Source organism: Hymenobacter sp. FMD4 (assembly GCF_058932745.1).
The window spans coordinates 1-56,958 of sequence record NZ_JBZYWH010000028.1 but is presented as its reverse complement, the minus strand read 5'-3'; the positions used below and the strand labels follow the sequence as shown (position 1 = coordinate 56,958).

The window sequence follows — 56,958 nt, the reverse complement described above, 5'->3', positions numbered from 1 at the left end:
AGCCCAGGCTGGCATTTACCGAGCCGTTGGTGCCCAGCTTCTGGTCCTTTTTCAGGTTGATGGCAATGATGCCCGCGCCGCCCTGCGCATCATACTTGGCGGGCGGGTTGGTAATCAGCTCGATGTTTTTGACCTGATCGGCCGGCAAACCTCGTAGGTAGTCGGCCAGTTCCGCGCCTGTCATGGGCTGGCGCTTGCCGTCGATGAGCACCAGCAGGCCCTGCCGGCCGCGCAGAGCCAGGTTGTCGTTGCCATCGATGGTGACGCCGGGTGAGCGGCTGAGCACATCCAGGGAGGTATTGCCAGCCGACAAGGGACTGCCCTCCACGTTCACCACGGTACGGTCGGCGAGGCGCTCGAACTGCGGCCGGGTAGCTGTGACTTTCACTTCCTTCAGCTGAGTGGCGGCACTGGTGGGCAGCGTGAGGGCAGGCAAGGCCACGGCGGCACCTGCCACCTCGAAGGGCTTGGACCACTGGCGCACGTAGCCAAGCTGCGAGGCCGATACCAGGTACTGCCCGTCGGCGGCAGGCTCAAACTTATAGTTGCCCCTCTCGTCGCTGAACTCGGTTTTGACCACGGTCGAGTCCTGGGCGCGGTGCAGGGTGACGGTAGCGTAGTCAATGGCCGCTCCCGCGGCCGTGCGCACGCTACCATTTACGCTTGCAGGGCCTTGGGCGCTGGCGGTGCGGTAAGCCGTGAGGCTGGTAAGGAGCAGTAGGGCCATACATGGCCTCCAGGAAGAACGGGGTAGGGCAGGTTTCATAACATTGCTAGGCGTAGGCTGAGAGAGAGTTGATTAGTACGAATTGTTTCGTAGTAAACGTACGAAGTGTTTCGTAATGGTGTGTTGGCATTGGTAATATTTTGTTTAAAGTGCTGAGGAGCAGTTGGTCGTAATCTGGTCCAGGAGTTTGCGCAGCAGGCCTAGCTCCGTTTCCGAAATGCCATCTAGCGCGGTGGCGCGGTTGCTGAGCACCACTGGTTGCACGGCGTCCAGAATGCGCTGGCCTTCTTCGGTCACGCGCATTTGGGTGCGGCGCCCGTCTTGGGGCAGGGGCTCGGCCGAGAGCAGTTCCTGCTTGGTGAGCAGCGCGATAATGCGCGCCACCGAAGCCTGGTCTTTAAAGACGCGCTCGGCTATTTCGTGCTGGGTCAGGTCGTCATTTTCCAGAATCACGCGCAGTACCAACCACTGGTCGATGGTGATGGGTACACCGGCGCGGTCGATGTTGGCTTGCGCAAAGCGCCGGTAGCTCCGGATGGCTTTGTCGAGCGAATAGAAAATGACGGTGGAGAGCATGGCAATCAGGGAGTAAAGCAAAGACTATGACATATCATAGAAGTTGCATTTAACGAAAAAAACTTCGTGCATCATATTGAAAACAAGGCAGCCTCCCGTTGAGCGGGAGGCTGCCTTGTAGTTATTGGCGAATTAATCGGCGCGGCGCTTTTCGTCCTCGGCCCCGCCTTGGCGGCGCTTGGCAGCGGCTACTTTATCGTTGCCGAAGCGGTAGTTGAAGGAGAGTGTTACGGCGCGGCTGTCCTGGGCTTGGTAGAACCGCTCCTGGTAATTCTGGTAAGTGGAGCGGGCATTGGTGACGCTGGTGTAGAATATATCGGAAGCATTCAGCTTCACCGTGGCCTTCTTATCCCAGAGGCTCTTTTGCAGGCCCAGGGCCACCGCGCCGCGGGGTCGCAGATCGAAGAAGCCATACTGCTCCGCCGACTGGTAGCGGGCGTTCAGCTCCACGGTCCAGCCCTTGCCGAAACCGTAGGTGCTGTTACTGCTCACATTGAAGGCGGCGCGGCCGCTGTTGAGGCTGGTGCCGGCCACGTTGCCGGTGAAGTGGCGGTAGAAGAGCACCGCGTTGTTGTAGATCTGCCAACCCTTGATAGGCTCCATGGGCGCCGTGAACGTGACGGCGTAATACTCCTGGCTGCGCAGGTTCTGGATGGTGGCCACCACGTTGCGGCTCGTGGCCGACTCGGGCTGCACCGTATTCACGATGGGGTCGGCGGTATGGCTGTAGCTTACGCCCAGGCTGTATTTCTGGCGGTAGGTGTGCGTCAGCTCCAGGTTGTAGCTGGTTTGGGGCAGCAGGTTGGTATTGCCCTCCTGGTAGGTGGTGGCGTCGGCGTAGCCGCGGAAAGGGTTCAGCTGGTTGTACGAAGGCCGGTCGATGCGGCGGCTCAGCGACACGCTGGTTTCGTTGTGGTCGGAGAAGCTGTGCTTGGCTGAGGCGCTCGGGAACAGCTGGAAGTAGTTTCGCTTAAAGCTGGAAGGACGGTCGGGCTGCACCACGTCCTGCTTGCCTACGGCCTGGGTTTGCTCACCGCGTAAGCCGGCCTGCAGGTTCCACTTCGGCAGTTTCTGGCTCAGGCTCACGTAGCCGGCGTAAATGTTCTCGTCGTAGCGGAAGCGGTTGGAGCGCTCCACGTCGTAGAAGCGGCGGGCGTCGAAGGTGCGGTGAAACACCACGTCGTTGTCGGAAGCCACCCAGCTGGCTTTGGCGCCGGCTTCGGCCCGCAGCGTTTTGCTGAGGGGGTGAGTGTAGTCGGCCTTCAGGGCCGTAATAGTCAGCTGGCCGTTTTGGTCGCCGTCGAGACGGGTCATTGGATTGGCAGTGCCTTGGTAGGCAAAATTCAGGTCCTGCAAGCGGCTCTGGTCGTAGCGGGCCACGTCGAAATCGGCACTGAACTCGCGGTTGCCGGCTTCCTGATTCGGCAGCGTGTGGCGAAGGTTCAGGTTGGCGCCCATGTTCGGCGACTTCGCTTTGAAGGTGCTGGCGGTAGAATACACGCTGTCGGTCTGGAGCGTCACGGGGCGGCGGAAAGTGGTGCCGTTGGTGCCGTCGAGGTCAAAGCCTGCGGCCACGCCGCTGACCACGGCGCCCAGCACCGTGTTCTGACCCAGGTTGTAGTCGGCGCCCACTTTCCAGGTATGCGAGTTGCTCTGGCTTTGCTGGCGGTTGCGGAGGTCGGTGAGGCTGATGAGCGGACGGCTCTCGTCGCCGGGTTGGAAAAACTCGCGGTTGATGTCGAGCCGCACGAAGCCGCCGCGCTCCGAGTAGTTGTAGGAGCCGAACACGTTCAGGTTTTGGCGGCGGTGGTTCAGGTTTAGGCCGCCGGTGAAGCGCCCGTACTGGCCGCGGCCGTAGCTAAGGTTCAGGCCGCCGTTGGTGCCCAGCTTTTGGTCCTTCTTCAAGTTGATGGCAATAATGCCCGCCGAGCCGGCCGCGTCATACTTAGCGGGCGGGTTAGTTATCAACTCAATATTCTTAACCTGCTCGGCGGGTAGGGCGCGCAGGTAGTCCGATAGCTCGGTGCCCGTCATGGGCACCCGGCGGCCGTCGATGAGCACCAGCAGGCCCTGCCGGCCGCGCAGGGAAAGGTTGTCGTTGGCATCCACGGTAATGCCGGGCGAGCGGGAAATCACGTCGAGCGAGGTGTTGCCGGCGGCTAGCGTCGAGCCCTCCACGTTCACGATGGTGCGGTCGGCTTCGCGTTCAAAGATGGGGCGGGTGCCGGTCACTTGTACTTCCTTCAGCTGAGTGGCCGCGCTGGTGGGTAGTGTGAGGGCAGGCAAGGCCACGCTGGCCCCAGCCACTTCAAACGGTTTGGACCACTGGCGCACGAAGCCCAGTTGCGAAGCCGAGACGAGGTAGCGGCCGTTGGCGGTGGGCGCAAACTGGAAGCCGCCCTGCTCGTCGCTGAACTCGGTCTTGACCACGGTCGAGTCCTGGGCGCGGTGCAGCGTGACGGTGGCGTAGTCAATGCCGGAGCCGGCATCGGTACGCACCGAGCCGCTCACGCCGACGGGGTTCTGGGCCTGCGCCAGGCTGCCGACGAGCAGGGCGGGGAGCAGTACCCAAGCGCCGCGGCGGAAGCTGGGCAAGGAGGGGAGTGATAGAGCTGGTTTCATAGCTGAAGTAGGACGGGCTGGGGTTGAGAGAGAAGTTGGCATGTGTAGAGAAGGCCGGGGCGAGGTGTCCGCTTTTGAAGCGTGGTGCCCTGTGGTCATGTGTGTATCGCCAAGTCATATGCCAACTTTGTAATTGGTTGATTTATAATATTTTAATGTAAAGACGTGGGATTGTGGTCTTTAGGACTTTGTCCGAATGCGGACACCGTGTTCGGAAATGCTTAAGAATGCGTGCAGATCCGGACATGAGGGTAAGCAGGCTGCACAGTTGTGGACCTGGAGCAAGGAGAAGCATCTTTTTCGCCGGAAGGGCAGTAGCAAGCAGACACCAGACCCGCTCGCTTGGCTCTGAAGCGTTACTTTTGAAGATTCCTAGCCTTTGCTTACCATGCCCGCCCACCCCGACGAAGTCCGCGACGAAAACGGCCACCTCATCCGCGAACTGCACGGCGTCAAGCTCACGCAGATTCTGGAGTACCTCGTGCAGCACTACGGCTGGCAGGAGCTGGACCGCCTGATCCGTATCAACTGCTTCGCCAACAACCCCACCATCAAAAGCAGCCTTAACTTTCTGCGCCGCATGCCCTGGGCACGCGAAAAAGTGGAGCAGCTGTACATCGATACCCGCATCGACGAAGTACTGGCTCAGCGCCGCGACGCCCATAAAAAAGCCGCCGACCCTGGGGAGGCCGGCGGCGAAGCATAACTTTTCGTGCAGCCCGTACTGTCGGGCTCATTACATCATCATTGCTACACAAGTGCGTCCAGCGCCGCTTGCAGGCGCGGCAACGCTGCCTGAATAGATTCTAAGGAAGCACCACCTACCGAGGCCCGGAACCAGGGCGCCGTTCCCTCCGTGCCGAAAGCGCTGAAGGGCACCAGCGCCAGCCGCGCTTCACTGATGAGATAAGAGGTAAGCTCCTTGGTGGAGCTGAGGACCTGCCCGGCGGGCGTGGTTTTGCCTAGTACATCGAGCCTGATGGTGAGGTAAATAGCGCCCATGGGCACGATGGCATCCACGGGGTAGCCCTGCTGCTGCAGGTCTTTCAGGCCGTGGTACAGCGCGTCGAGACTCTGCTGAATGTTCTGGCGAAAATCGGCTACGAAACCATCCACTACCTGCTGCTGGGGCAGGTAATGCGCGGTGGCCACTTGTTCGGCCTTGGGTGCCCAAGCGCCGATGTGGCCCAGAATGGCCTTCATCTTATCGATGATGGGGCTCGGGCCAAAGGCGTAGCCCACGCGCACGCCGGTAGCGGCAAAGGCTTTCGAAATGCCGTCGATGTAGATGACGTAGTCGCGCAGCTCGGGGCGCAGGTTCACCGGGTCGTAGTGGTGGGTGTCGCCGAAGGTCAGCAGCCAGTAAATCTGGTCGTACATGATGTACAGCGGCTTTTCCTCGGGTCCGCGGCGCTTGTTCTCGGCAATGACCAGGTCGCAGATTTCTTCCAGATCGGCCTTGGCGAACATAGTGCCCGTGGGGTTCAGCGGCGAGCAAAGGGCCAGCAGCGTGGCGCCCGGCAGGTGCGGAGCCACGTCGGCGGCCGTGGGCATGAAGTTGTGCTCGGGCGTCGTCTCCACCATCACCGGCTCGGCGCCGGAGAGGTGGCAGTAGTGGTTGTTGTTCCACGAAGGCACCGGAAACACCACCTTGTCGCCGGGGTCGATCAGGGCCATGTAAGTGGCGTAGATGAGCGGGCGCGAGCCGCCGGCCACCAGCAGGTCGTTGGGCGAATAGTTCAGGCCGAGGCGGCTTTCCAGAAACTGGCTGGCGCTCTGGCGCAGCTCCAGCACGCCGTTGGCAGGCGGGTAATTGGTATTGCCGGCCTGATAGGCTTCCGTGATGCCGGCCTGCAGCTCGGCTGGGATGGGGAAGATGCTGGGGTCGAAGTCGCCGATGGTGAGGTTGCAGATTTGCTCCCCCTTTCGGATCATGTCGTTGACTTCGTTGCCGATTTTGATGATTTCGGAGCCGATCAGGCTGCCGGCCATTTTGGAAACGTTCATGGAAACGATGGTTCAGCGGTAACAGACGCAGCGGCCCCGGCCGGGCCGCGCCGCCGCAAGATAGGCGGCAGACGTTAGCCTCTTGGGCAACCAACCGCAATAGTCGGGTTGTTACCTGTGCCTGATACATGGGCAGGGCGACTGAGTCAGGTTAGGTAGATTAAGCCGACCAGCAGCAGATTAGCCAGGGTAAGCAGGAGTGGCGAGGGCCAGAAAAACCCCGGCCGAGGATACTGCCGGCCGCGTAGCAGCCTATTCAGGGCTACAGTGAGCATATGCAAGCCACCCGCCCATGCCAGGATGCACAGCTCCCCGATGCTCATGCGCAGTAGGGCGTAGGCCCATGCTCCCTCGCGTAGCGTCTGCGCCAAGGCTTCCTGGGTACCTAGGTACAGCACGTCGACGATGATAACGCACCCCAACGCAACAAAGAAGCCGGCCACATTGACTATTCCTAACAGAATCATAAACCACTTTTCCATGCCACGGCTTAAAGGTGGGCGCGCCGAAGACGTCCAGACGGTCGGGACAATGCCGTGCTGCTTAATATTGCGCCGATGAAAATGTCACCCGTTACCATCGACATTCCTGATCTGAGCGCCCTGCCAGCCGCCGCCGTGCAGCTGCGCGCTGCCATCGAAGCCGAAAACTGCCCTACAGTGCTGCTGGAAGGGGAGATGGGCGCCGGCAAAACCACCCTAATCCGCGCCCTGTGCGCCGCCCTGGGTGTAGCCGACGGCGTAAGCAGCCCCACGTTCTCGCTCGTCAATGAGTACCGCGACGCCCGCCACCGCCCGGTGTACCACTTTGATTTCTACCGCATCGACTCCGTGGATGAGGCTGTGCGAATTGGGGCGCAGGAGTACTTCGATTCTGGCTATCTTTGCCTGATAGAGTGGCCGAGCCGAATCGGGCCGCTGCTGCCGCCCGACCGGCTGCTCGTGACCGTGGAGGTTACCGGGCCCGAGTCGCGCCGGGTGCAGGTGCAGCGCGAATCGGCTTAAGCTACCCGACCACCACCCTCCACCAAACGCAGCTTCCGCCCCCTTAGTAATGCCCGAACAGCTCCCACCCGGCTTTACGTCGCTCACGGCCCCGGGCCGTGCCTACGTGCCCCAGGAATCTATGCTGGCCGTTGAAACGCGCCGCCGCAAGCTGTTCATTGGGCTGCCCCGCGAAACCTCGTTGCAGGAAAACCGCCTGGGCCTCACGCCCGAAGCGGTAAAGCACCTCGTCAACGAAGGCCACGAAATCGTGCTGGAAAGCGGCGCCGGGGAACCCAGCAAGTACTCTGACCACGATTACTCCGAAGCCGGGGCCAGCATCGTGTACACCGCCAAGGAGGTGTACGAGGCCGATATGGTGCTGAAGATTGCACCGCCCACCTTGGAGGAGATGGAATACCTGCGCGCCGGCCAAACGCTGCTGTCGGCCCTGCAGCTGGGCTCGTTGTCGGTAGAATACCTGATGGCCCTGCAGCGCCGGAAAATCAACGCCATTGCCTTTGAGCTGATCAAAGACCCCTCGGGGGCCAAGCCGGTGGTGCGTGCCATGTCGGAAATAGCTGGCTCCACCGTGATGCTGGTGGCGGCCGAATACCTGGCCCGCGGTAACGAGGGCAAGGGCATCATATTGGGCGGTATCACGGGCGTGCCGCCTTCCCAGGTGGTAATTCTGGGTGCCGGTACGGTGGCTGAGTACGCCGCCCGCGCCGCCATCGGCCTCGGGGCTGATGTGAAGGTGTTTGACAACCACCTCTACAAGCTGCGCCGCCTGAAGCAAAACCTGGGGGCTCCGCAGCTATATACTAGCACTTTCGACGGCTTCACGCTCAATCAGCAAATTCGCCGCGCCGACGTGGTCATCGGGGCGTTGAACTCGGAGGAAGGCCGCATTCCCTTTATGGTATCGGAGGACGTGGTCAGCACCATGTCGCCGGGCTCGGTCATCATCGACGTGAGCATCGACCAGGGCGGCTGCTTCATGACCAGCGAAATCACCACGCACTCCAAGCCGGTATTCCGCAAGTACGACGTGATTCATTACTGCGTGCCGAACATTGCCTCGCGCGTGCCGCGCACGGCTACCAACGCGCTCAGCAACATCTTCACGCCTATCCTGCAGGAAATCAGCGAGCATGGCGGCATCAACGAAGCGTTGTTTGCCGATGAGCACTTCCGTTCCGGCGTGTATCTCTACAAAGGCTCGCTGACCAACTCCACCATTGCCCGCAAGTTTAACCTGCGCTACAAGGAGCTGGGGCTAATGATTGCGGTGCGCAACTAAACCACGGAGTTTTTGGATTCGGCTGGTTTAGCCGTTTTTTAGCTTTTTAACTTAAGGTTGTAGACAATTGCAGCGGTGCCACGGCTTACAGTCGTGGCACCGCTCGTTTATTTAAATTGACCGCTGCCCCGACACGAGCACCGGTGCTGGTGTACCCACAATCGTCTTTTACACTTAGCGGTCGGAAACGCTCAAGCAACGCCTGAAGTAGCTCCGCGTCTGTTGCGCCAAATTCGATTTCTATGCCCTTTTCTATTGAAACACTTTCCTCGCGTCAGGTCTTGGATTGTACCTCGGCGGAAGTGACCGAAGCCATGAACCGCTCGTTTGAGCAGTACATCGTGCCGCTACAGTTTAAGGTGCCGGCGTTTGAGCGGCGCTTCCGCGGCGAGCATCTTGACCCGGTGGCCAGCCGGCTCTGGTACTGTGGCGATGAGTTGGCCGGGGTGGTGTTTATCTCGCGGCGGGGCTGGACCAGCCGCGTGGCCGCTATGGGCCTGGTAGTTGATGCTCGCGGCCTGGGCCTCGGCAAGCCCATGCTGCAAACCGCCATCGACGAAGCCCGGCACCGCGGCGACCGGCTGCTGATGCTGGAAGTATTCACCAACAACCCGCAGGCCATCCGGTTGTACGAACGGTTGGGCTTGGGCATCACGCGCACCCTGAGCGGCTTTAGCCGGCCGGCGACAGCTGCGACGCCAGAGGCTGCAGATTCGCTAGTGGAAGTAGATCCGCTGACGGTAGCCCGTTTGGTGATTCAGGAAGGCGAGAATGACCTGCCTTGGATGATTGCCGGCGAAACGCTGGTAGCCACCACCGAGCCCGTAGTGAAGGCTTGGCGGCTGGGGCAGAATGCTTACGCGCTGGTGCGGCCCGAAGCGGAAAAAGTGGTACTGCTGAGTATCATCGTGCCGAGGGCAGCACTGCGGCAAGGCTGGGGTACCCGCATGGTACGGGCGTTGGAAGCAAAATATGCTGGTCAGTTGATCCTCATGCCGTGCCTGTTGCCGCCCGGTGCCGGGCAGGAGCTGCTGCGCCGCTGTGGGTGGGAACCGATGGGGCTGGAACTGTACGAAATGGAGTGCCCGCTGTAATCGATAATTCAATATCCTATGGTCGGCAATCCGACTGCATACTATGCTTGCAAGCCCTAAACGATTCATATTCCGCGGTGCATTGGGCATCTGGCTCGGCGGTCTGGCGGGCTGCCAAACGGGGCCCTCGGACGCGGAGCTGCAGCGCTGGCAACAACTCGACGCCACCTTGCTAAAGCTCAACGGCCACAGCGCAAAGAAGGCTCGGGCCTTGGTGGCCATGATGCAGGAAGGCGTGGAGCGTAACCGCCACATGTCCCAAGAAGTCGCGGTGTTCAACCAAGCCAAGGCTGTTCACCAGCAAGCCGGGGCCGTAGTGGAATACCAGCACGCGTTGCGGCGGCACTTGCTCCACTCCGGTGCAGGCTCGGCGGGCGAGCAGGGTGCCGAGGCGCAACCGGTAGCGGACCTGCTGCTCAGCCCGGGCGGCGCGGCCGACACGCTGCAGCAGCACCTGAACCGCTTTGCTAGTGCCATTCACCAAATTATCCCGGCGTATCCGAGCGTGTTGGCCGCAGATGCCCAGCACGACCCACGGATCCGCGAAGTGGTGGGCGACGCCCTCTACGGCCAAACCTTTCGGGAGATTCACTTTCAAGGAGCGTCCGTGGCCGAAGCGCTGGTGGTTCTTTCGCAGCAGGAGGCCCAAGTTCGCCAAGCGGAGCAGCAAGCCCTGGTGAAACTGGACGAACAGTTAAGTCATAGCTGGGGCATGTATTTTCACAAAGTCGGAGCCTCTGCCGTGCCCCGGTCTACCACCGTGCAGGAGGGCGAAACGTACGAGGCTGCTTTGGTGCTGACATCTGCCAAGCCTCAGGTATTCGGCGTGCGCATGCAGGCCAACGGCCGGACCATTCCGGTAGGGCCCAACGGGCGGGGCCAAGTAGAGTTCCAGGTACCGGCCGATGCGCCGCAAGGGAAAGCCAGTTGGGAGGCGGTTATTCAAGGGAGCTATCGGGGGCAGGATACTACTTACCGGTTGCAGGTTCCTTACACTATTCAGCGGCCGTAGCCGGCACTTCTGTGCACACCGTTAGGCCGCCTATACGTTCCGCTAACTCACGTCGCATGTTATTACTACCGTTGCCTCGCCGTTTCGCTGTGCTGGGTGCTTTGGCTGCTGTGCTGCTCGGGGTTGCTGCTTGCCAGCGCGCTTCTGAGGCCCCACTGCTCCGCCTCCTGTTTCTCGATCAAACCCTGCAGGCCAGCAACAGCACCCTGCTGAAAAACAACGCGGCTTCAATAAGTGGGATTCAAGCGCAAGTCGAAATAAACCGCAACCCGCCGGAGGAGCTAGCCGTGCTGCGTCAGGCCGAGGCCGTGCATGATAGTACCCGTGCCCTGGTAGACTACCTGCACGAGCTGCGGGAGCAACTGCTGCGCCGCACCGACAACCTGGTTCGCTTCAAGCACCTGGAAAAGCACCGTGAAGTAGCTGCGCTGATGCAAAGCGGCGAGCAGGGAGCTGCCCAGCGGCTGCAGCGGCGGCTGGCGCAACATGCTCGTTTCCTGGAACAAGTAGCGCCAGTACGCAGCTCCGGTCCAAAAGCCCAAACTGCGCCTGCAGCTCCAAAGATTGATTTCGACGATGCCCCGGTGGTAGCGGTCCTCGCTTCCATGTCGCAGCTGGAAGCCGATGCGCTGCTTCGGGAAGCCAATACGTTGACCGTGTTAGCGGATAAACCAGAAAAAGGATTTCTGCAGTCCATGGCCCCGCAACCGTTCGTAACGGCCGAGGCCAGCACCGTAGCACCAGGCGGAGTGTACAAAGCTGAAGTGCATCTGGCGCACGCTATAGACGTCTCCGGCCACCTGACCATGACGGTCAACGGCCAGCCCATCAGCGTCGATGATGCTGGATTTGGGCGAGTCAGGTTTACTGCGCCGGCGCTTAATGGGGCCGCCAGCCGGCAGTTGAACTGGGAAGGACGGATCCGGTTGCCGTTCAAAGGTCTGGACACCACATTCCGCGTGCAGGTGCCCTATACCGTTGTGCGGGGCCGGTAGCTACCCGGCCGCCAGCAGCAGCACCTTCCACGCTTCCAGCAGCCGGCCTTCTTCCAGAACCTTCTTGCCCAGCAGCACGAGCTGCTGCCGTTGCTCGGCAGCGTCGTCGCGGTACTTGTTGAGCGTGTAAGCTACCAGCGGGTCTTCGCGGAAGGCTTGCACATCGCCGGCGGAGGGCAGGGCTTCCTGCTCGATGTTGGCGAGGCGGCCGAGGTTGTTGCCGGTCAGGATATCAGAGTGGCGAATGTGCTCGGGCAGCTGATCGATGCCGATGCCTTTGTTACGGTTGGGTTTTGGTACCTCGAAGAGGCTTTCGGGAATGACGCGCGAGTACCAGTCGCCGCCGAGGCGGGCCACGGCATCGAAGCGGTGCGGATCGACGCCGCCGTTGCCGGGTAGTAGTATGTCTTCTCGGAAGTGCGACTGCACTACGCGGCATACCACCAGGTTGCCGCCGCCGTTGGAGTCGCCGATGGCAATGACCTGCTCCACTACGCACTCAAACGACACCGGGCACTCGGCCACGCGGGGCGGGCGCACCATGTCGGACTGCAACTCCGTGAGGCCGGCTTTCTTGAATTCGTTGACGCTGCGTTCGTACTCCGTGGAGGCTAGGGACATTTGCTCCACCAGTGGGTAGTCGCAGATGTTGATGACGCACTCCGGCACCTCGTCGCGCACGTTGTAGAGCGTGTGCTTCTGCGTGTTGTCGCGCACGCGGTTGGCGGGGGAGAAGATCAGCGTGGCGGGGTTGGAACTGAACACGTTGAAGAACGAGAACGGGCTCAGGTTCACGTTGCCTTCGCGGTCGATGGTGCTGACGAAGGCAATGGGCCGCGGGGCTACGGCGCCGAGCATGAACTGGTGCCACTCGGGGCCTTTGAGGGTGCCAGGCGTGATGGTGCGGAATGCAGCGGTAGGAGCAGGGGTGAGCATGGGCAAAGCTAATTGACGCCCGAAGTTCTGTCTTTGCGGGGAATTAGTCGTTGTGATGCCACTTACCCGTGGAGCTGTAGTAAAAAGCCTGCATCATCAGGCCTTCGTCATACCACAGTCGATAGCCACTGGACGTATCAGCTGCGTTGTATGGGTTGTTCTCGTAATAAAATGGCTGCCAGCCTAATCCATAAGATGTGGTTGGTACCGCTGGCAAGTAGTTCGGAACAAGTTGAGCTAACGAATCTGGGTATTGACCATTCTGGGTGCGGTACCGCTCTAATTGGTGGATAAGCCCTGCGGCTCGCCGCTCCGTCACATTTCCTTGATAAAAGTTGAATACGAAAGGAAGAATAATGGCCAGTCCAAACACAGCCATAAGCATTAATAGGTGCTTCTGCAACAGCAGCCTGGGGAAAATGTAGGCCAGCAACGGTAGTAATAGAATACCTAAGGTCAGCAAGCCCGCACTGAAAATGAATAAAAAGCCGAGAAACAGCATTAGTTGCAAAGCCAGTAGGGGCAACAGAAGCGCGAGACCAATCAATAATTGGCGGACAAGTACCTTCACGAATTACATCATTAACATATGGGTTTAAACTTATCATTTTTGCACTTGCTATTCATTGTTGGCACGCTGTCAGCCACAAATGCATTTGGTGCTAGGACAGAAGCCGACTCCCTGCGCCTGCGTCAGCATCTTACCTACCTGGTCACCACGCCCCAGCCGCGTAACCACATGCACGTAGCCGTGCTCGACACGGTGGCCGTCTATATCGGCCGGCAGCTACGCGCTGCCGGGGCGCAGGTCAGCGAGCAGCCCTACGTGGTGAACGGCCAGACCTACCGCAACGTCATCGGCTTCTTTGGCCCAGCCGACGGTCCGCGCATCGTGGTGGGGGCGCACTACGACGTGTGCGGCGAGCAGCCTGGCGCCGATGACAACGGCTCCGGCACGGCCAGCCTGCTGGAGCTGGCGCGCCTGCTGGGTCAGCAGCAAGCCGGGCTAAAGCAGCGCATCGAGCTGGTGGCCTACACCTTGGAAGAGCCGCCGTACTTCCGCACCCGGCACATGGGCAGTTACGTGCACGCCAAATCCCTGTACGACGCCGGCGTGCCGGTGCGCGGCATGGTTTCGTTGGAAATGCTTGGCTACTTCGACGACCGCCGCGGCTCGCAGCATTACCCTTTCGGGCCGCTGAAGCTGGTTTATGGCAGCCGCGGCAATTACGTTACCACGGTGCGCAAATTTGGCAACGGGGGTTTCAGCCGACCGTTTGCCCGCACCTACAAGCGGGTGGCGGGCCTGCCGGTGCGCCGCTTTCAGGCACCCGCCGCCCTGCCCGGCATCGACTTCTCCGACCACCTGAATTACTGGAAATTCGGCTACTCAGCCCTGATGCTGACCGACACGGCCTTTTTTCGCAACCGTAACTACCATCACGCTACCGACAGCATTGAGAAGTTGGACTTTGGTCGCATGGCCCTAGCCGTGGATGCCGTGCTGGCCACGCTGCTCCGGATGTGAGTAGGGGCTACTGGGCTTTTGGGCGACCTACCCAAACTGTACCGCCGGTACGCAATAGATAGTACGGTTCACCCGATGCCGTCGTCGCTTCGCGGTATTGATTAACAGGGGTTTGCGCGGGCAGTTCATCTGGCCAAATCGGCTCCTCATCGTGATAAGCAATCCATGTAAAATCTTCTACTCCTGGAAGGTAACGGTATTCTGGGGGCAGCGGCGACGACGGCACTATGGGCGCGGTGAATAAGTTTTCATACCGTTCGATTCGCGTTCTTATGCCCACTACCACTTGGGAATCTCGGAAGCGCGAATTCTGCAGCCAGATGGCTGCGTAATAAGGCATTGAGGCATTCCTTAGCTGTTGGTTCCAGTGCCGAAAAGTAACCATCAGGCTCAGGAAAGCTTCTTGGCGGAAGCGCGTGGGCGGGCAGCTGGCAAAGGAGGTGCCAAACCAGGGAGCTAGCCCCAGTCTGTAGTGGCTGTAATTATGGGCGTCGAGCAGGTCAAAAGAGAGTGCCACTGGCTGCTGCTTCATGCGGGCGAAACGCCTGAAGTGCCTGCGTAATCCCCTGATTTTTTTGGGCATGATGAAGAAGGGTCTGGCCGTTAACCAATGCGCAATTGAGATATACTTTGCTAATCTGCTATATGTTTGCTAACTAAGTATAGCAACATAAATCTAACCGCAAGACACCTGATGAACAAGCCGCCCTGTCCAAAGTGTGATTCGACGGACGCAACCAAAAGCGGGGTAATTGGCGACCGGCAACGTTACAAGTGCAAAAAATGCGGATACCATTTTACCGTGGCCAAGGTGGGGCGGGAGATAAATTCCTACTACGTCATCAAGGCTTTGCAACTGTACATCGAGGGTGTGAGTTACCGCGAGATTGAGCGGCTGTTGGGTGTGAGTCACGTATCGGTGATGAACTGGGTCAAGAAGTATGGCGTAAAGGCACCTCGGCAAACGGAGTATCACCCTACTTATCAAATCCTCAATCAGAAAGAGCTGACGGCCTTTTTTCAGGATGCCAAGAACCTGAAGGGGGCGGGAATGGTGGTGACGGAACTCGGCGACAAGTTCATGCTGATCCGCTGGGAGCGGTTTCGGCAGGGGTAGGGCCACCAGTAGCAGGAGCTATAGCATTAGCAGAAGTATAGCACCGACGTGACTTCGCCCTGGGAATTCTTCTATTTGGTTGGGAAGAGCCGCCACGGCAACGGGGCTTTCGGTAGCTGAGCATTCATTCCCACACCAAGTCACCTGATCTTATGGAGAAAACCCGTTATGCGCTGATGCTGAGTGCAATGCTCGGCACCGTAAGCGCTGTGGGCCAGGTTACGCCCACGCCCACTTCCCCGCCAGCCCAGCCGGCACCCACCACGCCGCCGGTTCAGCCTGACGTAAACAGGCCGCCCAGCACGCCTGCGGGCGCAGCACCAGCTACACCGCCCGCCAATCCGCAGGCGCCGTCGGTGTCGCAGGCCCCCACGCCGGCCGCTTCGCAGCCCGCCGCGCCGGTGCCATACGGCGGCGGCATGCGCGTAAACCTCTCGCCCGACGGGTCTAAGTACATGCGCTTCATCACGTGGCACCAAATCTGGACGCGCTACACGAAGAACAATACAGGCACGCTGCGTGCTCCGAACAAGCCGCAGGACGACCAGATCGACTTTGCCATTCGCCGCTCGCGCCTCATTGTGCTGTCGCAGCTAAATCCACGTTTCCTGATTTACACCCACATCGGTATCAACAACCAGACGGCCGTAAGCGGTGGCGTGGCGCCAGCTCAGGATGCCAAAAAGCCGCAGCTCTTCGTGCACGAGGCCGTGGTGGAGTACAAGATCAACAAGTACCTGGACCTGGGCGCGGGTATGCACTACCAGAACGGCCTTTCGCGCATGACGCGTTCGAGCACGCTCAACTTCCTGACCCTGGACGCTCCGCTCACCAACTGGCCCGTTATCGAGGCCATCGATCAGTTTGCGCGCGGAATTGGGGTGTACGCCAAAGGGCGCGTAAGCAAGCTGGATTACGCTGTGAGCGTGAATGAGTCGCTGCTCACCAACCAGACCGGGGCCTTGAGCACGCCGCTGGGGCTGGGCACCACCACCGTGACGGGCACTGCACCCAACCAGGTATTTACCAACGTGGGCAACAACCAGGCGCAATACAACCCGCAGGGCACCAACCACATCTTCCAAGGCTACTTCAGCTGGTCGTTTCTGGAAACCGAATCCAATCTGCTGCCCTTCAACGTGGGCAGTTATCTGGGCACCAAACGGGTGTTCAACATCGGCACCGGCTTTTTCTACAACAACGACGGCATGGTCTCGCGGGGCGCAGGCGACGTAGCCGTGTCCAACGGCACAGGCTTTACGCCTACTCAAACGGCGGCTATTGCCACGCGCAAGCACGACATCGCGCTGTTTGCCGTCGATGCCTTCTTCGACACGCCCATCAACAAGGAGAGCGGAACTGCTTTCACGGCCTACGGCGTGTATTACAACTACAACATGGGGCCAAATCACGTGCGCTTCATCGGGGCCTCTAACCCGGGCTACGGCACCGACACCCGTCGCGGCAATGCCGTGCCGCACTCCGGCACCGGCAACATCGGCTTTGCCGAGGCGGGATACCTGCTGCCCAAAAGCCTGCTCGGACCTAAGGCGCGGTTGCAGCCCTACGCGTCCTACCTGCTGGGCGCCTACGAGGGGCTGCGCACCTCGAGCGGCGAGCGGAAGAACGTGAACATAGCTGATGTAGGTGCCAACCTCTACCTGGAGGGCCATAACGCCAAGTTTACCCTGAACTACCGCCACCGGCCCGACTTCACGAACGTGGACGACGTGAAGTACCGGCCCGAAATCACCCTTCAAACCCAGGTCTTCCTGTAAGGTCGTTCTGAACCCACGGCCTCAAGGCTGGCTGGCAAGCATTCCTTCGTCGGCCAGCCGAAAGCAAAGAAGTAGTAACTCCAAGGCACTTTCTACCAGCAACCAACTTTCACATCATGGAAAAGAATCTTCCGAACCGCGCCCCGGCCCTAAGCACGGTGGCGGCTGGCGCCGGGGCTCCGGACTCGGTGGCCCACGACAACAACTCGGTGTCGAAAAGCAAGATCTGGCAGGTCATCACGGCTTCGTCGGTGGGCACCGTTATCGAGTGGTACGACTTCTACATTTTCGGTTCACTGGCCGCCTTTATCGGGCCGGTGTTGTTTGGGGCAACCGGCAAAATCGAGGACACGATTCTGGGTACGCTGGCCGTGTTCGGTGCCGGCTTCGTGGTGCGGCCGTTTGGGGCCCTGGTATTTGGGCGCATCGGCGACATGATCGGGCGCAAGTACACCTTTCTGCTCACGCTGCTGATCATGGGCGGTGCCACTTTTGTAACGGGCCTGATTCCGAGCTACGAGAAAATCGGGCTGGCGGCGCCCATCATTGTCACCATTTTGCGCCTGCTGCAGGGCCTGGCCCTGGGCGGTGAATACGGCGGCGCGACCACCTACGTGGCCGAGCACTCGCCCGATAACAGGCGCGGCTACTATACCAGCTTCATCCAGATTACGGCCACGGCCGGTTTGTTTATCAGCATCCTGGTTATTCTCTCCACCCGCACAATGATGGGCGAGGAGGCCTTCAAGGAGTGGGGGTGGCGGATTCCGTTTCTGCTCTCGGGCTTCTTGGTAATTGCCTCGTACTACATCCGCCGCAAGCTGCACGAGTCGCCGCTGTTTGCCAAAGCCAAGGCTGAGGGCAAGACCTCGACCAACCCGCTGCGCGAGTCATTCGTGAACCCGGTAAACCGTCGCCTGGTGCTCATCTCGTTATTTGGCGCCACCATGGGCCAGGGCGTGGTGTGGTATACCGGCCAGTTTTACGCCTACTCCTTCATGCAGTCGACGCTGAAAATGGACATCATGGATGCGGCCATCGTGCTCTGCGCCGCGCTGCTGCTTGCCACGCCGCTGTTTGTGTACTTTGGGAGCCTATCGGACCGCATCGGCCGTAAGAAGATCATCATGATGGGCCTGCTGTGCGGCGCCTTGTTTACCATCCCGATTTTCTATGGTCTGAAGCAGTTTGCCGGCCCGATTACGGAGGTAACCGCCGCCACTGTGGACGCCACCGGCAAAGCCGTGCCGGCCGTGATGAAGGCGCTGTCGCCGAACCTGCTAGCTATGATTGCGCTGGTGTTCTGCCTGGTGGTGTTCGTGACCATGGCCTACGGCCCAATCGCGGCTTACTTGGTCGAGCTGTTTCCCACCAAAGTGCGCTACACCTCGCTTTCCTTGCCTTACCACATCGGCAACGGTGTATTCGGGGGCTTCGTGCCGCTGATTGCTACGGCCCTCACGCTGCGCGCCGCCACCTCCGAATCAGGCCTAATCAAAGATTACAGCTACCTGGCGGGCCTGATCTATCCGGTTGTCATTGCGCTGATCTGCTGGGTTATAGGCTCGGCGCTGATGAAAGACGTGCGCAACGTGAAGTTGATGGATGAGCAGCCGGAGAAATAGCCGGCGCTCAACTGCTTCGGCATCCGTGCCCGCCTGTGCAGGCGCTATTTGAATATTGGTTTGGTATACTGTCCGCTGCCTCCCTGGGGCAGCGGACTTTTCACCAACTAGAGTTTTCGGTAGCTTACTCCATTTCATATCCCGCCTGCTTTATGCTGCCATCCACCAACCCGGAACCAACCGAACAACGCCGCGGGCAGCGTCTGCTTTTCACGGCGGTGCTGTGCACGGTGCTGCTCACGTTTCCGCTGCTGGCCATCGTGGACAAGCCACTGCGCGTAGCGGGCATGCCCGTGCTATACCTCTACGTGCTGGTAGTCTGGCTGCTGGTGGTGCTTAGTACCCGCTGGCTGGTAAAAGTGAAGTAGTGCAGTTGACTTTCGAACATCAGCCCAATTTTTCTTCCTTGACCTGTTCACCCGCTAATCTGACCACTTGTCCAAGCTACTCGTCATCGGTTGTTCGCTAGGCTACCTGCTGCTCTTGTTTGCGGTTGCCTACGCCGCTGAGCACCGCTCGGCCCGGCGGCGTAGCCTTGTGAGCAACCCCTACGTGTACGCCCTGTCCATGGCTGTGTACTGCACGGCCTGGACGTACTACGGCTCGGTGGGGCGGGCGGCTTATTCGGGGCTGGAGTTCGTGGCCATCTACCTGGGGCCCACGCTTATGGCGCCGGTATGGTGGCTGGTGCTACGCAAGATTATCCGCATCTGCCGGCAGCAAAGCCTCACCTCGTTGGCCGATTTTGTGTCAGCCCGCTACGGCAAAAGCGCTTCGCTCGGGGCCTTGGTTACGGTGCTGTGTGTGCTGGGCGTGGTGCCTTATATCTCGCTGCAGATCAAAGCCATTGCGCAGTCGTTCGATATTCTGACGCGCGGCGCCACGACCGTGGCGGCAATGGCCCCGGCCGGCGCGGAGCTGGCCCAGAGTACTGCGCTGTATACCACTGTGGCGCTGGCTTTTTTTACCATCATTTTTGGGGTACGCTCCGTGGAAGCCACAGAGCGGCACGAGGGCATTGTGCTGGCCATAGCACTAGAGTCGCTGATCAAGCTAGTGGCGTTTCTTGCGGTGGGGGCCTTTGTGACGTTCGGTTTGTTTGGCGGCTTCACCGATGTATTTGACCAAGCCGCGGCGCAGCCGGCTTTGCAGCGCCTGTTTACGCTGCAGGGTGGGGGCACTAGCTCGGCGCAGTGGGTAGCGCTGCTGCTGCTCAGCGGCGCGGCGGTGCTGCTATTGCCCCGGCAGTTTCAGGTGGCCGTGGTGGAAAATGTGAGCGAAGACCATTTGCGCAAGGCTATGTGGCTGTTTCCGCTCTATCTCATCATCATCAATCTCTTTGTGCTGCCGGTGGCCTTCGGCGGCGCGTTGCGGTTCGGCCTCGGCCCCGGCGCCCCCGATGCCGACACTTTCGTGCTGGCATTGCCGCTGAGCAGCGGCAACACGGGGCTGGCCTTGCTTACTTATTTGGGCGGCGTATCGGCAGCCAGCTCCATGATCATCGTGGAAACCATTGCCTTGAGCGTGATGATCAGCAACCACCTGCTGATGCCTGTGCTGGTGCGCGTACCGGCCGCCCGGCCGCAGCTGCAGCAGCGCTGGTTTGCTTACCTGGGCCGGGTAGTACTCCAAAGTCGCCGCGTGGCGGTGCTGCTGGTGCTGCTGCTGGCATTTGTGTACTACGTGTCGGTGGGTAGGCAGCTGCCACTAGTGAATATCGGCTTGGTGTCCTTCGCGGCAGTGGCGCAGTTGGCGCCCGCCGTGCTGGGCGGCTTGTACTGGAAAGGCGGCACGCGGCAGGGCGCTACGGCCGGGCTCATTGCGGGCTTCGCGGTATGGTTTTTTACCTTGGTGCTGCCCACGGTGGGCAATGCCGATATGGTGGCCTCGGTGATAAACCAAGGGGCTGGTGATGTGGCCCAGCTCCGGCCCATGGCACTGCTGGGGCTGGAAGGCCTCGATCCGCTGCCCCATGGCCTGTTCTGGAGCTGGCTGCTCAACATCGGCCTGTACGTGGGGGTATCACTGGCCGGGCAACCCACAGCCGTGGAGCAGCGGCAGGCCGAAGCCTTCGTGGAAGTGTTCCGCTACCAGCACGCATTCGAGAACCCCACCAACTGGACAGGCGCTGCGGCCCTGCCCGATCTGCGGGCCTTGCTGATGGGCTTCCTGGGCCGCAAGCGCGCCAACCAAGCCCTGCGGCAGTTTGAGGAACGCTTTCCCGATGCCGCCGTGCACGCCGCCGACGGCACGCCCGTAGCGCACGCCGATCCGCGCCTGTTGGCTTACGCCGAAAAGCTGCTGGCCGGCACCATCGGCCCGGCCTCGGCGCGGCTGCTGCTCGCTACGTCGGTAGGGGCAGAGGAGATGAGCTTCGACAACGTGGTGGGCGTGCTGCGTGAGTCGCAACAACTGCTGGAGGCCAACCGCAAGCTGCGCAAACAATCCCACCAGCTGCAGCGCCTCACCGAGGAGCTGCAGGGCGCCTACGACCGCCTGCGCGAGCTGGATCAGCAGAAAGACGAGTTTCTTTACACCGTCACGCACGAGTTACGCACGCCGCTCACCAGCATCCGGGCCTTGTCGGAAATCCTAGCCGACAACCCCGACATCGACGAAGAAGAACGGTTTCGGTTCCAGAGCACCATCACCAAGGAGGCCGAGCGCCTGAGCCGCCTGATTACGCTGGTACTCGATCTGGAAAAGTTCGAATCGGGCAAGGCCACGCTGGAGCGCACGCCCGTGGACGTGGCCGAGGTCATCAACGACGCCACCGAAGCCGTAGGCCAGCTCGTGCGCGACAAGCAGCTAACCCTCGATTTGGTGGTGCCGCCCGGCTTGCCCACCGTGCTTGGCGACCGGGACCGGCTCATGCAGGTGCTCGTGAATCTGCTCTCCAACGCCGTAAAATCCTGCAAGCCCGGGGAAGGCCGCATTGGGGTAGAGGCCTTGGCTGCGGGCGAGGTGGTCCGCATCTCCATTACCGATAACGGCAAGGGCATCGACCCGGCTTACCACGAACTCATCTTCGACAAGTTCTTTCAGGCCAAAAACCAAACCATGCGCAAGCCCGAAGGCTCCGGCCTGGGCCTGGCTATTACCAAGCGCATTGTGGAACTGCACGCCGGGCGCATCGGAGTGGTAAGCGCGCTGCAGCAAGGGGCGCGCTTCTGGGTGGAACTTCCCGTTGCGCCGACTTCCGTCTGATGCCAATCACGATGCCTTAGCGCTGAAATCCAACTGTAAGGTGCAGCTAACGATGTTTTTTGCGTCCTTACGGCCTATCCTGACTACGCTTCTGCTTATGAAAACAACCGACGCTGCTCATAAAGTCCTCGTGGTGGACGACGAACCGAACATCGTGATGTCGCTGGAATTTTTGCTGCGCAAGGCCGGCTACGTCGTGAGCATTGCCCGCAATGGCACCGAGGCTCTGGAGGCCATCGACAAGGAGCCTTTCGGCGTGGTGTTGCTCGATATCATGATGCCCGACGTCGACGGTTACCATGTGTGCCGCCACCTGCGGCAGTTGCCCGGACACCAGGATACCAAGGTGATTTTTCTGTCGGCCAAAAGCCGCGAAGCCGATGTTCAGAAAGGCTACGAAGCCGGTGCCGATCTGTACTTGACCAAGCCCTTCTCCACGCGCCAACTGCTGGAAAAAGTCCGCGAGCTGGCTCCGCTGATGACGTAAATCACTAGCGCGACCTGCACTCCTGGTGTGCCCGAACGCTTCTGAATCTGAATAGAACGGCTTTGTTTCGCGCCCCCTCGTTCTAAAGAAGCAGAGCAAAGCCTCTGCGCATGCTTCCGTCCCAACCTCCCTCCCCAACCGACGTTATGCATCCCACCTCCGCACCCCTCGCCACTACCTACGCGGCGGCGCATGCCGCTAGCCTTGCCGATCCGGCCGCGTTCTGGGCCGAGCAGGCTCGCGCTTTGCAGTGGTTTCAGGAGCCGACCCAGGTATTGTCCACGGACGATAAGGGTTTTTACCGCTGGTTTCGGGGTGGGCAGTTGAATACCTGCTACCTGTGCCTGGACTACCACGTAGCTCACGGCCGCGCCGAGCAGGTAGCCCTGATTCAAGACTCGCCGGTGACGAGCACCGTGCGCCGCTTCACTTACCGCGAGTTGTTGGACCTTACGGCGCGCTTCGCGGGCGGTTTGCGCCAGCTAGGAGTAGGGCAGGGCGACCGGGTTATCATCTACATGCCCAATGTGCCCGAAGCCGTGGTGGCCATGCTGGCCTGCGCCCGTCTTGGGGCGGTGCACTCGGTGGTATTCGGGGGCTTCGCCCCACACGAGCTGGCCGTGCGCATCGACGACGCCCAACCCAAGGTCATAGTGTCTGCCTCCGGCGGTATCGAAATCGACAAAATCATTCCCTACAAGCCGCTGGTCGACGCTGCCATCGAGCAGGCTCGTTTCAAGCCCGAGCACGTGGTGGTACTAGCGCGCGAGGCCATCAGCCACTCGGTGCAAGTGCGCATGCAGCCCGGCCGCGACGTGGAGTATCAGCGCCTGCTGGAAGCCAAACCCGTGGATTGCGTCCCCGTTGCAGCCACCGACCCGCTGTACATCCTGTATACCTCCGGCACCACTGGCAAGCCCAAGGGAGTGGTGCGCGACAACGGCGGCCACGCCGTAGCCCTGAAATACAGCATGAGCGCCATTTATGGCGTGCAGCCCGGCGAGACGTTTTGGGCTGCTTCCGACATCGGGTGGGCCGTGGGCCACAGCTACATTGTGTACGGGCCGCTGCTGCACGGCTGTAGCACCGTACTCTACGAAGGTAAGCCCGTGCGCACGCCCGATGCGGGCACGTTCTGGCGCGTGATTAGGGAGCACGGCGTACGTGTGCTGTTCACGGCGCCCACTGCCATTCGGGCCATCAAGAAGGAAGACCCCGAGGCGCACCTGCTGGGCCGGTTCGAACTGAACACGCTGCGCCACCTGTTTCTGGCCGGTGAGCGGTGCGACCCCGCCACCTTCGAATGGGCCAGAGCCCACTTGGGCGTGCCCGTCGTTGACCACTGGTGGCAGACCGAATCGGGGTGGCCGATGCTGGCTACGCTAGTGGGCCTGAACGGTATGTCCCCGCCCCGCGCCGGCTCGGCCGGGCACGCCGTGCCCGGCTACGATGTGCAGATTCTGGACGAAGCCGGCCAGCCTGTGCCCGCTGGCACCACCGGTCTGGTGGCCGTGCGCCTGCCGCTGCCACCCGGCTGCCTGCCCACGCTCTGGCAAGACGATGAGCGGTTTCGAGCATCCTACCTCAGCACCTTTCCCGGCTATTACCTTTCCGGCGACGGCGGCTACCAGGACGCCGAAGGCTACCTCTACATTATGGGGCGCGTCGATGACATCATCAACGTGGCCGGGCACCGCCTGAGCACCGGCGAGATGGAGGAACTGCTGGCCGCCCACCCGGCCGTGGCCGAGTGCGCCGTGCTGGGCATTGCCGATGAGTTGCGCGGCCAGCGGCCCGTCGGGCTGGTGGTGCTCAAGGACGGCCAGACGATCGAGGAAGCCCAACTGGAAACTGAACTGGTGAAGCGCATCCGTGAGCAAATCGGGGCCATAGCCTGCTTCCGGCAGGTTTTGGTTGTGAAACGCCTGCCCAAAACACGCTCGGGTAAAATCCTGCGTAAAACCATGCGGCAGCTCGCCGACGGGGAAACCGTCAACACGCCTTCCACCATCGACGATCCGGCAATACTGGACGAAATCCGCGCAGCACTTGCCAAGCGCGGTATCGGACGGGCTTTCGAACAAGCAGCAGATGCGCTGCCGGCCTCTTCGGTCTGACTGATTATGCAAGCTTTTCCAGGGTTTGCGCCTGCCCCCAACTGACACGTCTTTAACTCCAACCCTCAAGCTTCTACTGTCATGTTTTCCACTACGCCCAAGCTGCGCACCGCCGAAAACGGCATGCCAGCTGCTAAAGACACCACGCCCGCTACGCCTGCTGTTCACCCGCGCATCCGTACGCTCGAAGAGTACCATGACGCTTACCAGCGCAGCATGGACGACCCCGACGCTTTTTGGGCGGAGGTAGCCGAGCCCTTTACCTGGCGTCGGAAATGGGACAAGGTGCGCGGGGGGCAGTTTTCGCCCGAAGGTGCGGCTACGTGGTTTGAGGGTGCTAAGCTGAACATCACCGAAAACTGCCTCGACCGCCACCTCGCCGCCCGCGGCAACAAGCTGGCCATCGTGTGGGAGCCCAACGACCCCAAGGAACGGCACCTGCGCCTCACGTACCGCGAGCTGTACACGGAGGTCTGCAAATTTGCCAACGTACTGCACAACCTCGGCGTGGAGAAAGGCGACCGGGTGTGCCTCTACATGCCCATGATTCCGCAGCTGGCCATTGCGGTGCTGGCTTGCGCCCGCATCGGGGCCATTCACTCGGTTGTCTTCGCCGGCTTTTCAGCCACGGCCATTGCCGACCGCGTCAACGATGCGCAGGCGGGCTTTGTGATTACCTCGGACGGTCTGAACCGCGGCCCCAAGCAGATTCCGGTAAAGCGCGTAGTCGACGAGGCGCTGGAAAGCTGCCCTTCGGTGCGTAAGGTGCTGGTGGTGGAGCGTCTGGGCTGGCCAGTGCACATGCAGGACGGCCGCGACGTGTGGTACCACGAGGAAGCGAAGGAAGCCGGGAAAACTTTTTCGGCCGAAGAAATGGACGCCGAAGACCCGTTGTTCATCCTTTACACTTCCGGTTCCACCGGCAAGCCCAAGGGCGTGGTGCACAGCACCGCTGGCTATATGGTGTGGGCTGATTACACCTTCCGCAACGTGTTTCAGGTGGAAGAAAACGACGTGTACTGGTGCACTGCCGACGTGGGCTGGGTCACCGGCCACTCGTACCTGCTTTACGGACCTCTGCTGGCCGGCGCCACCACGCTTATGTTTGAGGGTGTGCCCACGTACCCCGATGCGGGCCGCTTCTGGCAGGTGTGCGACAAGCATTCAGTCTCCATTTTCTACACCGCGCCCACGGCTATCCGCTCGCTCATGGCCGCGCCGCTCGACAACGTACTCAGTTACTCGCTCGATTCGCTACGCGTGCTCGGCTCGGTAGGGGAGCCCATCAACGAAGAAGCCTGGTACTGGTACTACCAGCACGTAGGCAAGGAGCGCTGCCCGGTGGTGGATACCTGGTGGCAGACGGAAACCGGCGGCATCATGATTTCGGCCTTGGCTGGCATCACACCCAGCAAGCCAGCCCACGCCGGCCTACCGCTGCCTGGTGTACAGCCCGTGCTGCTCACGCAGGAGGGCAAGGAAATCGAGGGCAACAGCGAAGAAGGCTACCTCGCCTTGAAAGCCGCGTGGCCGGGCGTCATTCGCACGACCTACGGCGACCATGAGCGCGCCCGCCAGACGTACTTCACGCCTTATCCCGGCTACTACTTCACCGGCGACGGCGCCCGCCGCGACGACAACGGCCTGTACCGCATCATTGGCCGCGTCGACGATGTGATTAACGTGTCGGGCCACCGCTTTGGCACCGCCGAAATTGAAAATGCCATCAACGAGAATCCGCACGTGGTGGAATCGGCCGTGGTGGGCTACCCGCACGACGTGAAGGGCCAGGGCATTTACGCCTACGTCATCTGCCGCCCCGGCGACTGTGACAACGACGTGGACCGCAGCCACGTGGAGGCCAGCATTATTGAGACGGTGGTAGCCGAAATCGGCAAAATTGCCAAACCGGATAAGATTCAGATCGTGTCGGGGCTGCCCAAGACGCGCTCCGGCAAGATCATGCGCCGCATCCTGCGCAAGGTGGCCGAAGGCGAAACCAGTAGCCTCGGCGACACCACTACGCTGCTCGACCCGGCAGTAGTCGACGAAATTATCAGCGGCCGGAAATAATTTGTTCCTGCACGTTCCTGATACACAGCAAAAAAGCCGGCCCGATTGGGCCGGCTTTTTTGCTATCGGAAGTAGCGTGAACCTATAGTCCGCGTTACCTTTAACTGTCGTAGCGACCTACTGAACGACTGCTACAAGGTGTGGTAGTCGATTGGGTCGTAAGTGCTGTCCGCGCTGTACGCTGTTTCGTGGTGGCGTGGGGTTTTCTTTGCACGCTTCTTCCGCTTTTTCTCGGCTTTGTCGTCACCGGAAGTCAGCCAGAGCACTAGGCCGGCGGCCACCGCGCCGGCTACAGCCAAGCGAGTAATCAAGCTGGTGCGGTCGTGCTTCCAGGAAGCGTTGTAGCCTTTTTCCTTCCAAATGTTGGGGAACTTGCCGTGGGCCAAGTCCTCGATAATGCCTTCTACCACGTCCACACGGTCGGCCAGGATCAAGGGCAACCAGTGCGAATATTCATTTTCGGTCGCCTTAAAGGCCAGGCGGCGGATGGCACCGCTCAGGCCCTTGGGCGGAGAGGCGGTACCAAATACGGCCGTTACATTGGGGCGTTCCACGGAGTGCAGTACTTCCACGTCAACGGGTTGCTGCGTGGGACGCTCCCAGCTGTAGCCAGTGTGCTCCGCATTGGTGCGGACGGCCTTCATGGGGTACGTAGGGTCGTTTTCCGGGTCGGCGTCGATGCCCCAGCCCGGAACGCTCTTGGGGTCTATTACGTGCTTGTGCATGGTTGTTGGGCTTAGCGTTAGCGGGCGGTCGAAGGAATAAGTACCGGCTTGATGCAGTTGTCGAGTTTGTCGGAGAACAGGCGGTAGCCTTCGGCAACTTCTTCGAGTGGCAGGCGGTGGGTAATGAGTGCTTTAGGATTGATGATGCCATTCTGCACGTGCTCGATAAGACGCGGCAGCAGGCGCTTCACCGAAGCCTGATTGGCCCGGATGGTAAGGCCCTTGTTCAGCACGTTGCCGATGGGCACGAGGTTGTCGGTGGGGCCGTACACGCCCACGATGGACACGATGCCGCCTTTCTTCACCGAGTTGATGGCCCAGTGCAGCGCCGTGGCCGAGCCAGCCTGCAGCAGTGCTTTGCGGCCGGTAATGGTTTGCATGGCGTTGCCGGCAGCTTCAGCGCCCACGGCGTCAATCACGCAGTCGGCACCCATCCAGTCGGTCTGCTTCTTTAGGAAAAGCACCGGATCATCCATGTCCTTTTCGAAGTTGTAGGCTTCGCAAGGCGCATAGTTCTTGGCAAATTCCAGACGGTAGTCTTCCTTGTCGATAATGATGACGCGACCGGCGCCGAACAGCCAGGAGCAGCGAGCCGCCATGATGCCCACAGGCCCCGCGCCGAACACCACCACTGTGTCACCAGGTTGAATCCCAGCCATTTCGGCAGCCTGGTAGCCGGTGGGTACTACGTCGGTGAGCATTACGGCATCATCAAGGTCCATGCCCGCTGGAATTACGGTGGGCGAAACGTTGGCGTAAGGCACACGCACGTATTCGGCTTGACCACCGTGGTAGCCACCAGCCGTGTGCGAGTACCCATAAATGCCACCTACGGCCGTGGCCATGGGGTTGGATTCGTGGCAGTTGCCAAACAAGCCTTGCTGACAGAAGTGGCACTTGCCGCAGGCTATGTTGAAGGGCACTAGCACCATGTCGCCCACTTTGAGCTTGGTTACCTCCGAGCCCACTTCCACCACTTCTCCAACAAACTCATGGCCGAAGGTGGTGCCTACGCGCGTGTCAGGTACGTTGCCGTTGTATAAGTGCAAATCGGAGCCGCAAATGCAGGAGCGCGTGACCCGCACAATAGCATCTTCGGGATGCTTGATTTCCGGCATGGGTTTCTGCGTGGCGCGGACCCTTTTCGGGCCCCGGTAGTCCATAGCAAGCATAGGGTTTGGTCTTTTAGTGCGAATGGGATGATTATTTACTGGCGGCGGTGCTTTTTTGCGTGAAAACAGACGAACATTGTCACGTTGACTTTGCAAGGCCAAGCCGAATCAAATAGTACTGCCCCTTATAGCTAAAGTTGCGGACACTAGGCAAATAAGTATTTATACTTAATGTGAGTAGAGGAGTAACTAGCGCTGGGCTGACAGGCGCTTAGTAACTGAAGTGTCGGTACCAGTATTGTTACTTACTAAAATCAATAACTATTCAAAGTGATATAGTAAGCTAGTTGATTAATCTTATTTTGATAAAATGATCATCCATCGGAAATAGAGCGTTTTCACCAAACAGTATTGATAAAAACGTCTACCGAACCCAAAGCATGGTCTTGGTAATAAGGTAAACTTTTATACTATGTGTTCGATGTTTCGCCGTGAAATCCAATTAGCTAAGCTCGCCATTGCTACCGAATGGGACGTGCTGATAATTGGCGGCGGAGCCACAGGACTGGGTGTGGCTTTGGACGCCGTTAGTCGAGGATTTAGCACACTGCTGATCGAACAAGCCGATTTCGCTAAAGGAACCTCCAGTCGCAGTACCAAGCTGGTGCACGGTGGTGTGCGCTATCTGGCCCAAGGCGACGTAGGCTTGGTGCGCGAGGCCCTGCGCGAGCGGGGCCTGCTGTTACGTAATGCGCCCCACTTAGTGCGCAACCAGGCTTTCGTCATCCCCCTGTACAATTGGTGGGGGCGGCCATACTACACAATCGGCCTGAAGCTGTACGACCTACTATCTGGCCGCTGGAGCTTCGGCGCTTCTCGCGGGTTGAATGCCATCGAGACCAAGACAATGCTTGAAAATGTGCGCCCCACGGGCCTGCGTGGCGGCGTACTCTATCACGATGGGCAGTTCGACGATGCCCGGCTGGCCGTAAATCTGGCCCAAACCTGCGCGGAGCAAGGGGCTGTCGTTTTGAACTACCTGCGCGCTACTTCGTTGCTAAAGGATGCCGTTGGGCGCACCATTGGCATCACAGCGGAGGATCTGGAAACAGGTGTTGCCTATCAGTTCAAGGCTGAAGTCGTCGTCAATGCCACGGGCGTATTAGTGGACGAGGTCATTAAGCTCGACCGCCCCGCCGCGGCTTCCTCAGTGCGCTTCAGCCAAGGCGTGCACTTGGTGCTGCCGCAGCGGTTTCTGCCCGGCTCAGCAGCCCTGATGATTCCCCGCACCGACGACGGACGGGTGCTCTTCGCCGTGCCGTGGTGCGGCCACATCGTCCTCGGCACCACCGATACGCCGGTGCCCACCGCCAGCCCCGAGCCTAAGGCCTTGGCCGAAGAAATAGAGTTCATCTTGCGCACCGCCGGCCGTTACCTCGCCGCAGCGCCTACCCGCGCCGATGTCCTGAGCGTATGGGCTGGCCTGCGTCCATTGGCCGCTCCGGCGAAGGCCGGCGCCGCTACCAAGGAAATATCCCGGCGCCACGCCATCTTGGTTTCCGAATCGGGCCTGCTCACTATCACCGGCGGCAAGTGGACCACCTTCCGCCAGATGGGCGAAGACCTCATTGACCGCGCCATCGCACTAAACCGGCTGCCGGCGCGGCCCAGTCGAAGCGCCGAGTTGCCGATTCACGGAGCCAAGCTCACTACCGAGGCCCCGGAACCAGCGCATTGGGCAGCGTATGGCTCCGACGCGCCGGCGCTCCGCCAACTCATCAAACTAAACCCAAGCCTGGACGCGCCGCTCGTTGCTGGCCATCCCTTTACCCAAGCGGAAGTAGTGTGGGCCGCACGCGCCGAAATGGCCCGTACCGTGGAAGATGTACTGGCCCGCCGCGTCCGGCTGTTATTTCTGGATGCCCTCGCTGCTATGCAGGCTGCGCCCGTAGTGGCCCGCTTGCTCGCTCAGGAACTGCAGCATCCCCCAGGCTGGGAGCAGGCGCAAACCGTGGCCTTTTCGGAGTTGGCGCAAGGCTATCTGCTGGCTGACTAAGATCAGGTAACCTGATCTGATGGATATGAGCCTCAGCTAACACGCTGATTAGACAATCCTTGCTCTGGTTGTAGTCCTAAGTTTGATTGTCATCCTGACGCCCGAAGGAGCTTGCCACGTGAAGACAAATCGTTGTTTCGATTGTCGGGCTAACGTGGCAAGACCCTTCCTGCGTCAGCATGACAGCCCTTGAAAAAGTGGAACGTAGTCCTTTGTTCGTTCTGCTGAGCGCCGTCGAACCGAAGGTAAGCTTGGCCAAGCAGGACGTTCCTTTTCGTGCGCCTAATTATGACTGGGGAGTCAAACCAGGAAGGTCTTACTCCACTGCCGGCAGCACCGTGCCGCGCACCTCCCCGAAGCCTATGCGCAAATCGCCTTTCTGGCAGAAGCCGCGCATAATTACGGTGTCGCCGTCCTGAATGAACTTGCGCTCCGTGCCGTCCGACAAAGCCAGCGGCTTGGTGCCGCGCCAGCTCAGTTCCAGCATGGAGCCGTACGAATCGGGGCTTTGGCCGCTGATGGTGCCCGAGGCGTACAGGTCGCCTACTTCCAGCGGGCAACCGTTGGAGGCGTGGTGGGTGAGTTGCTGGGCCATGCTCCAATACATGTACTTGAAGTTGGAACGGCAGATAACGTTTTCCTCGCCGCCTTGCGGCTGCAGGCTTACTTCCAGCTCAATGTCGAGGTTGTGGGCGCCCGTTTGGCGCAGGTAGGGCAGGGGCTCGGGGTCTTGCACCGGGCCGGTTACGCGGAAGGGCTCCAGCGCGTCCATGGTCACTACCCAGGGCGAGACGCTGCTGCCGAAGTTTTTGCCCAGGAACGGCCCCAGCGGCACGTATTCCCAGCTTTGCAGGTCGCGGGCGCTCCAGTCGTTAAACAAAATCAGCCCGAAGATGTGGTCTTCGGCCTCAGCCAGCGGCACGGTTTGGCCCAGCTCCGTCCCCTGACCTACTACCACTGATACTTCCAGCTCAAAATCAAGCTGCTGCGACGGACCGAAGGTAGGCACCTGCGCGTCCGGGGCTTTGCGCTGCCCGTTGGGCCGGCGTATATCGGTGCCGCTCACCACGATGCTGCTCGTGCGGCCGTGGTAGCCGATAGGAATCCACTTCCAGTTGGGTAGCAGGGCATTGGCCGGGTCGCGGAACATGGTGCCCACGTTGGTCGCGTGCTCGATGCTGCTGTAAAAGTCTGTGTAGTTCTGGGGCTTCACGGGGCGCAGCATCTGCACCTCGCGCTGCCGCACCAGGCAGCTGCGCATGGCTTCCTCGTTGTCGCGCAGTTCGGGGTTGTCATGGCGCAGCAGCTCCGATACGCGCTGGCGCACGGCGCGCCACGTCGGCCGGCCAAGCTTAATGAAGCCATTCAGGGAACGGCGACGAAACACCCGCGGGCCGGTCGGCAGATCAAGACCGCGGAAGAAGCCGAACTGGTCTACGGCGTACAAATCAAGTACATACTCGCCAATGGCCACGCCCACGCGGGTACCACGCTCATCAGTCTGGAACACGCCGAAGGGCAGGTTCTGAATGGGAAAGTCGCTGCCGGGCGCGATGTCAATCCAAGAGTGCAGGGCGGGGTCGTTGGGGTTGGCCATGTTTGGAATTCGGTGGGTGCTGTGCGGGCAAAGGTATAGCGAGGCGCTGAATGATGGGAGAGAGCGGCACAACACCACCTGGCCAGCGCATACCATTCACCGCGGCACGATTCGCCGCAGCATTTGACGGCCGCAGTTTCCTGAAGGCTACCCATGATTCGGTTTGGTGGCCAACCCCCTTTCCCAGTTATTATGCTAGGGCTACAACAGTAGGTATAGGTGGTAGCCCCCAAGGTAGTGGCTCAGGTAGACTGAGGCACGTATAACTGAACATGGAAGCATGTTCGTATTGCGGCGCTTCTGCGCTGCGCAAAAACGGCTTGGCGCGCAACGGCAAACAACGCTACCACTGCCGCGCTTGTGGGCGGAGCAGCCGCTCGGCGCCGGGCCCGGGTACCTATTCGGAGGCGCGGAAGGCCGAAATCCTGCGCGCCTACCAGGAACGCACCAGCCTGCGCGGGCTCACGCGCATCTTCGGCGTTTCGCGCCAGACGGTCACGGCGTGGCTAAAAAAAAGCCCGTAGCCTACCGCCGCTGAGCCAGACGCTGGCTCCGCCGCGGCCCATTGACGGGCTGGAGCTGGACGAGTTGTGCACGTTCGTGGGCCGCAAGCAGCAGAAGGTGTGGTTGTGGTTCGCCTTGTGCCGACGCACGCGCCAGGTCGTCGCCTACGTGCTGGGCTGCCGTGGCCGGCGCACGGCGCGTAAGTTATGGCGTCGTCTACCGCCGGAATACCGCCGGGCGTGGTGCTACACGGATTTGTGGGAAGCCTACACGGGTGTGGTACCTTGGCGCCAGCACCTGCCGGCTACCTGCCGCGGCACCACGAACCACGTCGAGCGGTTCAACGCCACGCTGCGTGCCCGCCTCGGCCGGCTGGTGCGCAAGTCGCTCTCGTTCTCCCGCTCCCTGAAGCTGCTCGACGCTTGCGAGAACCTCTTCCTGCACGACTACAACGCGTCACGTCAACCGGCTTGAGCCACTACCGCCCCCAACACCTGGTGTAGCTATATTGTCACTGCTATCTTGCGCAAAGGCCGATTGATGCTACTCCCTGAAATTGCGAGTAACGACAATGCAGCTATTCCACCGCAGCTTGTGAAACATTGTCGTATATGGAAAATAAACTGATAAAGTACTTTTCGAGATTTGTCAATCTGTCAGCGGAAGAAAGTAAGGCGCTGACTGATAGTATGGTTGTGAAAGAATTTAAGAAAGGTAGCTTCCTTCTAAGGGAAGGCCAGTTAAATGCAGATACCTTCTTTATTCTGCAGGGTTTGGTTAGGCAATACAAGTTGAATAATGGCGAGGAGGTAACAATAAATTTCTTCGATGAAGGGCAATGGATTATTTCATTAGCAAGTTTTTTGGAGAACAACCCCGCGTCTTACTACTTGGTGTGTGAAGAAAATACTTCTGTAGTTATCGGGAATGAAAGAAAAGCCCAAGAACTTTTTAAACTCTTTCCAAGATTAGAAACGGTTTCTAGAGCTGTTATGGAGACTGTTTTTTATGAACAGCAAAAAATGCTGACTTCCTATTTGACCGACAGTGCTGAGCAAAGGTATTTACGGTTGGTGGAGACTAGGCCTGATATTCTTCAAAGGGTTCCCCAATATCTAATTGCTAGCTATATTGGTGTAAAGCCAGAATCACTGAGTAGGATGAGAAAGAGAGTGGCTGCTAATCAGTGATTTTTTGTTGATACGAGTACAGTTGAATCCTTTTATGATTAACCATATACTCAAGCTTATCTCAAATAATCCGCCAGGAACGGATAGTGGTACTCCGTGAGATAATCCAAATAACTCTAAAGTGCAGCCTATTATAAAAATAAAGTACCCTATATGTCCCCATATAGAAAGAAAATTAGGGGCTAGTTTTGACTTGTGTAATAAGTGGCACAAAATCAATCCCCCGAAACCCCAAAAAGTCATGCCGATTTGATATAAATAAAAATTGGTATATGAAGAAAATTTTAGAATCGTAGAAAAAAAACTGGGTTTAATATTATTTAAGTTTGTGGCTTCAATCATTGAAATTGGTAATAATAGAAAAGTAGCTCCTAAGCCAAGCATAAACGTTCCAGCAGAACAAAGCGTCAAGTAAAGCATAGCTAGAGTATTGCTGCTTGATTTTAACTTATTGTACATAATTGATATTAAACCAAGGTTGAATAGTGTGTGGAAAAGTGCTGCTAATATCACACCCGTAATTAAGTAAATCTTGTTTTCAACTATTCCACTTGGTTGTGTTTGAGTATTTTGAGCTATTTCTATGAGGCTTATGCCTGTGGCATAAGACGCAAATGACAGAATGAATAAGATTCCAAATGTACGGGCACGGTCTGCTTTCATATCAGTTAGTAATATGTTAATTGTTTCTTTTAATTACGCTGACTATTTTGTAGTCTACCATGCCAAATGTTGCGATAGACATGAAGAGATTGGATTTTATTTCAATTGTGTAATTTGTGGCTTGTAAATCATGAACCATATTTTGAACGTGCTTTTCTTGACATTTATGCCTAGTACATGTATGTCTTTGTCTTCTCTGAAATCCAGTTTCCATCCGTTGTTTCCGCACTTTTTAACTTTTTCACCCCAGATTTTGCCTCCGTTTTGGAAAGGTTCTGTTTTTGTGTTTACTGCAAATTGCTGAACTGAGCAGGATGACATAACTGCTGCGGCTAAAAAGCCAGTCGCTAGTTTTTTCATTTTTCATCTGTTTTAAATGTGTTATAAAATTGAAGCAATAAATCACGATGCTCATTGACTTAGGTTAAGAAAGGAAGCCAAGAAATTACAGTTCGGTAAAAAGAGGTTAGCCGCATAACGGCACTTTCCTCAAAGTGTTGATTCAGTGGTTATGACAAGCTATGTTACTTTATTGCAGTTTGCGGTGTATTGACGGTGAAGTGCTTCGAAATAGCCATCCTCGGGTGGTGGAATAAGTCGGGAAGCCTAGTTCTGCACGGAACAGAGCTAAGGAGAACTGATGCCTACTTCAGCGGGCTGAAGCGTGGTACCCAAGTACACCGCCTGCACAGTATGGACCTCCGAGGCTTCTTTCACCGATTCCTCCGCGCCGGCTTTCAACGTCGTTAGGCGCCTGTCACTTCAGGCATAGAATCAGACCTGCGAGGTAAGAAGCGGGGGTTTACGCAGGACGCCGTAATAGTCTTGACGACCAAGCCACTTGAATTGGCTATATTCAGTAAAGCACTGGCCCTGTTGTGGTTCTGGTTGGGTAGAACTGAGTAGGCAATGTTGACCTAGCATTTGGTAGCGTAGCCGCTACTTGTACTAGGTGCGTTAGCGCCAACCATGGTGTTGGATGTAGTCTTAAACAATGGCCTCCAAGTTCTGAGACATGAAAAGACAACGGTTTATTGCTTCACTGCTGGCACTAGCAGCGGCACCATTATACTCCTTTGCTCATTTGAAATTATTCAAACGAAAAGAAAAAGGATTTAAAATTAATTCTGGCGAAGGGAGAATACACGGACACATCAAATTAAAGGGCGTAAACTCAAATATCCTTGATGTGAAAATATCCGGGAGTGATACGGACGGAGGCTTAGCTATTTTTGAACAAACCTCCGTTTCTCAAGGACGAGGAACACCATTGCATGTTCACCCGGCCCAAGACGAAGTTTTTTATGTACTCGAGGGTGCGTATAGGTTTAAGGTCGGAGATGATATTTTTAATTTAACGGCTGGTGACAGTATTTTTCTGCCTCGGAAAGTACCTCACGCTTGGACGCAAGTTTCAGGCAAGGGAAAAATGACCGTAATTCTTCAGCCGGCCGGGAAGCTGGAAAACTTCTTTGTAACAATGGCTGCTCTTGACCACGAGCCTACGGCAGCGGAGCTAGGGCAAATCTTTGCGGATAATGAGATGCAAGTAGTTGGTCCACCACTTGAAATCAAGTGAAATGATTTGCTAGCTTCTGCGCAGAGGATAAGTCATAAGCGCGTCAATTTTCAGCTATAGCGGTTCAAGAACAGGGCATCCTTCATGTAGCGAAGCCCATGCTGTTACATTGCTGTTAGACCGTTCGCGAAACCGTTATCCATCACCTAAAAACAGCGCGCCCCGCTTCCGCCGATTAGGGCAGGAGCGGGGCGCGTGATTGTTGATCAAGCAGAACCCTAATTCGGCGTCGGGACAGCGCTAGGCGGCAACGGGCGTCCTTCCTGGCCGGCGGGCTGCAGCACGGTAACTACGTTCACCGCCTCCACGGAGCGGATTTCCGGCACTGCCTTCTTCACCGATTCTTCCACGCCGGCTTTCAGCGTCATCGGCGACATGGGGCAGGTGCCGCAGGCGCCCAGGAGCTCTAGGCGCAACACCATTTCGTCGGTAATATCGAGTACCCGCACGTTGCCGCCATCGGCTTCCAGGTACGGACGGATGCCGTCGAGGGCTTGCTCAATGCGAGGCAACAAGGGATGGTCGAGGAGAGTGGCAGACGCTGACATAGTTACAATACACTTGGCCGGAACGCGAAGTTCGCACTTTCGCGCCAAAGCGGCGGGTTTACTTCACTTCCACCACCTGGGTGCGCGGCGAAATGTTGTTGCGAATCGAGACCTGCTGCGCCAGATTCTCGGCCAGTTGCTCAAACACCGCGGCCATCGGCGACGACGATTGCAGCACTACCGGAATGCCTTGGTCGCCGTTTTCGCGGATGCCCTGCACCAACGGAATCTCGCCCAGCAGGGGTACATCGTGCTTGCGGGCCAGCTCATGGCCACCGCCCTGGCCGAAGATGTAGTATTTGTTTTCGGGCAGCTCGGCGGGCGTAAACCACGCCATGTTTTCGATGACGCCCAGCACCGGCACGTTGATTTGCGGCTGGCGGAACATCTGCAGGCCTTTCTGGGCATCGGCCAGCGCCACTTTCTGCGGCGTGGTCACAATGACGGCCCCCGTGACGGGCACGGTCTGCACCATGGTCAGGTGAATATCGGAGGTGCCGGGCGGCATGTCAATGAGCAAGTAATCTAGCTCACCCCAATCTACCTCGGTGATAAACTGCTTCAGCGCCGACGAGGCCATGGGACCACGCCAGACGATGGCTGACTCGGCCGGGGCTAGGAAGCCGATGCTCATGATTTTGACGCCAAACCGCTCGATGGGCTCGATGAGGTTGCGGCCATCGGGACCCTGAAATACGTGCGGGCGGGCATCTTCCACGCCGAACATCACCGGCATGGAGGGGCCCGAAATATCGGCGTCCACCAGGCCGACCTTGGCGCCGGTGCGGGCCAGGGCCACGGCCAGGTTGGCCGTTACGGTGCTCTTGCCCACGCCGCCCTTGCCGGAGGCAATGGCCACAATGTTTTTGACGCCGGGCAGGACGTCGCGGTTCTGGCGCATGGTGGTCACGCGCGAGGTCATGTTCACCGTCACCTGCGCGTTAGGGTCCACCATGGTAGTGATGGCCCGGATGCAGGCATTGCGGATGAGGTCTTTGAGCGGGCAGGCGGGCGTGGTCAGAATGACGGTGAACTCAATGTTCAGGCCGTCGATGTGCACGTCCTCAATCATGTTGAGCGTGACGAGGTCTTTGCCCAGATCGGGCTCTTCCACGTAGCTCAGGGCCTTCAGTACGGCTTCGGTAGTGATGATCATATGTCTCGGGGCGGGCATGGCCGCTGTTCGGCAAAGATAGACTGGAAACGGTGCGGTCGGGAAGAAAACAGGCGGAAGAGCCGGAGGGTTCGGTATTGCGGCAGTAAGAACCATAAGCTCCCCGTCTCATGCGGCTGGGCTGGTTGAGGGACATTGCTAAATTCTAGGCCTCACCCCTCGGCCTCCACTCCAATGATAATGAGGAAGCGTATTGTATCAGAAGTCAGCACGCGAGATGCCTGGCTTGCGGCTTCCTTCGGTTCAACTCCACTCGACACGACGGTCAACAGTAATTAGTACTCAAACCTGCCCAAACCACGCTAGCAGGACGTCTTTGTTCTGCTTGCCAATCGGCAATGCGGCTCGCGCCAGCACCGGGCATTCATCGCCACATCCAAGCTTCAGCTACCGTAGGTCAGCAAAGTTCATGGCCGCCAACAGCCCCTGTATTGCCGCAGGCAAACCCTTCCTATACTCATCTGAGGAGGGGAGTTTCAGCGTACCTTCGCGGTCCGTAAAGCTTTTGTGCCGTGGCCCGCATCCCCAAAGAAATTATTGACCAAGTCCTGCACTACGCCGACATTGTCGAAGTAGTGGGCGACTTTGTGTCGCTCAAGAAAAAAGGCCAGAACCTGTGGGCCTGCTGCCCCTTTCACCACGAAAAGTCGCCCTCGTTCTCGGTAGCGCCAGCCAAGGGCATCTATAAGTGCTTCGGCTGCGGTAAGGCCGGCGACGTGGTCCGCTTCGTGATGGACGTGGAATCGGTGAGCTACCCCGAGGCCATCAAGTGGCTGGCCAAGAAGTACGGCATCGAAATCAAGGAGGAAGAAAAGACGCCCGAGCAGCAGCTCGCCCAGAACGAGCGGGACTCGCAGTACATCGTATCGGATTGGGCGAAAAACCGCTACAAGCACCTGCTGCAGGAGTCGGAGGAAGGGGAGAGCATCGGGTGGGCGTACCTGAAGGAGCGCGGGCTGAACCAAGCTACCATTGAGGCTTTCGAGCTAGGGTACTCGCTCGATAAGTGGGACGATGTGCTCAACGAAGCCCAAAAGGCAGGCTTCGACGTGAAGTACCTCGAAAAGACTGGCCTCGTAGTGAAGCGTGAGGAGGACGGCCGGCGCTACGACCGTTTCCGGGGCCGCGTGATGTTCCCGATTCACAACATCTCGGGCCGCGTGGTGGGATTCGGGGCGCGCACATTGCGCCGCGACGAAAAGGCCGGGGCCAAGTACCTGAACTCGCCCGAGTCGGAGATTTACCACAAATCCGACGTGCTCTACGGCCTCTACCAGGCCAAGCAGGCTATCCGGCAGGAGGAGCTGTGCTATTTGGTGGAAGGCTACCTCGACGTCATCAGCCTGCACCAGGGCGGCATCAAGAACGTGGTGGCCTCGTCGGGTACCTCGCTCACCGAGGGGCAGATCCGCCTCATCGCCCGCTACACCGACAACGTAACGGTGCTGTACGACGGCGACGCAGCCGGCATTCGGGCGGCGCTGCGCGGGCTGGACATCATCCTGGAAAACGGCCTGAACGTGCGCATCGTGCTGTTTCCCGACAAGGAAGACCCCGACAGCTACATCCGCAAGGTCGGCGATAAACGCTTCCAGGAGTTTGTCGACCAGAATAGCCAGGATTTCATTTCCTTCAAGACCAAGCTGGCTGCCCGCGAAGCGGCCCAGGACCCGGTAAAAAAGGCCGAGGCCATCCGCGACGTGCTCCAGAGCATTGCTAAGGTGCCCGATCCGCTGAAGCGGCAGGTATTTCTGCAGCAGACGTCGGTTACGTTTCACATCGACGAGCAGGTACTCATCACCGAGTACAACAAGCTGGTGAAGCAAGCGGCCCCTGGTCCGCGCCCGGCGGGTGGTAGCACCAGCGGTGGCACCCGCAACTACGGCGCCAGCAGCTCTGAAGCCCGCCCCGGCGGGGGCGGAGCCGCCGTGCAGCCGGGTGGCCAGCTCACCGGCCTCAGCCAGCAGCCCCAGGCCCGGCCCGATGATGAAATGCCCGACGAGGCCTATGGCTTCATGGGCGACGAAGCCGAAGCTGATGCCATCGAGGTGGAACCCGTGCCCGATGTGCAGCAGCTGTGCGAGCGGGAAGTGGTGCGCCTGATTCTGAACTACCCCGGCCAGCGCCTCGCCAACGAACACACCGTGACGGAGTACCTACTCGGTCAGACCGACGAAACGCCCTTCCGCACGCCCATCTACGCCGACCTTATCCACCTCTGCCGCGAGGCTGTAGCGGCCGGCCGCTACCCCGATGCGCGCGAGTTGGTGCGCCACGAGCGCGGCGACATCCGTTCCGCCATCACCGACCTCGTGACCGAACCACACGAGCTCAGCCCGAACTGGATTACGCACAGCATCTATGTTCCCCGCGAACTGGACATGCTGCAAGAAGCCTGCGACAACGCCATCCTGCGCCTGAACAAGTGCAACGTGGAACGCGAGCTAACCGAATGCCTCGCCACCATGAACTCGCTCGACCCCAGCAACATCGAAGAGTACTTGGCCCAAATGTCCATCTTCAAATCCCTGAAGCAACTGGATATGCAGCTGGCCGGGCTGCTGGGCACGATAGTATCGCGGTAGGTCGCTGGAGTAATTGCTTTTGCAGTACTTGACTTATTGGGCAAGGCTGAAATTGATGTTGACGCTTACTGTGTCAGCTTTGGGTGCTGGTGGAAATCGGATGTTCCCTAACATGCGCTTGGCTTCGTCTTCAAAAGCCTTGATAGTGGCAGGTTCATAAGTTGAATCCTCCACCTCCACCTTGTGCTGGGTAAGTTTGGAAGAAAGAATACTGCCGTCGGAATCAATTGATAAGTGGAGCTTAAGATAAGCAGTGCGAAACCCCGATTCTCCCGATGCCCTCAGCACTGAAGTAGGAAAGCGGGCTTTGCCGTAAAGCGTTCGAATAAACTGCGCGTAAGCGTTTATCATTTGGGCTGAATCCGCCACTTGCCAGAAGCGGGGAACCAGGCTGGGTTTCGCATTTCTTACGCTGCTATTGTACGGTACGGAAGCACCCCGCTGTACCACCAGCGGCTTGCCTGGAGCTACATGTACACCGCCGAGCGTCTGGGCCGACGCTGTTAGGCTGATAGATGCTACAGCTAAGGGCAATAGCATAAGAGACAGATGCATAAGAACTGGTAAAAGGACTTGAGCTTGAAACAATTGATTACAAGCCGTTAGGTCATGAAATATAGACCGGAATAGTCAGCGTGGTTATTGCAGCTAGCCTCGCCAAAATGATAAGTTAATTCTGGCGCCCAAACCAAATTCCGGAAACGCATACTATAGGTTGCACCTCGAAATGAGTTTAACGTCCTGCATTCGGCAAGCGGCTGCCTAGCCGCAGCGCCGCTTCCAGCCATGGGTCGCGCCCGGCGAGGTAGTCGCGGAAAGTAAAGCGCACCGGTACGCCGGGCGTAAGGTCGGGGGAGCTGATGTCTGTGTAAACCAACGACGCCGGAACGTTGTGCGGTTGGGCAGAATAGCTGTGCAATCGGTCGGCGTAGTGCATAGACAAACGAGAGTTGGGCAGCACCATATTGCCGCCTTCGGCCCAGAAATCAAGCGCATCGCCCACGGGCTCCCCCACAATAGTGGCTCCGCCCGCGCGGAGCTGCGTCAGGGGGTAGATGCCGGCTGAGAAAGTAGCCCGCCCCGACAAGGCAATGAGCTGTGCGCCCTGCTGGCGGGCGAGCGTGCCCAGTTGCTCAAAAAAAGCCTGGGCCACATGCAAATTGCCGCCGGTATTGAAGCGCAAATCCACCACAATGCGTCGGGGGCGGCGCGTGTTGATTGCTGCAAGGACACGTTGCGAAAACTCGGCAAATGGTTCTTGTTTAGCGTCGTTGCCGGCCCGGTTGTATTGAACGTACACGGCCTGCTCGGCCGGCAAATACTGCCAGGCGTAGGAGCGGGTGGCCAGTTGCAGGTATACCGGTAGGCGGGTAGAGTCCATGGCAAGTACGCTTTGCCACGGGCCGCCGGGCTCGGGGCGGGGCGGCGCCAGGTTCCACCAGGCCTCCGTCACGAAAGTGCCGGGCTGAAAGGGCAGGGGCGCGAGCCGCGCCTGCTGCGTGCGGCCTTGCCGATCCTGCACCTGCAGCGTCAGCATGCCATCGGTACCGAGCAGGCCCAGGCCCTGCAGAATTTCGGGACTGGTAAGGCAATACGGAGTCATGTAGCGCTGCCAGCTGGCATTGCCAGCGTACAGCGGTGCGGCGCGGCGGTGAGCGGCCTCTGTCTGCAGGCCAGCCAGCTTTACCACCCGGGCCCCCAGCAGGGCGGCGTGCTCGGGCGTGGTTTTGACTACGTACAAGCCGTCGTCAAACCACCACAGCCGGACCGGGTAGCGCCGAACGGCGCTGCGGTTGCGCACCAGGTACAAACGGGTATGGGCGTTGCCGCTCAGGGCCACCGCCTGCGCCAGGCGAACCATAATCTGCGCCGAGCTCAGCACATGAGCTGAATCGCGCAGGCCCGTAACCCGCGCCCGAAACGCCGCCGCGGCAGTGGGGCTAAAGGTGCGGTCTTTCACTAAAAAGGAATCCAGCGCCATCTGCAAGTCCTCGCGCCATTGCGTCGGACTCAGGGGAGTAGTGGTGGGCTGAGCCAGTGCCGGACTAGTGCAGAGCATCAGCCCTAGTAGAAAGTACAATTTGTTGAGACAGTGCATGGCGTGGCTGGGAAAGGATGAAGGGGCGAGGGAGGCTAGGGAGCAGGGGCAGTCTGGCAGGTTCTCGGCCATAACTAAGCACCGACCTAAACGTGTCATGCTGAGCCGCGCGAAGTATCCCTGCCAGCTTCGCTCGGAACAGCCATGTGAAGCGGGGTTACAGATGCTTCGCGGGGCTCAGCATGACGAAAAGTTTACTTCTGACCAATTCGACCGAGGCTGAAGCAGCGCAGATGCTTATTTCTGCTTGCGGAAAAACACGTCCCCGCTAATCGATTCCAGCTGAATGGACGGCCCACCCTTGCCCAATGGACCGCGCACTTGGTAGCCAACCGGAGAGTTGGTTTTCCGCTCGCCGAAGGCTACATCCTGGTCGGTGTACACCTCGCCGGTGATGGTTTTCAGGGCTACTTCGGCGCCCTTGTTAGCGGGCCAGCTCAGGTCCACAAAGCCGCTGATGGACTTGGCGTCCAGCGGCCCGGTCAGGCCAGTTACTTCAATGTTGCCGCTGATGGTGTTCACGCGCACCGTAGCCCCAGCGGGCAGCTCCACATCGTAATCAATGCGGGCGCAGAGGCGGTAACTGCCGCGGCCGTTGTCGCCGGAGTCGTTCCAGATGCTGAAGCTTCCGTTTTCGGGGCAGTCGTTGGCCTGCCCGGTGCGAATCATTTCCTGATCGAAGGCGGATTTGACGGCCACTTCGTCGCCCTTGTTGTCCAGGGTCAGCAGCAGGGCGTCGTTGAGTTTGCCTTGGTTGATGGTGACGGTGGCGCGCACCAGCAGCTGTTTGCCGCTACCGCCGCGGATGCGGATGGCCGAGGCCTGCTGCAAATCCAGCACCACGCGCTGGTCAGCTTTCAGGTCAGCTTTCTTCTCGATTACTTTTTGGGCCTGGGCTGGGCTGACGGCGAGCAGCAGGGTACCCAGCACGGTGGTGAACAGGAAGCGTTTCATGGTCTAGGAATGGCGTTTGGAGGAGAAGATGGAAACTCCAGGAAAGATTGGTACAGCGGGAAAAAAGGTTGAGTAGACAGGTGCTACAGGGGATAAGCATCCGTTGCTTGCCTTATTTCTCGAGTCTTGACGACTTACCGTCACTTACTTGGCTTTGCGCACGAACACGTCGCCGCTCACCGATTGGAGGGCAATGCGGGTGCCGCCGCCGTTCACGGTGCCGGTCACCGTTTGCCCGCCGATGCGCTGCAGGTCGCCCTGGCTACGGCCCGTATTGATGTCGAAATCGGTGTAAACCTCGCCCGAAACCGAGCGCAGCTCCAGCGTCATCTTGCTTTTAGGCGGCAGCGTCACGTCCACTTCACCGCTCACGGAGGAAATGGCGCTGGGTGATTTGCCCACTTCGGCGTAGCGCACCGTGATGCTGCCGCTGATGGAGTTGGCCACCACGCCGCCCGATACATTGGTCAGGCGGGCGTCGCCGGTTTTGAGGTTGACTTCTACGTCGCCCTCCAGGTCCTGCATTTTCACGTCGCCGCCTCCGAACTTGGTTTGGTTAAACACCACCGTCGATTGACGGGGCACCCGAATGACGTAGTTCACGTCTTTGCGCGAGGCCTGCACAATGCGCACCGCGTTGTCGTTTTGGGTGACAGAGAGGCCGATGCGTGTATTGTCCTCGGCCGCGTTGTAAACGGGCCGCAGGCCCTCGGCGCGCTTGGGAGCCGGCTCAAAGCCGTTGCCGCGAATCAGCAGCTCGTCGCCGTTGTAGCCTTCTAGCGTTACGTCGCTGCCTTGCATGTCGAGCACGATCTTGCGGGCTTTGCCGCCGAGCTTGAGCTTGTATTCTTGGGCCATCAGGGCCGAACTGCTTGCCAGCAGGCAAGTGAGCGTCAGAAGCAGAATCTTTTTCATGAGTAAAGAGCAGAAGCATGTGGAGGGAGCCTGGCCCGAAACCGCGTCTTTCGGGGGCCGCGCAAACAGCCAAGGCAAGTGAAATCGGATTAAAGCGGAGCAGCCTAAATCAGCTGACTCAGCCCCGACTGGGCGTGCAGCCGCACCTCGGGCAGCACTTCCTGCTGCCGGGCAAGGCGCTCCAGCTGGGGCACGGCTCGCCGTTCGCGCAAGGCCACCAGCAATTCGATGAGCATGATTTGCACGTTGGGGTCGGTTTGAATGCGTAAGGACTGTACCAGGGCCGGCACCACCCGCGGGTCGTCGCGCAGGCGGAAAAGGGCCTGGCCGGCGGCTAGGCGCACGTTGGTGTTGGGGTCGAAGTGTAGGGTGTTGATGAGGGCCTGCACCACCGGTTCGGCTCCGGCCACGGTGGAGGCCTCCGAATCGGTAGCCAGGTCGCTGACCAGCTGTATGCGCTGGGTGGCCGTGAGCGTGGATGCGGCGCTGCCGGTTTCGAGGGCCTGAGTCAGGAGCTGCTCTTGAGGAGCCGGCGCATGCACGGCTACCGTTGCGGCGGGAGCGGCGGGCTGCCAGGCCGTGCCTAGACCGAAACCCGTGGCCAGCAAGGCCAGGCTTGCCGCAATACGCAGCCACCAGCTGCTGGCTTGCGTGGCGGGCTGCAGCGGTATTACACGGGCTTCATTCGGGGCTGATACTGTCGAGGCTTGGGGCAAGGCTGCTTTTTCCTGGGCCAGCATAGCCATAAACTGCTCGCGCAGCTGGGGCGGCGGCGTTTCCAGGTGAGTATCGTCCTGCAGGGCAGCGGTAAGCTCGCGCAGCTCAGTTACTTCCTGCTGGCAGGCAGGGCACTGCTGCAGGTGCTGCTGCACCCAGGCCTGGTCGGCAGCCGGGAGGCTATTTTCGGCGTAGTCGACCAGCAGGTCGGCCACGTCGGCGCAGGTGGGAGGGGTATGGGAAGTATGCATTGGAATCAAGCGAAATAGATGGTGCGCAAGGCCTGCAAGGCCCGGTGCGCTTTGACTTTGGCTGCCCCTTCGGAGCAGCCCAGCAACTCCCCGATTTCCCCGTAGCTGAATCCCTGAAAGCGGTGCAGGAGCAAGATTTCGCGCTGGGGTTCTGCAAGCTGGCTCATGGCTTCGTGCAAGGCTTCGTTGCGGTCGGCTACCACCATGGAGGCGAAGGCCGAACTGCCCAGGGCACCGCGGCGCTCCACTTCCACCACATCGGTGGTGCGGAACTTGCGCTGCTGTTGCCAGTGGTCGATGTGCACGTTGCGGGCCAGCTTGTAAATCCAGGCTCGGAAGGGCTGGATGGGCTGGTAGGTACCGCGGTACTTCAGCAGGCGCTCAAACACGGTCTGCGTCAGGTCCTGGCTGGCTTCGCGGTCGTTGGTGAGGCGGTAGAGAAAGTTGAACAGCGGCTTCTGGTAGCGCTCAAACAAGGGCACCGCCTGGTCCAGGTCGTCGGCACTCACGGCAGCCATCAGTTCTTCGTCGCTCTTGGTGTTCACCGCGGGGAGGTTGGGGTTGTTTGCTGCGAGTACCGGGAGTAAAGGCAATCGTTACACGGCCTGGAAAATATTTTTTCAAGAATAATGCGGTCTTTCAGTGCCAGGGCTACATCAAGGCGCTAGCCCAGGCGCAGCAAGTGCCCGCACTCATCCCACCGGGCTGCTGATCAAGTGTGGAGTAAGTTGTATAAAGCTTCTGAAACGCATCTGCTACATTGGCAAAACCTCTCGCCAACCTTCCCATAGATGATTTGCACCCGAAAGCTTACGCTCATGCTAGGCGCATTGCTGTGGGCCCAGGCCTCGGAGGCCCAAAACCAGCCGGGCAGCTACGCCATTAGCGGTAGGGTGGTAAAGCTGGTGGGTCCGGCGGTACTACCCGGCAGGGCCGTAGCGGTGAAGCTCGGCAATTCAGGGCTGCAGGCCGTAGCCGACAGCTCGGGGCGTTATCAGTTCAGCAACTTGCCAGCCGGGCGTTACACGCTGCACGTGGCCGGGGCCTACCAGAGCCGCGATACTACCGTAACTGTTGTAGATAAGAACGTAGCAGCCGTACGCCTGGTCGCCATTGCTCATTGCCGAGTCGACCGGGACCTAGCCACCTACGAAATTGCCCAGGGGCAGCCCCGGATTCTGCTCGCCAGCGGGGAAGCGCCTATAACCTATGCCGATCAACCCCGATTCGAACAGAAATACGGGGTGCGCTATTACGACTACGGTTGCATCAGCCCAGAGCTGGAATGTTTGGTCGATTATAACCGGACGGTGTTTGCATATCTGGATCAGAAGTACGGGCGCAAATGGCGACGCGAGGTGCGCAAGGATGTGGAAGGCTTGAAAGGCAAACACTAGCCGCAGTCTGGCTTCCGATTCACTTCTGTGGAGATGCGCAAGCCTAAACCGAGCTACAACTAGCCTTCATCTGAGTGGTGCTCAGGTAAGCACGGACATGGAGGGGGTTATGATTTGAGAGCAACGCGCCCACCCCAGGGCACGCGGGAATTGGTCGTCCGCTCGTGTACTGGCGGCGCCTTTTACAGGGTTTAGGGGAGGAATTACCGGCCTGTTTGCCTGCTCCCGGTGATTGATTGGCATCTTGCGCCTGTTTACCACCCATCAGGACCATGCACCTGCCCATTTTCTCAGATATCCTCGTCATCCTGTTGCTTTCAGTAGGAGTAATCCTGCTGGTCAATCGGCTACGGCTGCCTTCCATCATCGGCTTCCTGGTTACCGGCATGGTGGCGGGCCCCTATGCCCTGGGCCTGGTCAAAGCCCAGGACGAGGTAGACCAGCTGGCCGAACTGGGCGTGATGCTGCTGATGTTTACCATCGGGCTGGAATTTTCGCTCAAAAGCCTGTCGCGCATTAAGCGGGCCGTGTTTTTGGGCGGTGGCTTGCAGGTGGGCCTGACCATCGGGGCGGTGTATCTGCTGGCGCGAGTGGGCGGTTTTGCCACGCCGGCCGCGGTGTTCTGGGGCTTTTTGTTTTCGCTGAGCTCCACGGCTATAGTGCTGAAGCTGTTGCAGGACCGCCTGGAGATGGAAGCCATCCACGGTCAGGTCACGCTGGCCATCTTGATTTTTCAGGACTTAATAGTAGTGCCCATGATGCTGCTCACGCCCATTCTGGGCGGGAAGGGCAGCGCCAACCCCTGGCTGGATCTGGGCATCATGCTGGCCAAAATCATTGCCTTACTGGCCCTGGTGGTGTTGGGTGCCCGGTATATCATGCCGCGGATTCTCTTTGCCGTTGCCAAAACGCGCAGCCGCGAACTATTTCTGCTCACCATCATCGGTACTTGCCTGGGCGTGGCCTGGCTAACCGGCGAAGCGGGGCTGTCGATGGCTTTGGGTGCCTTTATGGCGGGCCTCATCATCTCGGAATCGGAATACAGCTACGAAGCCGTGAGCAACGTGCTGCCCTTCCGCGAGATTTTCGCCAGCTTCTTCTTCGTGTCCATTGGCATGCTGTTCGATGTGCGCTTCCTGCTGGCGCATCCGCTCCAAATCCTCCTGCTCACCCTCGGGGTGATGGTCCTGAAGCTGCTGCTGACGATAGCCGCCGCTGCTGTGCTGCGCCTGCCCATGCGCACGGTGTTACTGGTGGGGCTGGCGCTGTGCCAGGTCGGGGAATTTGCTTTTGTGCTGTCCCGGGTAGGCCTCGACGCAGAGGTGATTCAGCAAGCTGATTATCAGCTATTCCTGGCTGTATCGGTGCTTACCATGAGCCTTACGCCGGTGATTATGCTTTTTGCCGAGCCGGTGGTGGCGTTGTTTATGCGCCTGCCGCTGCCAGCTTTTCTTACCCAGACCAACCAACGGATAACGGCAGCTGATGCCGCGGTCGAAGTAGCCTTGAACGACCACCTCGTGGTGGTGGGCTACGGGCTAAACGGCCGCAACTTGGTGCACACGGCCAAATTTGCCCAAATTCCCTACGTCATTATCGAAACCAACCCCGTGACGGTGCGCCACGAGCGGGAGCGGGGCGAGCCGATTCTGTATGGAGACGCAACCCAGGAACACGTGCTGGAACAGGCCCGCGTATCGCATGCCCGCGTGATGGTGGTAGCCATTTCCGACCCCACCAGCAGCCGCCGCGTGGTGGTGGCTCTGCGCCGGCTCAATGCCCAGGCGTGCATCTTCGTGCGCACCCGCTACATTGCCGAAATCGAAGAATTAAAGCGCCTCGGAGCTACCGAAGTCATCCCAGAAGAGCTGGAAACGTCCATCGAAATCTTCTCGCGGGTGCTGGCCAAATACCTCGTGCCCATGCACGAAATTGACCAGCTCATCAAAGACATGCGCGCCGACAGCTACCAGATGCTGCGCGGTCGTTCCCTGAGCACTTCCGATTGGTCGGCCATGCACCTGACTTTATCCGACTCGGAGCTGACCACTATTCCGGTGGGGCCTGGCAACTTCCTGGCCGGCAAAACTTTGTCGCAGGCCGAAGTGCGGCAGCGCTTCAGCATCAGCCTGCTGGCTATACGACGCCGCGGCAAGATGATCGACGAAATCAGCGCCGATACCGTCATTCAGCCGGGCGATACGCTGTACGTGTTCGGCAAGCAAGATCAAGTAAGCCGCTTCGCGCGGGAGCTGGTATAACGCACCAAGTAATCTAAGGAACGGCTTTTGCAGGGAGCAGGCGCACTTGCCACCCGTAGCTACCTTTGCGCCCCGGTCGATGGGCCGCCTGCTCCCGTGAACATTCTCCAACTCTGCCCCCGCGTTCCGTTTCCCCCCACCGATGGCGGTGCCATTGCCATGTACGACGTGGCCGCCGGCCTCGTCCGCGCCGGCCACCGCGTGACCTTGTTGGCCATCAACACGCCCAAGCACCACCAGCTGGCCGATGCCCTGGCGCACCTCGGTCCCAACCTATGCTTGGTGACGGTGGATGTGGATACCAACCTCTCGCCGCTGGCGGCCCTGCGCAACCTGCTTTTTAGCCAGCATCCTTACAATGTGGAGCGCTTCATGTCTGCTGCGCTGGCTCAAAAGCTGACCGAGCTGCTGCAGAGCGGGCAGTTTGATGTGGTGCAGATGGAAGGAACTTTCGTAGCGTGGTACGTGGATGTGGTGCGTCGCATAGCTCCCGGCCTGCCCACGGTGCTGCGGGCCCACAACGTAGAGCACGAAATTTGGGCGCAGTTGGCGCGCAACGAGCGGCAGCCGCTGAAAGCGGGCTACCTCCGCCACCTGGCGCGGCGCCTTCGCCGCTTTGAGCAGCAGTACCTGCCGCGTTTCACGGCTATTGCGTCCATCACCGAGCCCGACCGCGACCGGCTGCTACGCCTGGGCTGTCAGGAGCCCGTAGTGTTTGTGCCGGCGGGCGTCAACCTGGTGCGCTTGCAGCCCGATGCCACCCTAAAGGCCAAACCAAACACGTTGTTTTTCCTGGCGTCGCTTGATTGGCTGCCCAATCAGGAAGGCCTGCAGTGGTTTCTCGATAACGTCTGGACCGATGCCAAGCGACGCTGGCCAGCGCTGGAGCTGCACGTAGCGGGCAAAAATATGCCGCCGCACCTGCAGCGCCTGCAGGAGCCCGGCGTGCACGTTCACGGTTTCGTCGATTCGGCCCCGCGCTTCATGCAGGAGCACGCCATCATGCTGGTGCCTTTGCTGTCGGGTGGGGGTATGCGCGTCAAGATCATCGAAGGCATGGCCATGAGCAAGTGCATCATCAGTACCTCGGTTGGGGCTGAGGGCATTGCCGTAACGTCGGGGCAGGATATCCTGGTAGCCGATGAGCCCGCGCAATGGCTAGAGCTGATTGGGCAGTGCGTAAGCGGCAAAATCAGTGTCGAAAGCATCGGCGAAGCGGCCCGGCGCACCGCCACCGCGCTTTACGACAACGACCGGGTAGTAGCACGTTTTGTGGAATTGTACCGCCGCATCGGCGCCAACAACTAAGTTTGCGCCCCCGATGAAGCTCCTCGTCCTGCTTTCCCGCTTTCCGTACCCGCTCGATAAAGGCGACAAACTGCGTGCCTACCACCAGTTGCGCTACTTGGCCGAGCGTTTTGAGGTATGCCTGTTCGCCTTGTCCGATGAGGACGTGACGGCCAAATCCCGGGCTGCCTTGGCACCGCTCTGCGCTGGTGGCGTACACGTGTACCGGCTTGGGAAGCCCGGCATCGGCTCCAATATGGGACTAGCGCTGCTAAAAGGTCAGCCCTTGCAGGTGGGGTACTTTCGCGACGCGGCTGCTCAGCGCCAACTGGCCCAGGTGGTGCAGCAGTTCAAGCCTGAGCGCGGCTACTGCCAACTGATTCGGATGGCCGAGTACGCCCGTCCTTTTGCGCATCAGGTCCCTTTCACGCTCGATTACATGGATGTGTTTTCGACGGGCATGGAACGTTGGGCAGCTAAAGCGCCGCTGTGGCAGCGCCCGGTACTGGCCTTGGAAGCTCATCGCCTGCAGCAGTATGAGGCCGAGGTATTCGATTGGTTTCGACACCATACCATCATTTCCGATCAGGACCGGCAGCTGATCGACCACGAAGAGCGGCAACGCATTCAGGTAGTGCCCAACGGCATTGATACCGAATTCTTTCGCCCCGATGCGGTTACGGCTGACGACAGCTACGAAATGGTGTTTTGTGGCAATATGGCCTATCATCCCAATGTGGAAGCGGCCGCGTGGCTGGCCGAGGAAATTTTGCCGCTGGTGCAGCGCCGCCACCCGCAGGCGCGGCTGCTGCTGGCCGGCACCACGCCCTCGGCGCGCGTGCTAGCGCTGCAGTCGGCGCACGTGAAGGTAAGCGGTTGGCTCCCCGATATTCGGACAGCCTACGCCTCGGCCCGGGTATTTGTGGCACCTATGCGCACCGGTACGGGCTTGCAAAACAAGCTGTTGGAAGCCATGGCCATGGGCCGTCCCAGCATCACCACCCCCTTGGCCAACAACGCCCTCGGCGGCACGCCCGGGCAGCACCTGCTGGTAGGGGCCGACACCGCTGGCTTGGCCGAAAGTGTTTGTCAGCTGCTTGATAACCCCGACGAAGCGGCTGGTCTGGCCGCCCAAGGCCGGCGTTTTGTGCGTCAGCACTACACCTGGGAGGGTGCCACCCAGCGTCTGGTAGAGCTGTTGGAACGGGGGTGAGGCTGGTGGCAAAGGCCCTCACACGATGATGTGAAAGGGTTGACGCGCACCTAGGCGAATGCCTATCCTTGCACAAATCAACTCCGCACACCATGGGTCTGCTCCCGAAAATGGGCCAAACGGCGCTCATTGATCTTACCGTCCTGGCCCTGTCAATGGTCTTCGCGGCGGTGTTTGCCTACCGCGTCAACCAGCGCCGCCGCGTGCCCGTTTCGCTCACGCTGCTGGCTGGCCTGAGCCTGGGCCCGGCCACGGCTTTTGTGCACATGTGGGCACACATGTTTGCCATTACCCTCGTCAACGTGTTGCGCTACAACCGCGGTGAGTTCGAGTACAACCTGCGTCTGTACGCTTTACTTCAGCTGGGGGCAGTATTGCTGATCATCAGCGGGCTGTCGTTGCACGTCATCCGGCGCTGGGCAGAAGGCGCACCAACTTTGGAAAGGCCCTTGGTAATACTGGCCTTGTTGCAGATGCTCTTCAGTTTTCCACTTTTTCCTTTCAATCCCATCGGCATATTGCCCGGCCTGGCGGCCTTATTACTGCTGTTGATCCTTGGCATTACGCAACGGCAACTGCGGGCCGTGCGCCAAGCGGCCGAGGAATATGCTTTGGCCTAACCGGCATGAGCTTACCGAGCACAACAGCTTTGTGCCGCTTCGGGTATTTGGTGGGCGAGGCGCTGCAGCTGGTGGCGCAGGGATGTTCGGAACTCCTGGGCTTTTTCTGGGTTTACAGGAACAAGCGAGGCTGAACCCAGCCGGTGGGCAGTTACATCGGCGGCGCCTGTGTAACTTCGCCCGGCCGCTGGCGGTTGTCAGCCCGAAACCCACCCGCGGCCGGTCCCGACGCCGGCCGTCTATTTCCTGCAAGCCATGCTTGATTCCATTGAAGAAGCCATTGCCGATATCCGTGCCGGCAAAGTGGTGGTAGTAGTGGACGATGAAGACCGCGAAAACGAAGGTGACTTTATCTGCGCCGCGCGTTGCGCCACGCCCGAAGTCATCAATTTTATGGCCACCCACGGCCGCGGCCTCGTGTGTGCCCCATTGATAGAAGACCGCTGCGAAGCCCTTGGCCTGGAGCTGATGGTGGGGCGCAATACCGCCCTGCACGCCACGCCCTTCACTGTCTCCGTCGATCTGTTGAAGAACGGTGTAACCACCGGCATTTCGGCCTCTGACCGTTCCAAGACCATTCTGGCCCTCATCGACCCCGAGACCAAGCCGGAAGAGTTGGGCAAGCCGGGACACATTTTCCCGCTTAAAGCCCGCAAAGAAGGAGTATTGCGCCGCGCTGGCCATACCGAAGCCGCTATCGATTTGGCCCGTCTGGCTGGGTTTGAGCCGGCCGGGGTGTTGGTAGAAATATTGAAGGAAGACGGCGAAATGGCGCGTCTGCCTGAGCTACGGCAGATTGCTGACCATTGGGGCCTAAAGCTCATTTCGGTGCAGGACCTGATCAAGTACCGCCTGAAGCAGGAAAGCCTGATCGAGCGGGAAATCACGGTGCGTATGCCCACCCAGTGGGGCGACTTTGAACTATACGCTTACACGCAGCGCACCAACGGGGCCCAGCACCTGGCTTTGGTGAAGGGCGAGCTGGAGCCCGGCGAGCCAGTGCTCGTGCGGGTGCACTCCAGTTGCGTAACCGGCGACATCTTCGGCTCGTGCCGCTGCGACTGCGGCCCGCAGCTGCACCACGCCATGCAGCAGATTGAGCGCGAAGGCAAAGGCGTGCTGGTATACATGAACCAGGAAGGCCGCGGCATCGGTCTGCTCAACAAGCTCAAAGCCTATAAGCTGCAGGAACAGGGCCGCGACACCGTGGAAGCTAACCTGGAGCTGGGTTTCGGTATGGACGAGCGCGACTACGGCGTAGGTGCCCAAATCCTGCGCGACCTAGGCATCAGCAAAATGCGTCTGCTCACCAACAATCCGCGCAAGCGCACCGGCCTGGTGGGCTATGGGCTGGAAATTGTGGATACGGTAGCCATCGAAGTGGAGCCCAACGAGCATAACGAGCGGTACTTGACCACCAAGCGCGATAAGCTGGGGCATACCATCCTGCACAAGGATCGGGGCGCGCACCCGGCCCAGGCAGCGGCCGAAATGTTGCCCGCGGAATAATCCTGAAAGCCCGGTATCGGTGGAGCGTTTTCTGCGTAACTTATTTACGCTATGAAAACGCTCCACTTTCGTTTGCGCCAGCTTGGGGCGCTTGCTTTCGTTGCTTTGCTACCGGCCGCGGCAGCTTATGCTCAGCGGCCTTTTGTACAGGAATTCACGGGCGCCACGGTAGTGCTTACTTCCGGCGATACGCTCTCCGGTCCGCTAGCCCTGCACTCCGACCGCGACTTGCTGCTGGTGACCATGCCCGATCAGTCGGTGCGCACGGTGGCGGCGCTGGCGGTGGCTGAATTTGCCGTGAAGGGCGAACGGTCGCAACCCGGCAACTACTACGATCAATACTACGATTTCTACGATGCTCGCCGGGGCTACTTCTACGGCAATCCGGGGTGGGGGCCGAGCCGGATGCTGCCGTCGCGGCAGCAGCGGCAGGATACGGCTCGGGTGCGGGTGTTCCGGACGTTTCGCTGGAACCGCGGCAACGACTATTCCGACTTCAAGTCGCCGGCTTTCTTTGAGCAACTGAGCCGTGGTCCGGTAGTGCTGTTACGACGCGAATCCTTGGTAGAGCGACCGGTAACAGCCAACGACCCGTTTTTTCGGCCGTATTACGGTTATTATCCCATGGGCGGCATGGCCCGGGGCCCCATGGGAACCTACGTTTCCGTACGAGACCAGTTTTTTCTGGGTACGCCGCAGGGCAGCGTGGTAGCGTTGCGCAGTCCGAAGAAAGACTTGCTGGCCTATTTTCGTTCGCAGGCCAAGCAAATCGAGCAGTATGCCAAGAACAATAAGCTCAGCTTCAGCGATGCGCACGAGTTGGCCTTCATCGTGAACTACGCCAATTCGCTGAACGCGCAATAGCGCAGGTGCTGGTTACACATGCAGGCAAATCGGAGCGCCTTTGGTCAAGTCAGCATAAAGCGCATCCGCACCGCTGGGGGAAGGGAGAACAGAAAACGAGGGTAGTACGCCCCTTATCCAAGCACAAACAAGCCACCAGCTATAACTCAGGGAAAGCGCAGAAAACCCGTCAGGTGGTACATCTGCCGGACCGGATCAATCAGCAGTTCGTGAATGCTGATGGCTTCATCCATTGCCAGCGCGGCAAAGACGAAAGCCAGCAGCCGCCAATTAAATTCGAAAGGCTTGCCCCGTTTTGCATCAAACCTCCCGCGGCGCACCCTGCAGCAGCGCCGGAGTACGGTTTTGGGGTCACCGTGCTCCGTCCGGGATATAAGCTGCCGTCATAATTGGGCAGGGCAGGGTTGACCCAGCGCGTTGTTAATGGAACTGAGTGCCGGAGGGAACTGGCTTACACAACCCCGACGGTGCCGACATGCATACTGTATTGAGTGCCACTTAGTGGTGCAGGTTAGAGCAGAGCGATTTACGTTGCCTGATCCACTTCGCGCCGCAGCATAATTATTTGCGGTTGCAGCCGCAGCTCCAGTTCAGCGGCCCCGATTGGGTATCGAATTCGATGTCGATTTGGGCAACTTTGTCGCCCGGGGAGAAAGTAGTTTTGGGCTTGCCAGCCTCAGCAAAGTAGCCCGTAAGCCACGTTATTTGGCGGGTGTTGGCATTGTAGGCATAGCGGCCGGTGGCACCGCCGTCGAGGTAGCGGTACGTGCCATTGGAGTTGAGTTGTACGGCTCCTTTGGGGGTAAACACCATGCGGCGCTCAACGGCATTCCAGGAATTATAGGTGCAGGAGTAGTCGCCGTACACGAGCTGCGCGGGGGCCATGGGACCCGCCATGCGGCCTTCCGATTCAGCGGCTTTAGCAGCGGTTTCGGCTTCGGCCCGGGCCTTCATCGTGGCGGCAGCTCGGGCCCGTACGGCATCGGCTTCAGCTTTGGCACGAGCGGCTGGATCGGTGGGAGCCGGGGCTGCTTGTGGCGCGACAGCATCTGAGCTTTGGGCAGCAGCAGCGTGGCTTAGCAAGCCAAACAGCGGAACAAAGAGAGCGTAGCAAAGGCGCATATAAGCAGGGGAAAGCAGAAGAGTAAACCAAATTTACAAATCCCGGGCGCGCATCAAAGCTGTGCTCAGCAGCCAAAACAGCAGCACGTAACCCAGGGCCACCGGTAGCGCCTGGCCCGGCGCCAGCTCGCCGCTGGGGCCGAGCATGGTATTCATGGTCTGCAGAAACGGTGAAGGCGTAAGGGTATCAAGCGTTTTGATAGGCAGAAAGCGGTCCAACTCATCGGGCATAAAATAGCGAATGAGGCGCTCTACCATCCACACGTAGAGCAGTATAGCCACAATGGCCGGCGTGCTTTTGCGCATCACAATAGCCAGTAGCAGGGCAAACGACAAATAGCCCAATAACTGAACCGCGTAGAGCAGCAGCGCGGAAGGCGCCGGGGCCAATACGGCCGCAAGCGAAGAATCCGGGTTGTGGCTCAGCCCGAAAAGAATACCAATAAAAAACACCGACAGCACGCACCACCCCACGAACAACAGCGCTACCTGCAGCTTGGCCAGTATTAGTTGCTCGCGCGAAACACCATCGATAACCTGCTGGCGGAAGGTGCGGTACTGAAACTCATCGGTGATGAGCATGATCAGCAGGAAAGCAGGCAGCAGGGAAAAATAGCTGGCGATGTACGTGATTTTGGTCCAGAGTTCGGGCAACCCATAAAGCGTCTGACCGATTTTCTGGCCGTTGACGCTGAGCCCGCCCGCGCCGGCTATGGTAGCGCCCAGCAGCCCGGTGAAGAGAATCAGGATAATCCAAGCCGTGCGGTAGGGCAACAGCTTGCGGAGTTCGGTGCGCAACATAAGCGAAGCCTGGGAGGGGGCTAGGAGTTCTGAATGATTTGGAGGAATTGGGCTTCCAGGCTGCGGCGCTCAGTGCTCAGGTGTGCCAGCACCAATCCTTGCGCAAACAAAGCGCGGTTGAGGTCGGCGGCGGAGTGGCCTTCTGATAGCGTCAGGCTGCACGTGCCGTCGGTGGCCAGCTGCACGTCCTGCACAAAGGGGAGGGCCCTGAGGGCCGTGGGCAGGGCTTGTGCTGGGGCATCGGGGCTGAGGCGCAGGTGCACGCGGTCGGTGGCAGCCAAAATCTGGCTTACGGGGCCGGCAGCGCGTAGCTGGCCTTTGTGCAGCACGCCCACGTGGGTACATACCTTTTGCACCTCATCGAGCAAATGGCTGGCCAGGATGATGGTGCGACCTTCGGCGGCAATGCGCTGGATAAGGCTTCGCACATCGGCAATGCCCTGCGGATCGAGGCCGTTGGTGGGCTCGTCGAGCACCAGCACTTCGGGCCGGCCCAACAGGGCCGAAGCCAGGGCTAACCGTTGCTTCATGCCCAGTGAGAAGCCCCGTACCGGCTCGTGCTGGCGCCCTTGTAGCTGTACTGTCTCCAGCGCCGCTTCGATGGCGCGGGCATCGGCTCCTTTGGTATCAGCCGCAATCTGCAGGTTTTGGCGGGCCGAAAGGTAAGGGAAGAAGTTGGGCGTTTCGAGCAGGGTGCCGATGCGGCGACGGGCTGCCAGCGAAGGTGCCTCGCCAAACCACCGGACTGAGCCGCTGCTGGCGTGCAGCACGCCTAGGGCAATGCCCAGCGTGGTGGTTTTGCCACTGCCGTTGGGACCAAGTAAGCCGAATACGCTGCCCGGGGGGACGCTTAAGCTGAGGTCGTGCACGGCCACGGTGCCGCCGTAGCGCTTGGTAAGCTGTTGAATGTCGAGAACGGAATCGGCAGGCACGAGGAGTAAGGATGAGGTAGACGTGAAAGGTATGGATTGAGATATAAGTATTGCGACACTGGAAGTCAGGCAGAATTTTGCTTAGCTAAGAGCGTCC

52 protein-coding genes and 1 pseudogene (1 of these 53 only partly in view) are annotated in these 56,958 nt (G+C 59.3%); 29 read left to right on the top strand and 24 right to left on the bottom strand.

Features of this window, described 5'->3' with window-relative positions:
* From AC5FXY_RS19540 to AC5FXY_RS19530, 3 genes are all read right to left on the bottom strand, one after another.
* Positions 1–727: the 5' portion of a TonB-dependent receptor domain-containing protein gene (locus tag AC5FXY_RS19540; RefSeq protein WP_493558400.1), read on the bottom strand. Its footprint begins 1,745 nt before the window's first position; 727 of the gene's 2,472 nt are visible here — the first part of the coding sequence; the start codon lies at positions 725–727; its stop codon lies off the left edge, out of view.
* A gap of 144 nt (positions 728–871) precedes the next feature.
* Entirely contained in the window at positions 872–1,303 is a 432-nt protein-coding gene (locus tag AC5FXY_RS19535; protein WP_493558399.1) for a MarR family winged helix-turn-helix transcriptional regulator, read from the bottom strand.
* Between the two features lie 132 nt (positions 1,304–1,435).
* Positions 1,436–3,925, bottom strand: coding sequence for an outer membrane beta-barrel protein (locus AC5FXY_RS19530; RefSeq protein ID WP_493558398.1), 2,490 nt, complete (start codon positions 3,923–3,925; stop codon positions 1,436–1,438).
* Between the two features lie 388 nt (positions 3,926–4,313).
* Here AC5FXY_RS19530 and AC5FXY_RS19525 point away from each other — a divergent pair, with 388 nt between their 5' ends.
* Positions 4,314–4,631: a VF530 family protein gene (locus tag AC5FXY_RS19525; protein WP_493558397.1), complete on the top strand. Its 318-nt coding sequence runs from the start codon at positions 4,314–4,316 to the stop codon at positions 4,629–4,631.
* A gap of 44 nt (positions 4,632–4,675) precedes the next feature.
* Here the strand turns inward: AC5FXY_RS19525 and AC5FXY_RS19520 are convergent, their stop codons facing one another.
* Positions 4,676–5,932 (bottom strand): pyridoxal phosphate-dependent aminotransferase, encoded by a 1,257-nt coding sequence (locus AC5FXY_RS19520; RefSeq protein WP_493558396.1) that lies wholly within the window; start codon positions 5,930–5,932, stop codon positions 4,676–4,678.
* A gap of 146 nt (positions 5,933–6,078) precedes the next feature.
* Positions 6,079–6,414: a hypothetical protein gene (locus tag AC5FXY_RS19515; protein ID WP_493558395.1), complete on the bottom strand. Its 336-nt coding sequence runs from the start codon at positions 6,412–6,414 to the stop codon at positions 6,079–6,081.
* Between the two features lie 81 nt (positions 6,415–6,495).
* Here AC5FXY_RS19515 and tsaE point away from each other — a divergent pair, with 81 nt between their 5' ends.
* The 5 genes from tsaE (at position 6,496) to AC5FXY_RS19490 (ending at position 11,319) form a co-directional block, all read left to right on the top strand.
* The gene (gene tsaE, locus AC5FXY_RS19510; RefSeq protein ID WP_493558394.1) at positions 6,496–6,936 is read left to right on the top strand and encodes a tRNA (adenosine(37)-N6)-threonylcarbamoyltransferase complex ATPase subunit type 1 TsaE; all 441 of its coding nucleotides are present in this window, start codon (positions 6,496–6,498) and stop codon (positions 6,934–6,936) included.
* Positions 6,937–6,985: 49 nt separating this feature from the next.
* Positions 6,986–8,218: an alanine dehydrogenase gene (locus AC5FXY_RS19505; protein WP_493558393.1), complete on the top strand. Its 1,233-nt coding sequence runs from the start codon at positions 6,986–6,988 to the stop codon at positions 8,216–8,218.
* A gap of 242 nt (positions 8,219–8,460) precedes the next feature.
* Positions 8,461–9,312, top strand: a complete 852-nt coding sequence (locus AC5FXY_RS19500; RefSeq protein WP_493558392.1) for a GNAT family N-acetyltransferase — start codon at positions 8,461–8,463, stop codon at positions 9,310–9,312.
* 43 nt (positions 9,313–9,355) lie between these two features.
* On the top strand, positions 9,356–10,324 hold the full coding sequence (locus tag AC5FXY_RS19495) for a hypothetical protein (RefSeq protein WP_493558391.1): 969 nt from the start codon (positions 9,356–9,358) through the stop codon (positions 10,322–10,324).
* A gap of 56 nt (positions 10,325–10,380) precedes the next feature.
* On the top strand, positions 10,381–11,319 hold the full coding sequence (locus AC5FXY_RS19490; protein WP_493558390.1) for a hypothetical protein: 939 nt from the start codon (positions 10,381–10,383) through the stop codon (positions 11,317–11,319).
* Here AC5FXY_RS19490 and AC5FXY_RS19485 read toward each other — a convergent pair whose 3' ends face one another.
* Together AC5FXY_RS19485 and AC5FXY_RS19480 are read right to left on the bottom strand one after the other, a co-directional pair.
* Positions 11,320–12,255: a flavin reductase family protein gene (locus tag AC5FXY_RS19485; protein ID WP_493558389.1), complete on the bottom strand. Its 936-nt coding sequence runs from the start codon at positions 12,253–12,255 to the stop codon at positions 11,320–11,322.
* A gap of 43 nt (positions 12,256–12,298) precedes the next feature.
* Positions 12,299–12,757 (bottom strand): hypothetical protein, encoded by a 459-nt coding sequence (locus AC5FXY_RS19480; RefSeq protein ID WP_493558388.1) that lies wholly within the window; start codon positions 12,755–12,757, stop codon positions 12,299–12,301.
* A gap of 114 nt (positions 12,758–12,871) precedes the next feature.
* On the opposite strand from AC5FXY_RS19480, the gene AC5FXY_RS19475 reads away from it, so the two are divergent.
* Positions 12,872–13,783: a M28 family peptidase gene (locus AC5FXY_RS19475; RefSeq protein WP_493558387.1), complete on the top strand. Its 912-nt coding sequence runs from the start codon at positions 12,872–12,874 to the stop codon at positions 13,781–13,783.
* A 7-nt stretch (positions 13,784–13,790) separates the two neighbouring features.
* On the opposite strand, the gene AC5FXY_RS19470 is transcribed toward AC5FXY_RS19475, so the two are convergent.
* Positions 13,791–14,366 (bottom strand): hypothetical protein, encoded by a 576-nt coding sequence (locus AC5FXY_RS19470; RefSeq protein WP_493558386.1) that lies wholly within the window; start codon positions 14,364–14,366, stop codon positions 13,791–13,793.
* Between the two features lie 111 nt (positions 14,367–14,477).
* On the opposite strand from AC5FXY_RS19470, the pseudogene AC5FXY_RS19465 reads away from it, so the two are divergent.
* From AC5FXY_RS19465 to acs, 9 genes and pseudogenes are all read left to right on the top strand, one after another.
* Positions 14,478–14,573, top strand: a pseudogene (locus tag AC5FXY_RS19465) (transposase-like zinc-binding domain-containing protein); the annotation flags it as partial.
* Positions 14,574–14,585: 12 nt separating this feature from the next.
* Entirely contained in the window at positions 14,586–14,900 is a 315-nt protein-coding gene (locus AC5FXY_RS19460; protein ID WP_493558412.1) for a helix-turn-helix domain-containing protein, read from the top strand.
* 152 nt (positions 14,901–15,052) lie between these two features.
* Positions 15,053–16,678: a hypothetical protein gene (locus AC5FXY_RS19455; protein WP_493558385.1), complete on the top strand. Its 1,626-nt coding sequence runs from the start codon at positions 15,053–15,055 to the stop codon at positions 16,676–16,678.
* A gap of 116 nt (positions 16,679–16,794) precedes the next feature.
* Entirely contained in the window at positions 16,795–18,303 is a 1,509-nt protein-coding gene (locus AC5FXY_RS19450; protein WP_493558384.1) for an MFS transporter, read from the top strand.
* 152 nt (positions 18,304–18,455) lie between these two features.
* Positions 18,456–18,671, top strand: coding sequence for a hypothetical protein (locus AC5FXY_RS19445; RefSeq protein WP_493558383.1), 216 nt, complete (start codon positions 18,456–18,458; stop codon positions 18,669–18,671).
* A 67-nt stretch (positions 18,672–18,738) separates the two neighbouring features.
* On the top strand, positions 18,739–21,510 hold the full coding sequence (locus AC5FXY_RS19440; RefSeq protein ID WP_493558382.1) for an ATP-binding protein: 2,772 nt from the start codon (positions 18,739–18,741) through the stop codon (positions 21,508–21,510).
* Positions 21,511–21,607: 97 nt separating this feature from the next.
* Positions 21,608–21,997: a response regulator transcription factor gene (locus AC5FXY_RS19435; protein ID WP_493558381.1), complete on the top strand. Its 390-nt coding sequence runs from the start codon at positions 21,608–21,610 to the stop codon at positions 21,995–21,997.
* Positions 21,998–22,143: 146 nt separating this feature from the next.
* A complete protein-coding gene (locus tag AC5FXY_RS19430; protein ID WP_493558380.1) occupies positions 22,144–24,114 on the top strand; it encodes a propionyl-CoA synthetase in 1,971 nt (656 codons plus the stop codon).
* Positions 24,115–24,237: 123 nt separating this feature from the next.
* The gene (acs, locus tag AC5FXY_RS19425) at positions 24,238–26,187 is read left to right on the top strand and encodes an acetate--CoA ligase (RefSeq protein ID WP_493558411.1); all 1,950 of its coding nucleotides are present in this window, start codon (positions 24,238–24,240) and stop codon (positions 26,185–26,187) included.
* A 131-nt stretch (positions 26,188–26,318) separates the two neighbouring features.
* Here the strand turns inward: acs and AC5FXY_RS19420 are convergent, their stop codons facing one another.
* Both AC5FXY_RS19420 and AC5FXY_RS19415 read right to left on the bottom strand, forming a co-directional pair.
* Complete coding sequence (locus AC5FXY_RS19420) at positions 26,319–26,912, bottom strand: hypothetical protein (RefSeq protein ID WP_493558379.1); 594 nt, start codon at positions 26,910–26,912, stop codon at positions 26,319–26,321.
* Between the two features lie 17 nt (positions 26,913–26,929).
* On the bottom strand, positions 26,930–28,084 hold the full coding sequence (locus AC5FXY_RS19415; RefSeq protein ID WP_493558378.1) for a zinc-dependent alcohol dehydrogenase: 1,155 nt from the start codon (positions 28,082–28,084) through the stop codon (positions 26,930–26,932).
* Between the two features lie 421 nt (positions 28,085–28,505).
* Here AC5FXY_RS19415 and AC5FXY_RS19410 point away from each other — a divergent pair, with 421 nt between their 5' ends.
* Positions 28,506–30,080: a glycerol-3-phosphate dehydrogenase/oxidase gene (locus tag AC5FXY_RS19410; RefSeq protein ID WP_493558377.1), complete on the top strand. Its 1,575-nt coding sequence runs from the start codon at positions 28,506–28,508 to the stop codon at positions 30,078–30,080.
* Between the two features lie 316 nt (positions 30,081–30,396).
* Here the strand turns inward: AC5FXY_RS19410 and fahA are convergent, their stop codons facing one another.
* A complete protein-coding gene (fahA, locus tag AC5FXY_RS19405) occupies positions 30,397–31,677 on the bottom strand; it encodes a fumarylacetoacetase (protein ID WP_493558376.1) in 1,281 nt (426 codons plus the stop codon).
* A 272-nt stretch (positions 31,678–31,949) separates the two neighbouring features.
* On the opposite strand from fahA, the gene AC5FXY_RS19400 reads away from it, so the two are divergent.
* Both AC5FXY_RS19400 and AC5FXY_RS19395 read left to right on the top strand, forming a co-directional pair.
* Positions 31,950–32,655 (top strand): IS1 family transposase gene (locus tag AC5FXY_RS19400; protein WP_493558375.1). Its coding sequence is split into 2 segments (ribosomal slippage): positions 31,950–32,194 and positions 32,193–32,655, totalling 708 coding nucleotides; the frame shifts between segments, so codons are not numbered across the junction.
* A 137-nt stretch (positions 32,656–32,792) separates the two neighbouring features.
* On the top strand, positions 32,793–33,371 hold the full coding sequence (locus AC5FXY_RS19395; RefSeq protein ID WP_493558374.1) for a Crp/Fnr family transcriptional regulator: 579 nt from the start codon (positions 32,793–32,795) through the stop codon (positions 33,369–33,371).
* Here AC5FXY_RS19395 and AC5FXY_RS19390 read toward each other — a convergent pair.
* Together AC5FXY_RS19390 and AC5FXY_RS19385 are read right to left on the bottom strand one after the other, a co-directional pair.
* The gene (locus AC5FXY_RS19390) at positions 33,330–34,034 is read right to left on the bottom strand and encodes a DUF4386 domain-containing protein (protein WP_493558373.1); all 705 of its coding nucleotides are present in this window, start codon (positions 34,032–34,034) and stop codon (positions 33,330–33,332) included. The two genes, AC5FXY_RS19395 and AC5FXY_RS19390, sit on opposite strands and share 42 nt — an antisense overlap.
* A 96-nt stretch (positions 34,035–34,130) precedes the next feature.
* Complete coding sequence (locus AC5FXY_RS19385) at positions 34,131–34,394, bottom strand: hypothetical protein (RefSeq protein WP_493558372.1); 264 nt, start codon at positions 34,392–34,394, stop codon at positions 34,131–34,133.
* Between the two features lie 655 nt (positions 34,395–35,049).
* Between AC5FXY_RS19385 and AC5FXY_RS19380 the strand changes: the two genes are divergently transcribed.
* Entirely contained in the window at positions 35,050–35,613 is a 564-nt protein-coding gene (locus AC5FXY_RS19380; protein WP_493558371.1) for a cupin domain-containing protein, read from the top strand.
* A 218-nt stretch (positions 35,614–35,831) separates the two neighbouring features.
* On the opposite strand, the gene AC5FXY_RS19375 is transcribed toward AC5FXY_RS19380, so the two are convergent.
* Both AC5FXY_RS19375 and AC5FXY_RS19370 read right to left on the bottom strand, forming a co-directional pair.
* Positions 35,832–36,161 carry a NifU family protein gene (locus tag AC5FXY_RS19375; RefSeq protein ID WP_493558370.1) on the bottom strand — a complete coding sequence of 110 codons (330 nt, stop codon included), beginning with the start codon at positions 36,159–36,161 and terminating at the stop codon, positions 35,832–35,834.
* 58 nt (positions 36,162–36,219) lie between these two features.
* The gene (locus tag AC5FXY_RS19370) at positions 36,220–37,317 is read right to left on the bottom strand and encodes an Mrp/NBP35 family ATP-binding protein (protein ID WP_493558369.1); all 1,098 of its coding nucleotides are present in this window, start codon (positions 37,315–37,317) and stop codon (positions 36,220–36,222) included.
* Positions 37,318–37,847: 530 nt separating this feature from the next.
* On the opposite strand from AC5FXY_RS19370, the gene dnaG reads away from it, so the two are divergent.
* The gene (dnaG, locus tag AC5FXY_RS19365) at positions 37,848–39,920 is read left to right on the top strand and encodes a DNA primase (protein WP_493558368.1); all 2,073 of its coding nucleotides are present in this window, start codon (positions 37,848–37,850) and stop codon (positions 39,918–39,920) included.
* 33 nt (positions 39,921–39,953) lie between these two features.
* Here the strand turns inward: dnaG and AC5FXY_RS19360 are convergent, their stop codons facing one another.
* From AC5FXY_RS19360 to AC5FXY_RS19335, 6 genes are all read right to left on the bottom strand, one after another.
* On the bottom strand, positions 39,954–40,475 hold the full coding sequence (locus tag AC5FXY_RS19360; protein ID WP_493558367.1) for an energy transducer TonB: 522 nt from the start codon (positions 40,473–40,475) through the stop codon (positions 39,954–39,956).
* Between the two features lie 178 nt (positions 40,476–40,653).
* A complete protein-coding gene (locus tag AC5FXY_RS19355) occupies positions 40,654–41,979 on the bottom strand; it encodes a S41 family peptidase (protein ID WP_493558366.1) in 1,326 nt (441 codons plus the stop codon).
* Positions 41,980–42,255: 276 nt separating this feature from the next.
* Positions 42,256–42,972: a DUF4097 family beta strand repeat-containing protein gene (locus AC5FXY_RS19350; protein WP_493558365.1), complete on the bottom strand. Its 717-nt coding sequence runs from the start codon at positions 42,970–42,972 to the stop codon at positions 42,256–42,258.
* 144 nt (positions 42,973–43,116) lie between these two features.
* A complete protein-coding gene (locus AC5FXY_RS19345; protein ID WP_493558364.1) occupies positions 43,117–43,887 on the bottom strand; it encodes a DUF4097 family beta strand repeat-containing protein in 771 nt (256 codons plus the stop codon).
* Positions 43,888–43,991: 104 nt separating this feature from the next.
* Positions 43,992–44,855 (bottom strand): HEAT repeat domain-containing protein, encoded by an 864-nt coding sequence (locus tag AC5FXY_RS19340; RefSeq protein ID WP_493558363.1) that lies wholly within the window; start codon positions 44,853–44,855, stop codon positions 43,992–43,994.
* 5 nt (positions 44,856–44,860) lie between these two features.
* The gene (locus AC5FXY_RS19335) at positions 44,861–45,400 is read right to left on the bottom strand and encodes an RNA polymerase sigma factor (RefSeq protein ID WP_493558362.1); all 540 of its coding nucleotides are present in this window, start codon (positions 45,398–45,400) and stop codon (positions 44,861–44,863) included.
* A 246-nt stretch (positions 45,401–45,646) separates the two neighbouring features.
* Between AC5FXY_RS19335 and AC5FXY_RS19330 the strand changes: the two genes are divergently transcribed.
* The 8 genes from AC5FXY_RS19330 to AC5FXY_RS19295 all read left to right on the top strand — a co-directional run bounded on the left by AC5FXY_RS19330 (position 45,647) and on the right by AC5FXY_RS19295 (position 54,395).
* Positions 45,647–46,252: an FEKKY domain-containing protein gene (locus AC5FXY_RS19330; protein WP_493558361.1), complete on the top strand. Its 606-nt coding sequence runs from the start codon at positions 45,647–45,649 to the stop codon at positions 46,250–46,252.
* Positions 46,253–46,524: 272 nt separating this feature from the next.
* The gene (locus tag AC5FXY_RS19325; protein ID WP_493558360.1) at positions 46,525–48,513 is read left to right on the top strand and encodes a monovalent cation:proton antiporter family protein; all 1,989 of its coding nucleotides are present in this window, start codon (positions 46,525–46,527) and stop codon (positions 48,511–48,513) included.
* 96 nt (positions 48,514–48,609) lie between these two features.
* On the top strand, positions 48,610–49,821 hold the full coding sequence (locus AC5FXY_RS19320; RefSeq protein ID WP_493558359.1) for a glycosyltransferase family 4 protein: 1,212 nt from the start codon (positions 48,610–48,612) through the stop codon (positions 49,819–49,821).
* Between the two features lie 13 nt (positions 49,822–49,834).
* Positions 49,835–51,013: a glycosyltransferase gene (locus tag AC5FXY_RS19315; protein ID WP_493558358.1), complete on the top strand. Its 1,179-nt coding sequence runs from the start codon at positions 49,835–49,837 to the stop codon at positions 51,011–51,013.
* Between the two features lie 92 nt (positions 51,014–51,105).
* Entirely contained in the window at positions 51,106–51,633 is a 528-nt protein-coding gene (locus tag AC5FXY_RS19310; RefSeq protein ID WP_493558357.1) for a hypothetical protein, read from the top strand.
* 255 nt (positions 51,634–51,888) lie between these two features.
* A complete protein-coding gene (locus AC5FXY_RS19305) occupies positions 51,889–53,142 on the top strand; it encodes a bifunctional 3,4-dihydroxy-2-butanone-4-phosphate synthase/GTP cyclohydrolase II (protein WP_493558356.1) in 1,254 nt (417 codons plus the stop codon).
* 51 nt (positions 53,143–53,193) lie between these two features.
* Positions 53,194–54,006 (top strand): hypothetical protein, encoded by an 813-nt coding sequence (locus AC5FXY_RS19300; protein WP_493558355.1) that lies wholly within the window; start codon positions 53,194–53,196, stop codon positions 54,004–54,006.
* 5 nt (positions 54,007–54,011) lie between these two features.
* The gene (locus tag AC5FXY_RS19295) at positions 54,012–54,395 is read left to right on the top strand and encodes a hypothetical protein (RefSeq protein WP_493558354.1); all 384 of its coding nucleotides are present in this window, start codon (positions 54,012–54,014) and stop codon (positions 54,393–54,395) included.
* Between the two features lie 172 nt (positions 54,396–54,567).
* Here the strand turns inward: AC5FXY_RS19295 and AC5FXY_RS19290 are convergent, their stop codons facing one another.
* The 3 genes from AC5FXY_RS19290 to AC5FXY_RS19280 are packed head-to-tail and all read right to left on the bottom strand — an operon-like array spanning position 54,568 to position 56,861.
* Positions 54,568–55,128, bottom strand: a complete 561-nt coding sequence (locus AC5FXY_RS19290) for a hypothetical protein (RefSeq protein WP_493558353.1) — start codon at positions 55,126–55,128, stop codon at positions 54,568–54,570.
* Between the two features lie 33 nt (positions 55,129–55,161).
* Positions 55,162–55,929, bottom strand: a complete 768-nt coding sequence (locus tag AC5FXY_RS19285; RefSeq protein ID WP_493558352.1) for an ABC transporter permease — start codon at positions 55,927–55,929, stop codon at positions 55,162–55,164.
* 20 nt (positions 55,930–55,949) lie between these two features.
* The gene (locus AC5FXY_RS19280) at positions 55,950–56,861 is read right to left on the bottom strand and encodes an ABC transporter ATP-binding protein (protein WP_493558351.1); all 912 of its coding nucleotides are present in this window, start codon (positions 56,859–56,861) and stop codon (positions 55,950–55,952) included.
* Between the last annotated feature and the right edge of the window lie 97 nt (positions 56,862–56,958).

Coding starts and splice junctions, on each gene's coding strand:
- AC5FXY_RS19535 (WP_493558399.1), bottom strand. CDS start 1,303: ATGCTCTCCACCGTCATTTTCTATTCGCTCGACAAAGCCATCCGGAGC.
- AC5FXY_RS19530 (WP_493558398.1), bottom strand. CDS start 3,925: ATGAAACCAGCTCTATCACTCCCCTCCTTGCCCAGCTTCCGCCGCGGC.
- AC5FXY_RS19525 (WP_493558397.1), top strand. CDS start 4,314: ATGCCCGCCCACCCCGACGAAGTCCGCGACGAAAACGGCCACCTCATC.
- AC5FXY_RS19520 (WP_493558396.1), bottom strand. CDS start 5,932: ATGAACGTTTCCAAAATGGCCGGCAGCCTGATCGGCTCCGAAATCATC.
- AC5FXY_RS19515 (WP_493558395.1), bottom strand. CDS start 6,414: ATGGAAAAGTGGTTTATGATTCTGTTAGGAATAGTCAATGTGGCCGGC.
- tsaE (WP_493558394.1), top strand. CDS start 6,496: ATGTCACCCGTTACCATCGACATTCCTGATCTGAGCGCCCTGCCAGCC.
- AC5FXY_RS19505 (WP_493558393.1), top strand. CDS start 6,986: ATGCCCGAACAGCTCCCACCCGGCTTTACGTCGCTCACGGCCCCGGGC.
- AC5FXY_RS19500 (WP_493558392.1), top strand. CDS start 8,461: ATGCCCTTTTCTATTGAAACACTTTCCTCGCGTCAGGTCTTGGATTGT.
- AC5FXY_RS19495 (WP_493558391.1), top strand. CDS start 9,356: ATGCTTGCAAGCCCTAAACGATTCATATTCCGCGGTGCATTGGGCATC.
- AC5FXY_RS19490 (WP_493558390.1), top strand. CDS start 10,381: ATGTTATTACTACCGTTGCCTCGCCGTTTCGCTGTGCTGGGTGCTTTG.
- AC5FXY_RS19485 (WP_493558389.1), bottom strand. CDS start 12,255: ATGCTCACCCCTGCTCCTACCGCTGCATTCCGCACCATCACGCCTGGC.
- AC5FXY_RS19480 (WP_493558388.1), bottom strand. CDS start 12,757: ATGCTGTTTCTCGGCTTTTTATTCATTTTCAGTGCGGGCTTGCTGACC.
- AC5FXY_RS19470 (WP_493558386.1), bottom strand. CDS start 14,366: ATGCCCAAAAAAATCAGGGGATTACGCAGGCACTTCAGGCGTTTCGCC.
- AC5FXY_RS19455 (WP_493558385.1), top strand. CDS start 15,053: ATGGAGAAAACCCGTTATGCGCTGATGCTGAGTGCAATGCTCGGCACC.
- AC5FXY_RS19450 (WP_493558384.1), top strand. CDS start 16,795: ATGGAAAAGAATCTTCCGAACCGCGCCCCGGCCCTAAGCACGGTGGCG.
- AC5FXY_RS19445 (WP_493558383.1), top strand. CDS start 18,456: ATGCTGCCATCCACCAACCCGGAACCAACCGAACAACGCCGCGGGCAG.
- AC5FXY_RS19435 (WP_493558381.1), top strand. CDS start 21,608: ATGAAAACAACCGACGCTGCTCATAAAGTCCTCGTGGTGGACGACGAA.
- AC5FXY_RS19430 (WP_493558380.1), top strand. CDS start 22,144: ATGCATCCCACCTCCGCACCCCTCGCCACTACCTACGCGGCGGCGCAT.
- acs (WP_493558411.1), top strand. CDS start 24,238: ATGCCAGCTGCTAAAGACACCACGCCCGCTACGCCTGCTGTTCACCCG.
- AC5FXY_RS19420 (WP_493558379.1), bottom strand. CDS start 26,912: ATGCACAAGCACGTAATAGACCCCAAGAGCGTTCCGGGCTGGGGCATC.
- AC5FXY_RS19415 (WP_493558378.1), bottom strand. CDS start 28,084: ATGCTTGCTATGGACTACCGGGGCCCGAAAAGGGTCCGCGCCACGCAG.
- AC5FXY_RS19410 (WP_493558377.1), top strand. CDS start 28,506: ATGTTTCGCCGTGAAATCCAATTAGCTAAGCTCGCCATTGCTACCGAA.
- fahA (WP_493558376.1), bottom strand. CDS start 31,677: ATGGCCAACCCCAACGACCCCGCCCTGCACTCTTGGATTGACATCGCG.
- AC5FXY_RS19395 (WP_493558374.1), top strand. CDS start 32,793: ATGGAAAATAAACTGATAAAGTACTTTTCGAGATTTGTCAATCTGTCA.
- AC5FXY_RS19390 (WP_493558373.1), bottom strand. CDS start 34,034: ATGAAAGCAGACCGTGCCCGTACATTTGGAATCTTATTCATTCTGTCA.
- AC5FXY_RS19385 (WP_493558372.1), bottom strand. CDS start 34,394: ATGAAAAAACTAGCGACTGGCTTTTTAGCCGCAGCAGTTATGTCATCC.
- AC5FXY_RS19380 (WP_493558371.1), top strand. CDS start 35,050: ATGAAAAGACAACGGTTTATTGCTTCACTGCTGGCACTAGCAGCGGCA.
- AC5FXY_RS19375 (WP_493558370.1), bottom strand. CDS start 36,161: ATGTCAGCGTCTGCCACTCTCCTCGACCATCCCTTGTTGCCTCGCATT.
- AC5FXY_RS19370 (WP_493558369.1), bottom strand. CDS start 37,317: ATGATCATCACTACCGAAGCCGTACTGAAGGCCCTGAGCTACGTGGAA.
- AC5FXY_RS19360 (WP_493558367.1), bottom strand. CDS start 40,475: ATGCATCTGTCTCTTATGCTATTGCCCTTAGCTGTAGCATCTATCAGC.
- AC5FXY_RS19355 (WP_493558366.1), bottom strand. CDS start 41,979: ATGCTCTGCACTAGTCCGGCACTGGCTCAGCCCACCACTACTCCCCTG.
- AC5FXY_RS19350 (WP_493558365.1), bottom strand. CDS start 42,972: ATGAAACGCTTCCTGTTCACCACCGTGCTGGGTACCCTGCTGCTCGCC.
- AC5FXY_RS19345 (WP_493558364.1), bottom strand. CDS start 43,887: ATGAAAAAGATTCTGCTTCTGACGCTCACTTGCCTGCTGGCAAGCAGT.
- AC5FXY_RS19340 (WP_493558363.1), bottom strand. CDS start 44,855: ATGCATACTTCCCATACCCCTCCCACCTGCGCCGACGTGGCCGACCTG.
- AC5FXY_RS19330 (WP_493558361.1), top strand. CDS start 45,647: ATGATTTGCACCCGAAAGCTTACGCTCATGCTAGGCGCATTGCTGTGG.
- AC5FXY_RS19325 (WP_493558360.1), top strand. CDS start 46,525: ATGCACCTGCCCATTTTCTCAGATATCCTCGTCATCCTGTTGCTTTCA.
- AC5FXY_RS19315 (WP_493558358.1), top strand. CDS start 49,835: ATGAAGCTCCTCGTCCTGCTTTCCCGCTTTCCGTACCCGCTCGATAAA.
- AC5FXY_RS19310 (WP_493558357.1), top strand. CDS start 51,106: ATGGGTCTGCTCCCGAAAATGGGCCAAACGGCGCTCATTGATCTTACC.
- AC5FXY_RS19305 (WP_493558356.1), top strand. CDS start 51,889: ATGCTTGATTCCATTGAAGAAGCCATTGCCGATATCCGTGCCGGCAAA.
- AC5FXY_RS19300 (WP_493558355.1), top strand. CDS start 53,194: ATGAAAACGCTCCACTTTCGTTTGCGCCAGCTTGGGGCGCTTGCTTTC.
- AC5FXY_RS19290 (WP_493558353.1), bottom strand. CDS start 55,128: ATGCGCCTTTGCTACGCTCTCTTTGTTCCGCTGTTTGGCTTGCTAAGC.
- AC5FXY_RS19285 (WP_493558352.1), bottom strand. CDS start 55,929: ATGTTGCGCACCGAACTCCGCAAGCTGTTGCCCTACCGCACGGCTTGG.